Annotated in this window: 61 protein-coding genes (1 of these 61 running past the window's edge); 44 read left to right on the plus strand and 17 right to left on the minus strand. The window is 68.5% G+C overall.

Translation table 11 applies throughout. The annotated features are described in order from the left end of the window. Nucleotides 1–22 precede the first annotated feature (22 nt). From ligA to EV141_RS06535, 5 genes are all read left to right on the plus strand, one after another. On the plus strand, nt 23–2,314 hold the full coding sequence (ligA, locus tag EV141_RS06515; RefSeq protein ID WP_130485152.1) for an NAD-dependent DNA ligase LigA: 2,292 nt from the start codon (nt 23–25) through the stop codon (nt 2,312–2,314). A gap of 122 nt (nt 2,315–2,436) precedes the next feature. Continuing rightward, the gene (locus tag EV141_RS06520; protein WP_130485153.1) at nt 2,437–3,261 is read left to right on the plus strand and encodes an ABC transporter ATP-binding protein; all 825 of its coding nucleotides are present in this window, start codon (nt 2,437–2,439) and stop codon (nt 3,259–3,261) included. Further along, nucleotides 3,258–3,965: an ABC transporter permease gene (locus EV141_RS06525; RefSeq protein ID WP_130485154.1), complete on the plus strand. Its 708-nt coding sequence runs from the start codon at nt 3,258–3,260 to the stop codon at nt 3,963–3,965. Before EV141_RS06520 ends, EV141_RS06525 begins: the two co-directional genes overlap by 4 nt. Continuing rightward, the gene (locus EV141_RS06530) at nt 3,962–4,720 is read left to right on the plus strand and encodes an ABC transporter permease (protein WP_130485155.1); all 759 of its coding nucleotides are present in this window, start codon (nt 3,962–3,964) and stop codon (nt 4,718–4,720) included. The genes EV141_RS06525 and EV141_RS06530 overlap by 4 nt, the downstream gene beginning before the upstream one ends. Continuing rightward, complete coding sequence (locus EV141_RS06535) at nt 4,720–5,646, plus strand: ABC transporter substrate-binding protein (protein WP_130485156.1); 927 nt, start codon at nt 4,720–4,722, stop codon at nt 5,644–5,646. The genes EV141_RS06530 and EV141_RS06535 overlap by 1 nt, the downstream gene beginning before the upstream one ends. 56 nt (nt 5,647–5,702) lie before the next feature. Here the strand turns inward: EV141_RS06535 and EV141_RS06540 are convergent, their stop codons facing one another. Further along, nucleotides 5,703–6,401: a DedA family protein gene (locus tag EV141_RS06540; protein ID WP_130485157.1), complete on the minus strand. Its 699-nt coding sequence runs from the start codon at nt 6,399–6,401 to the stop codon at nt 5,703–5,705. A 240-nt stretch (nt 6,402–6,641) separates the two neighbouring features. Here EV141_RS06540 and EV141_RS06545 point away from each other — a divergent pair, with 240 nt between their 5' ends. Continuing rightward, on the plus strand, nt 6,642–8,072 hold the full coding sequence (locus EV141_RS06545; protein WP_130485351.1) for an aspartate ammonia-lyase: 1,431 nt from the start codon (nt 6,642–6,644) through the stop codon (nt 8,070–8,072). A gap of 42 nt (nt 8,073–8,114) precedes the next feature. Here the strand turns inward: EV141_RS06545 and EV141_RS12345 are convergent, their stop codons facing one another. Further along, nucleotides 8,115–8,276, minus strand: coding sequence for a hypothetical protein (locus EV141_RS12345; RefSeq protein ID WP_185740123.1), 162 nt, complete (start codon nt 8,274–8,276; stop codon nt 8,115–8,117). 117 nt (nt 8,277–8,393) lie between these two features. Between EV141_RS12345 and EV141_RS06550 the strand changes: the two genes are divergently transcribed. The 7 genes from EV141_RS06550 to EV141_RS06580 all read left to right on the plus strand — a co-directional run bounded on the left by EV141_RS06550 (nt 8,394) and on the right by EV141_RS06580 (nt 14,367). After that, nucleotides 8,394–9,635, plus strand: coding sequence for a PrsW family intramembrane metalloprotease (locus tag EV141_RS06550; RefSeq protein ID WP_185740124.1), 1,242 nt, complete (start codon nt 8,394–8,396; stop codon nt 9,633–9,635). Nucleotides 9,636–10,043: 408 nt separating this feature from the next. Next, nucleotides 10,044–10,604 carry a hypothetical protein gene (locus EV141_RS06555; protein WP_130485158.1) on the plus strand — a complete coding sequence of 187 codons (561 nt, stop codon included), beginning with the start codon at nt 10,044–10,046 and terminating at the stop codon, nt 10,602–10,604. 151 nt (nt 10,605–10,755) lie between these two features. Beyond that, nucleotides 10,756–11,586 carry a DUF4397 domain-containing protein gene (locus EV141_RS06560; protein ID WP_130485159.1) on the plus strand — a complete coding sequence of 277 codons (831 nt, stop codon included), beginning with the start codon at nt 10,756–10,758 and terminating at the stop codon, nt 11,584–11,586. Next, on the plus strand, nt 11,564–12,256 hold the full coding sequence (locus EV141_RS06565; protein ID WP_241969133.1) for a sortase domain-containing protein: 693 nt from the start codon (nt 11,564–11,566) through the stop codon (nt 12,254–12,256). Before EV141_RS06560 ends, EV141_RS06565 begins: the two co-directional genes overlap by 23 nt. A 77-nt stretch (nt 12,257–12,333) precedes the next feature. Then, complete coding sequence (locus tag EV141_RS06570) at nt 12,334–12,894, plus strand: RNA polymerase sigma factor (protein WP_241969136.1); 561 nt, start codon at nt 12,334–12,336, stop codon at nt 12,892–12,894. Continuing rightward, on the plus strand, nt 12,878–13,669 hold the full coding sequence (locus tag EV141_RS06575; RefSeq protein WP_130485161.1) for an anti-sigma factor: 792 nt from the start codon (nt 12,878–12,880) through the stop codon (nt 13,667–13,669). The genes EV141_RS06570 and EV141_RS06575 overlap by 17 nt, the downstream gene beginning before the upstream one ends. A 38-nt stretch (nt 13,670–13,707) precedes the next feature. Next, nucleotides 13,708–14,367, plus strand: coding sequence for an LbetaH domain-containing protein (locus tag EV141_RS06580; protein WP_130485162.1), 660 nt, complete (start codon nt 13,708–13,710; stop codon nt 14,365–14,367). 52 nt (nt 14,368–14,419) lie between these two features. On the opposite strand, the gene EV141_RS06585 is transcribed toward EV141_RS06580, so the two are convergent. Then, on the minus strand, nt 14,420–14,845 hold the full coding sequence (locus tag EV141_RS06585; protein ID WP_185740125.1) for a pyridoxamine 5'-phosphate oxidase family protein: 426 nt from the start codon (nt 14,843–14,845) through the stop codon (nt 14,420–14,422). 76 nt (nt 14,846–14,921) lie between these two features. Beyond that, nucleotides 14,922–16,100, minus strand: coding sequence for a MarP family serine protease (locus EV141_RS06590; protein WP_241969138.1), 1,179 nt, complete (start codon nt 16,098–16,100; stop codon nt 14,922–14,924). Nucleotides 16,101–16,255: 155 nt separating this feature from the next. On the opposite strand from EV141_RS06590, the gene rpsO reads away from it, so the two are divergent. The 5 genes from rpsO to EV141_RS06615 all read left to right on the plus strand — a co-directional run bounded on the left by rpsO (nt 16,256) and on the right by EV141_RS06615 (nt 21,096). Further along, nucleotides 16,256–16,525, plus strand: coding sequence for a 30S ribosomal protein S15 (gene rpsO / locus EV141_RS06595; RefSeq protein WP_130485163.1), 270 nt, complete (start codon nt 16,256–16,258; stop codon nt 16,523–16,525). Between the two features lie 98 nt (nt 16,526–16,623). Next, nucleotides 16,624–17,250, plus strand: coding sequence for a Pr6Pr family membrane protein (locus tag EV141_RS06600; RefSeq protein WP_130485164.1), 627 nt, complete (start codon nt 16,624–16,626; stop codon nt 17,248–17,250). Nucleotides 17,251–17,323: 73 nt separating this feature from the next. Beyond that, a complete protein-coding gene (locus EV141_RS06605) occupies nt 17,324–18,013 on the plus strand; it encodes a hypothetical protein (RefSeq protein WP_130485165.1) in 690 nt (229 codons plus the stop codon). Continuing rightward, nucleotides 18,010–18,492 carry a hypothetical protein gene (locus EV141_RS06610; RefSeq protein WP_130485166.1) on the plus strand — a complete coding sequence of 161 codons (483 nt, stop codon included), beginning with the start codon at nt 18,010–18,012 and terminating at the stop codon, nt 18,490–18,492. Before EV141_RS06605 ends, EV141_RS06610 begins: the two co-directional genes overlap by 4 nt. Before the next feature lie 339 nt (nt 18,493–18,831). Then, nucleotides 18,832–21,096, plus strand: coding sequence for a polyribonucleotide nucleotidyltransferase (locus EV141_RS06615; protein WP_130485167.1), 2,265 nt, complete (start codon nt 18,832–18,834; stop codon nt 21,094–21,096). 74 nt (nt 21,097–21,170) lie between these two features. Here the strand turns inward: EV141_RS06615 and EV141_RS06620 are convergent, their stop codons facing one another. From EV141_RS06620 to EV141_RS06635, 4 genes are read right to left on the minus strand one after another with little or no spacing between them, the layout of a single operon-like run. Beyond that, nucleotides 21,171–21,965 (minus strand): ABC transporter permease subunit, encoded by a 795-nt coding sequence (locus tag EV141_RS06620; RefSeq protein WP_130485168.1) that lies wholly within the window; start codon nt 21,963–21,965, stop codon nt 21,171–21,173. Continuing rightward, a complete protein-coding gene (locus EV141_RS06625) occupies nt 21,962–22,900 on the minus strand; it encodes an ABC transporter ATP-binding protein (RefSeq protein WP_130485169.1) in 939 nt (312 codons plus the stop codon). The genes EV141_RS06620 and EV141_RS06625 overlap by 4 nt, the downstream gene beginning before the upstream one ends. Then, nucleotides 22,897–23,556: a TetR/AcrR family transcriptional regulator gene (locus EV141_RS06630; protein ID WP_130485170.1), complete on the minus strand. Its 660-nt coding sequence runs from the start codon at nt 23,554–23,556 to the stop codon at nt 22,897–22,899. The genes EV141_RS06625 and EV141_RS06630 overlap by 4 nt, the downstream gene beginning before the upstream one ends. A gap of 49 nt (nt 23,557–23,605) precedes the next feature. Then, the gene (locus tag EV141_RS06635; protein WP_130485171.1) at nt 23,606–24,133 is read right to left on the minus strand and encodes a YbhB/YbcL family Raf kinase inhibitor-like protein; all 528 of its coding nucleotides are present in this window, start codon (nt 24,131–24,133) and stop codon (nt 23,606–23,608) included. 209 nt (nt 24,134–24,342) lie between these two features. On the opposite strand from EV141_RS06635, the gene EV141_RS06640 reads away from it, so the two are divergent. Then, nucleotides 24,343–25,098 (plus strand): bacteriorhodopsin, encoded by a 756-nt coding sequence (locus tag EV141_RS06640; protein ID WP_130485172.1) that lies wholly within the window; start codon nt 24,343–24,345, stop codon nt 25,096–25,098. Between the two features lie 170 nt (nt 25,099–25,268). Further along, nucleotides 25,269–26,291 carry an aldo/keto reductase gene (locus EV141_RS06645; RefSeq protein WP_130485173.1) on the plus strand — a complete coding sequence of 341 codons (1,023 nt, stop codon included), beginning with the start codon at nt 25,269–25,271 and terminating at the stop codon, nt 26,289–26,291. Here the strand turns inward: EV141_RS06645 and EV141_RS06650 are convergent. Further along, a complete protein-coding gene (locus EV141_RS06650) occupies nt 26,281–26,910 on the minus strand; it encodes a TetR/AcrR family transcriptional regulator (RefSeq protein ID WP_130485174.1) in 630 nt (209 codons plus the stop codon). The two genes, EV141_RS06645 and EV141_RS06650, sit on opposite strands and share 11 nt — an antisense overlap. Before the next feature lie 186 nt (nt 26,911–27,096). On the opposite strand from EV141_RS06650, the gene EV141_RS06655 reads away from it, so the two are divergent. Then, nucleotides 27,097–27,699: a histidine phosphatase family protein gene (locus EV141_RS06655; protein WP_130485175.1), complete on the plus strand. Its 603-nt coding sequence runs from the start codon at nt 27,097–27,099 to the stop codon at nt 27,697–27,699. Nucleotides 27,700–27,717: 18 nt separating this feature from the next. Here the strand turns inward: EV141_RS06655 and EV141_RS06660 are convergent, their stop codons facing one another. Next, the gene (locus tag EV141_RS06660) at nt 27,718–28,629 is read right to left on the minus strand and encodes an oxygenase MpaB family protein (protein WP_130485176.1); all 912 of its coding nucleotides are present in this window, start codon (nt 28,627–28,629) and stop codon (nt 27,718–27,720) included. Nucleotides 28,630–28,747: 118 nt separating this feature from the next. On the opposite strand from EV141_RS06660, the gene EV141_RS06665 reads away from it, so the two are divergent. Genes EV141_RS06665 through EV141_RS06675 form a run of 3 tightly spaced genes read left to right on the plus strand, consistent with a single transcriptional unit; the run spans nt 28,748 to nt 30,977 of the window. After that, complete coding sequence (locus tag EV141_RS06665) at nt 28,748–30,394, plus strand: FAD-dependent oxidoreductase (protein WP_130485177.1); 1,647 nt, start codon at nt 28,748–28,750, stop codon at nt 30,392–30,394. Beyond that, nucleotides 30,391–30,711 (plus strand): rhodanese-like domain-containing protein, encoded by a 321-nt coding sequence (locus EV141_RS06670; protein ID WP_130485178.1) that lies wholly within the window; start codon nt 30,391–30,393, stop codon nt 30,709–30,711. The genes EV141_RS06665 and EV141_RS06670 overlap by 4 nt, the downstream gene beginning before the upstream one ends. Continuing rightward, nucleotides 30,708–30,977, plus strand: a complete 270-nt coding sequence (locus tag EV141_RS06675; RefSeq protein ID WP_130485179.1) for a metal-sensitive transcriptional regulator — start codon at nt 30,708–30,710, stop codon at nt 30,975–30,977. The genes EV141_RS06670 and EV141_RS06675 overlap by 4 nt, the downstream gene beginning before the upstream one ends. Here EV141_RS06675 and EV141_RS06680 read toward each other — a convergent pair. Then, on the minus strand, nt 30,964–31,461 hold the full coding sequence (locus EV141_RS06680) for a GNAT family N-acetyltransferase (protein ID WP_241969140.1): 498 nt from the start codon (nt 31,459–31,461) through the stop codon (nt 30,964–30,966). The two genes, EV141_RS06675 and EV141_RS06680, sit on opposite strands and share 14 nt — an antisense overlap. A 60-nt stretch (nt 31,462–31,521) precedes the next feature. On the opposite strand from EV141_RS06680, the gene dapB reads away from it, so the two are divergent. Beyond that, nucleotides 31,522–32,265, plus strand: coding sequence for a 4-hydroxy-tetrahydrodipicolinate reductase (gene dapB, locus EV141_RS06685; RefSeq protein ID WP_130485180.1), 744 nt, complete (start codon nt 31,522–31,524; stop codon nt 32,263–32,265). Next, nucleotides 32,262–32,711: a hypothetical protein gene (locus tag EV141_RS06690; protein WP_130485181.1), complete on the plus strand. Its 450-nt coding sequence runs from the start codon at nt 32,262–32,264 to the stop codon at nt 32,709–32,711. Before dapB ends, EV141_RS06690 begins: the two co-directional genes overlap by 4 nt. A gap of 23 nt (nt 32,712–32,734) precedes the next feature. Here the strand turns inward: EV141_RS06690 and EV141_RS06695 are convergent, their stop codons facing one another. The 4 genes from EV141_RS06695 to EV141_RS06710 form a co-directional block, all read right to left on the minus strand. Beyond that, nucleotides 32,735–33,652: a TIGR01777 family oxidoreductase gene (locus EV141_RS06695; protein WP_260437776.1), complete on the minus strand. Its 918-nt coding sequence runs from the start codon at nt 33,650–33,652 to the stop codon at nt 32,735–32,737. Beyond that, nucleotides 33,652–34,077 (minus strand): OsmC family peroxiredoxin, encoded by a 426-nt coding sequence (locus EV141_RS06700; protein WP_130485182.1) that lies wholly within the window; start codon nt 34,075–34,077, stop codon nt 33,652–33,654. The genes EV141_RS06695 and EV141_RS06700 overlap by 1 nt, the downstream gene beginning before the upstream one ends. Before the next feature lie 76 nt (nt 34,078–34,153). Further along, entirely contained in the window at nt 34,154–34,654 is a 501-nt protein-coding gene (locus EV141_RS06705) for a DUF4395 domain-containing protein (protein WP_130485183.1), read from the minus strand. Next, nucleotides 34,651–35,079, minus strand: a complete 429-nt coding sequence (locus tag EV141_RS06710) for a thioredoxin family protein (RefSeq protein WP_130485184.1) — start codon at nt 35,077–35,079, stop codon at nt 34,651–34,653. The genes EV141_RS06705 and EV141_RS06710 overlap by 4 nt, the downstream gene beginning before the upstream one ends. A 106-nt stretch (nt 35,080–35,185) precedes the next feature. Between EV141_RS06710 and thyX the strand changes: the two genes are divergently transcribed. The 14 genes from thyX to dapF all read left to right on the plus strand — a co-directional run bounded on the left by thyX (nt 35,186) and on the right by dapF (nt 50,109). Next, nucleotides 35,186–35,923 carry an FAD-dependent thymidylate synthase gene (gene thyX, locus EV141_RS06715; RefSeq protein ID WP_130485185.1) on the plus strand — a complete coding sequence of 246 codons (738 nt, stop codon included), beginning with the start codon at nt 35,186–35,188 and terminating at the stop codon, nt 35,921–35,923. Nucleotides 35,924–36,170: 247 nt separating this feature from the next. Beyond that, nucleotides 36,171–37,052 carry a DUF559 domain-containing protein gene (locus EV141_RS06720; protein WP_130485186.1) on the plus strand — a complete coding sequence of 294 codons (882 nt, stop codon included), beginning with the start codon at nt 36,171–36,173 and terminating at the stop codon, nt 37,050–37,052. A gap of 175 nt (nt 37,053–37,227) precedes the next feature. Beyond that, nucleotides 37,228–38,202, plus strand: a complete 975-nt coding sequence (dapA, locus tag EV141_RS06725; protein WP_130485187.1) for a 4-hydroxy-tetrahydrodipicolinate synthase — start codon at nt 37,228–37,230, stop codon at nt 38,200–38,202. Nucleotides 38,203–38,282: 80 nt separating this feature from the next. Next, nucleotides 38,283–39,959: a ribonuclease J gene (locus EV141_RS06730; RefSeq protein WP_130485188.1), complete on the plus strand. Its 1,677-nt coding sequence runs from the start codon at nt 38,283–38,285 to the stop codon at nt 39,957–39,959. Between the two features lie 48 nt (nt 39,960–40,007). Next, the gene (locus EV141_RS06735) at nt 40,008–42,788 is read left to right on the plus strand and encodes an FtsK/SpoIIIE family DNA translocase (RefSeq protein ID WP_130485189.1); all 2,781 of its coding nucleotides are present in this window, start codon (nt 40,008–40,010) and stop codon (nt 42,786–42,788) included. 66 nt (nt 42,789–42,854) lie between these two features. Beyond that, nucleotides 42,855–43,499 (plus strand): CDP-diacylglycerol--glycerol-3-phosphate 3-phosphatidyltransferase, encoded by a 645-nt coding sequence (gene pgsA, locus EV141_RS06740; protein ID WP_130485358.1) that lies wholly within the window; start codon nt 42,855–42,857, stop codon nt 43,497–43,499. Continuing rightward, nucleotides 43,496–43,987 carry a CinA family protein gene (locus EV141_RS06745; RefSeq protein WP_130485190.1) on the plus strand — a complete coding sequence of 164 codons (492 nt, stop codon included), beginning with the start codon at nt 43,496–43,498 and terminating at the stop codon, nt 43,985–43,987. Before pgsA ends, EV141_RS06745 begins: the two co-directional genes overlap by 4 nt. Before the next feature lie 142 nt (nt 43,988–44,129). After that, nucleotides 44,130–44,438 carry a helix-turn-helix domain-containing protein gene (locus EV141_RS06750; RefSeq protein ID WP_096421123.1) on the plus strand — a complete coding sequence of 103 codons (309 nt, stop codon included), beginning with the start codon at nt 44,130–44,132 and terminating at the stop codon, nt 44,436–44,438. Between the two features lie 22 nt (nt 44,439–44,460). Then, nucleotides 44,461–44,685 carry a DUF3046 domain-containing protein gene (locus EV141_RS06755; protein WP_375880253.1) on the plus strand — a complete coding sequence of 75 codons (225 nt, stop codon included), beginning with the start codon at nt 44,461–44,463 and terminating at the stop codon, nt 44,683–44,685. Nucleotides 44,686–45,003: 318 nt separating this feature from the next. Continuing rightward, nucleotides 45,004–46,089 (plus strand): recombinase RecA, encoded by a 1,086-nt coding sequence (recA, locus tag EV141_RS06760; RefSeq protein ID WP_130485192.1) that lies wholly within the window; start codon nt 45,004–45,006, stop codon nt 46,087–46,089. After that, a complete protein-coding gene (locus tag EV141_RS06765) occupies nt 46,086–46,688 on the plus strand; it encodes a regulatory protein RecX (protein ID WP_130485193.1) in 603 nt (200 codons plus the stop codon). The genes recA and EV141_RS06765 overlap by 4 nt, the downstream gene beginning before the upstream one ends. A gap of 27 nt (nt 46,689–46,715) precedes the next feature. Next, nucleotides 46,716–48,302, plus strand: a complete 1,587-nt coding sequence (gene miaB / locus EV141_RS06770) for a tRNA (N6-isopentenyl adenosine(37)-C2)-methylthiotransferase MiaB (RefSeq protein WP_130485194.1) — start codon at nt 46,716–46,718, stop codon at nt 48,300–48,302. Then, entirely contained in the window at nt 48,299–49,234 is a 936-nt protein-coding gene (gene miaA / locus EV141_RS06775) for a tRNA (adenosine(37)-N6)-dimethylallyltransferase MiaA (protein WP_130485195.1), read from the plus strand. Before miaB ends, miaA begins: the two co-directional genes overlap by 4 nt. Then, nucleotides 49,231–50,109 carry a diaminopimelate epimerase gene (gene dapF / locus EV141_RS06780; protein ID WP_130485196.1) on the plus strand — a complete coding sequence of 293 codons (879 nt, stop codon included), beginning with the start codon at nt 49,231–49,233 and terminating at the stop codon, nt 50,107–50,109. Before miaA ends, dapF begins: the two co-directional genes overlap by 4 nt. Nucleotides 50,110–50,133: 24 nt before the next feature. Here the strand turns inward: dapF and EV141_RS06785 are convergent, their stop codons facing one another. Next, nucleotides 50,134–50,778, minus strand: a complete 645-nt coding sequence (locus EV141_RS06785; protein ID WP_130485197.1) for a class I SAM-dependent methyltransferase — start codon at nt 50,776–50,778, stop codon at nt 50,134–50,136. A 39-nt stretch (nt 50,779–50,817) separates the two neighbouring features. On the opposite strand from EV141_RS06785, the gene hflX reads away from it, so the two are divergent. Then, the gene (gene hflX / locus EV141_RS06790) at nt 50,818–52,398 is read left to right on the plus strand and encodes a GTPase HflX (protein WP_130485198.1); all 1,581 of its coding nucleotides are present in this window, start codon (nt 50,818–50,820) and stop codon (nt 52,396–52,398) included. On the opposite strand, the gene lexA is transcribed toward hflX, so the two are convergent. Further along, nucleotides 52,395–53,063 (minus strand): transcriptional repressor LexA, encoded by a 669-nt coding sequence (gene lexA, locus EV141_RS06795; RefSeq protein ID WP_130485199.1) that lies wholly within the window; start codon nt 53,061–53,063, stop codon nt 52,395–52,397. The genes hflX and lexA overlap by 4 nt on opposite strands. Before the next feature lie 272 nt (nt 53,064–53,335). Here lexA and EV141_RS06800 point away from each other — a divergent pair, with 272 nt between their 5' ends. The 3 genes in view from EV141_RS06800 to hisB are tightly spaced (at most 19 nt apart) and all read left to right on the plus strand, a layout consistent with a single transcriptional unit that may run on beyond the window. Beyond that, nucleotides 53,336–53,713, plus strand: a complete 378-nt coding sequence (locus tag EV141_RS06800; protein WP_130485200.1) for a LysM peptidoglycan-binding domain-containing protein — start codon at nt 53,336–53,338, stop codon at nt 53,711–53,713. Nucleotides 53,714–53,732: 19 nt separating this feature from the next. Beyond that, nucleotides 53,733–54,824: a histidinol-phosphate transaminase gene (locus tag EV141_RS06805; protein ID WP_130485201.1), complete on the plus strand. Its 1,092-nt coding sequence runs from the start codon at nt 53,733–53,735 to the stop codon at nt 54,822–54,824. Continuing rightward, nucleotides 54,821–55,342 carry the 5' portion of an imidazoleglycerol-phosphate dehydratase HisB gene (hisB, locus tag EV141_RS06810; RefSeq protein WP_130485202.1) on the plus strand. The gene runs 84 nt beyond the window's last position, so the window shows 522 of its 606 coding nt (coding positions 1–522); its start codon is at nt 54,821–54,823; the stop codon falls past the right edge of the window. Before EV141_RS06805 ends, hisB begins: the two co-directional genes overlap by 4 nt.

Raw genomic sequence — 55,342 nt, forward strand, 5'->3', positions numbered from 1 at the left:
ACCTCGCCCCTACACTTTCGGCGTGACCGCCGAGAACGCCTTCCGTGCGCCGACCGACCCCGTCCCCACCGAGCTCGCCGAGGCGCGCGCCGAAGCATCCGCGCTGACCGACCGCATTCTCGAACTGCGCGAGGCGTACTACCAGCGCGACCAGGTCATCGACGATGACGCCACCTACGACGCGCTCATCCACCGGCTCGAGGCGCTCGAGCACGCCCACCCCGAGCTGCAGACCCAGGACAGCCCGACCCAGACGGTCGGCGGCCGCGCCGAGACCACGCTGTTCGCGCCGGTCGAGCACGCCGAGCGCATGCTCAGCCTCGACAACGCGTTCAGCGACGACGAGCTGGGCGCGTGGGCGGCGAAGGTCGAGCGCGACGCGGGCCGCGCCGTGCGGTGGCTGTGCGAACTGAAGATCGACGGCCTCGCCCTCAACCTGCGCTACGAAAACGGGCGTCTCGTGAGCGCCGCGACCCGCGGTGACGGCGTCGTCGGCGAAGACGTGACCGAGAACGCGGTGCGTATCGCGGGCATCCCGCATCGCCTCGCCACCGACGACCCGCCCGCGCTCGTCGAGGTGCGCGGCGAGGTGTACCTGCCGAAGAAAGCGTTCGACGAGTTGAACGGGCTGCAGCGCGAGGCGGGCGAACGCGAGTTCGCGAACCCGCGCAACGCTGCGAGTGGCTCGCTGCGCCAGAAGGCTGAGGGCAAGAACGAGGCACAACTCGAGCGCATGAGCGACCGGCTGTCGCGGCTGCGCATGCTCGTGCACGGCATCGGCGCCTGGCCGAACCCCCCGGTGGCGGCGCAGAGCGAGGTGTACGAGTTGCTCGCCGGGTGGGGGCTGCCGACGAGCGGGAATGCGCGGGTCGTCGACTCGGTCGAGGGCGTGCTCGACTTCGTGCGGTATTACGGAGAGCACCGACACTCGGTCGAGCACGAGATCGACGGCATCGTCGTGAAGGTCGACGAGCTCGCCCTGCACGGCGAGCTGGGGGCGACGAGCCGCGCGCCCCGCTGGGCCATCGCCTTCAAGTACCCGCCCGAGCAGGTCAACACGACACTGCTCGACATCGTGGTGAGCGTCGGCCGCACGGGCCGCGCGACCCCCTTCGCGGTCATGGAGCCCGTGCGCGTTGCCGGCTCGACCGTGCGCCAGGCGACCCTGCACAACCAAGACGTCGTGAAGGTCAAGGGCGTGCTGATCGGCGACACGGTCGTGTTGCGCAAGGCGGGCGACGTGATTCCCGAAGTGCTCGGCCCCGTCGTCGAGCTGCGCGACGGAACTGAACGCGAGTTCGTCATGCCCACGAACTGCCCCGAGTGCGGCACCGAACTGCGCCCGGCGAAAGAGGGCGACGTCGACTTGCGCTGCCCGAACGCGCGCAGTTGCCCCGCCCAGGTGCGCGGCCGCGTCGAGCACATCGGTAGCCGCGGCGCCCTCGACATCGAGGGTCTCGGCGAAATCGGTGCCGCGGCGCTCACACAGCCGGTGGTGCCCGAGACACCGCCGCTCGTGACCGAGGCGGGGCTCTTCGAACTCACCCGTGACGACCTGCTGCCGATCGAGGTGATCGTCACCGACGCCGAGACCGGCCTCCCGAAGCTCGACGACGACGGCGAGGCGAAGCGCCGCAGCCCCTTCCGCCGCAACGCTACGGCCGCCGAAAAGAGGGCCGGGCTCACCGGCCCGCAGCCCAGCGCCGTCGCGCTGCAGCTCATCGACGAACTCGAGAAGGCGAAGACCAAACCCCTCTGGCGGATGCTCGTGGCGCTGTCGATTCGGCACGTCGGCCCGGTCGCCGCCCGCGCCCTCGCCGACCACTTCGGCTCGCTCGACGCGATGCGCGCGGCGAGCGCGGAGGAGCTTGCCGCGGTGGACGGGGTGGGCCCGATCATCGCCGACGCGCTGATCGAGTGGTTCAGCGTCGACTGGCACGTCGAGATCGTCGAGCGCTGGGGTGCCGCCGGCCTGCAGTGGGCGACGCCCGGGCACCCCGGGCCCGGTGCCGCCGCGCGCGGTGGGGTGCTCGAGGGCCTCACCGTCGTCGCCACTGGCTCGCTAGAGGGGTTCACGCGGGAGGAGGCGCAGGAGGCGATCATCGCGGCCGGCGGCAAAGCGGCCTCGAGTGTCAGCAAGAAGACCGACTTTGTCGCCGCCGGGCCGGGGGCGGGCTCGAAACTCGCCAAGGCCGAGCAGTTGGGGGTCCGCATCATCGACGCGGCCCAGTTCGCCGTGCTCGTAACCGAGGGGCCTGCCGCGCTCGGTGAGCCGGCCGACGCGGACGCCTCAGACGACGACCCAGCCGTCTGACAAGCCCCTCCGAATTCTGCGCAAAATTCACGCGCATCCCGCACCCCCCTGCTTGACTGGGAGCGTGCTGGGCGCGCGCTCAGCGCGCGAATTCCCGATTCGCCGCAAGGAGACGACGCAGCATGATCGAGTTCCGCTCCATCGAGAAGGTCTTCCCCGACGGCACGCGCGCTGTAGATGACTTCAGCCTCGTGATTCCGTCGCGCAAGACGACCGTCTTCGTCGGCTCGTCCGGCTGCGGCAAGACGACGCTCTTGCGCATGATCAACCGCATGGTCGACGCCACCGGCGGCGAGCTCGAGATCGACGGCGAAAACGTCTCGAGCATCGAGGCGGTGAAGCTGCGCCGCCGCATCGGCTACGTCATGCAGAACTCGGGGCTGCTGCCGCATCGCACGGTCGTTGACAACATTGCCACCGTGCCGCGCCTCACCGGGGTGTCCAAGAAAGACGCGCACGCTCGCGCCCTCGAACTCATGGACACGGTCGGCCTCGACCGCGCCATGGCCGACCGGTACCCGGCACAGCTTTCGGGCGGCCAGCAGCAGCGCGTCGGGGTCGCTCGCGGGCTCGCCGTCGACCCGAACATCCTGCTCATGGACGAGCCCTTCGGGGCCGTCGACCCGATCGTGCGCGCCGAGCTGCAGCAGGAGTTGTTGCGCCTGCAGCGCGAGCTCGGCAAGACGGTCGTGTTCGTGACGCACGACATTGATGAGGCGTTCCTGCTGGGCGACCAGGTCGTCATTCTCGAAAAGGGGGCCCGCATCGCCCAGAAGGGCGCTCCCGAGGAGATCCTCGCCAATCCCGCCAACGACTTCGTGGCCTCGTTTATTGGCGCCGATCGCGGCAAGCGCGCCCTGAGCATCCGCGAGGTTGACGGGCAACGCGTCGTCGTTGACGCCGAGGGCACCGTCGCGGGCCGCTTGTCGGAGCCGGGCGCCGCGTGAACTGGCTGCTCGACAACCTCGAGCTGATCGGTGAGCTCACCGTTCAGCACCTGCGCTTGAGCGCAATCCCGATCGTGCTCGGGTTCGTCCTGGCGATCCCCCTTGGCTGGGTCGCCTATCGCTACAAGCTCACCCGAGGGCTGATCTTGACCTTCGTGGGACTGCTGTACACGATCCCCTCACTGGCGATGTTTGTGATCCTGCCGCCCATCATCGGCACCCCCTACATCAGCGAGGCGAACGTCGTCATCGCGCTCACGATTTACGCGGTCGCGATCATGGCGCGCTCCGTGGCGGATGCCCTCGCCAGCGTTGATGGGGACGTCAAGCAGGCCGCGACGGCCATGGGGTACGGCGGCTTCCGGCGATTCTGGACGGTCGACTTTCCGCTGGCGGGGCCCGTGGTGCTCGCCGGCCTGCGCGTCGTCGCCGTGAGCACCATCAGCCTGCTCACGATTGGATCCGCGATCGGGGTGAGCACGCTCGGGTACCTCTTCACGAACGGGAACCAGCGGGGCATTGTCGTGTCGGTGCTGACGGGCGTCATCGTGACGGTCATCATTGCCCTCGTCGTCGATCGCTTACTCGTTCTGCTCGGCCGGCTGCTCATGCCGTGGACACGCGCGATGGCGCAACCCGGCGCGCAACGTCGTGCTCTCGCCAGTGCATCGGGTCGGTCCCGTGCAGCGGAGGTGGCGACATGAACCTGTTCACTGACGCGATTGCGTGGCTCGCGGACCCCACGAACTGGGCAGACGGTGGCCCGATTCCCCAGTGGATCGCTGACCATCTCTGGTTTACGGCGATCGCGATGCTTCTCGCGAGCGCCATCGCGATCCCGCTCGGCTGGTACATCGGCCACACCGGCCGTGGTCGCGACGCCGCGGTTGCCGTGACGGGCGCCGCGCGCGCCCTGCCGTCCTTCGGTCTGCTCTTTCTCTTCGTCATGCTGGGAGGGGTTGCGAACCGCGACCTCTCGGCGATCGTGGTGCTCGCCCTGCTCGCCATCCCGCCGATCCTCGCGGGCGCCTACGCCGGCTTCGAGGCCATCGACCGTCGCGTGATCGACGCCGCACGTTCGATGGGCATGACGGAAAAGCAAATCGTCGCGCGCGTGGAGATTCCGCTCGGGCTGCCGCTGCTGTGGGGTGGCCTGCGCAATGCGGTGCTGCAGGTCGTCGCGACCGTGGTGTTGGTCGGCTTCGTGCGCAACGCGGGCCTCGGCTTCCCCATCGTGCAGGGCATCCAGATTCGCAGCTACGACCAAATGCTGGGCGCCGCAATTCTCATCATCGTCCTCGCGCTGCTGCTCGACGCGATCTTCGCGCTGCTCGAGCGCTACGCCACACCGGCCGGCGTCCGCGCCGGCCGCACCCGAGACCACCGCACGTCGTCGACCCGACGCCGTTCGGCTGGCGGGGCAACTCCCGCCTCCACCAAGAAAGAAATGAGTGTGTGATGTTCACAGCAAGGAACAAGGGCCGGTTCGCGCTCGTCGCGGCCGCGGCTGGGGTGTCATTGGCCCTCGCAGGGTGTGCTTCGGGCGATCCGCTCGACGAGACACCTGACGCGACCACCGAGCCCGCCGAGCCGGGCACGAGCGAGTCGATCACCGTCGGTTCGCAGGGCTACTACTCGAACGAGATCATCGCCGAGATCTACGCCCAGGCCCTCGAGAACGGCGGCTTCGAGGTCAACCGCCAATTCAACATCGGTCAGCGTGACGCCTACATCCCCGCCATCGAGTCGGGCGAGGTCGACCTGTTCCCGGAGTACACCGGCAACCTGCTGCAGTACTACGTGCCCGAGACGACCGCGACGCAGGCCGACGAGGTCTACGCCGAACTGCAGGAGTCGCTGCCCGAGGGGCTGCAGGTTCTCGACCAGTCGAGCGCGACCGACCAAGACAGCTACAACGTCACCGCCGAGTTCGCGGAAGAGAACAACCTCACCTCCATCGCCGACCTGGCCGGCGTTGAGGGCCTGATTCTCGGTGGCGCCCCCGAGCTCGCCGAGCGCCCCTACGGCCCGAGCGGCCTTGCCGAGGTCTACGGTGTCGAGGTCGAGCTCGACGCCACCGGTGACGCCACCGTTGACGCCCTGCTGCAGGGTGTCGTCAACGTTGCCAACGTCTTCAGCGCCGACCCCCGCATCGGCGAGAACAACCTCGTCACGCTCGAGGACCCGGAGGGCCTGTTCCTCGCCTCGAACGTCGTGCCGATCGCGAGCATTGACCTGCCCGCAGAGGCCGTCGAGATCATCAACGCCGTCAGCGCGGCCCTCACGCCCGAGGGTCTCGTGGCCATGAACGTCGAGTCGACGGTCAACGAGCGTTCGGCCGCTGACATCGCGACCGAGTGGCTGACCGAGAACGGCCTCATCTAGCGAGAGAACAGCATCCTGGATGCGCGGGGCGGGGCCTGAAGGCCTCGCCCCGTTTCCTATTTCTCGCCGTCCGTCTCCGCCGCGCCATCCTCGGAGGCGGCGGCGCGTAGTTCGGCCCGCGCGGCCGTGACGCGGGACACGTACCGGTCGAGCAGCCGCTTCACCGCGTAGATGAGCAGCCAAAAACCGACGATCGCGCCGACGAAGTAAAAGGCCGCCCCATCGAGGGTTCCCGCGGCGGCGCGATAGCCCTCCGCCGCGGCCGAGCCCACCGAGACGTAGGCGAAGGCCCAGATGATGCTGGCGGGCGCGAGCCACAGAATGAAAGTGCGGTAGCGCAGGTGGCTCATGCCGACAACGAGCGGCGTGAGCGAGTGCAACACCGGCAGGAACCGTGAAATGAACACCGCGATGCCGCCGCGGTGGTCGAGAAAGTCTTGCGAGCGCTCCCAGTTCTTCTCGCCGATGCGGGCGCCGAGGCGCGACCGGCGCAGCCACGGCCCAAAGTGGCGGCCGATGAGGAAGCCGAGTGAGCCGCCAGCGAGGCTGCCGGCGATGATGACCGTGACGAGCGCGAAGTATTCGACGGGGTTCTCGACGCCCGTGCTGGCAACCAAGACGACGGTGTCGCCGGGCACGACGAGCCCGAGCAGCACCGTCGTTTCAAGCATGACGAGAACACCCGCGAGCGTCGTTTTCAGCACCGGGTCGACGGCCGCGATCCACTCGAGAAAGCCGTCGAGAAGCTCGTTCACGATGGCGAGCCTAGCGAGCGCATCTTCGCTTCCGCTGGGTTCGCTCAAGGGCCCACGACGAGGCGTGGCCGAGCGCTAGAGTGTGCGTGCCACCGCCACCGAAGTCGGATCTGACCACAAGGAAGAGGCACGCACAGCATGGTGCGCACAACCGGACCAGCCCCCAGTTTCACGACCAGCGACGACGGGGTGCCGATCTATCGCCCCGGTATCGATAAAGACCCCGGTGCGCCGCGGGTGATGCGCACCGAGAGCGACTCCCTCGGTGAGATGCCGGTTCCCGCCGATGCCTACTGGGGCATCCACACCGCGAGGGCGCTCGAAAACTTCCCCATCACTCGCCGTGCTCTGTCGAACCACCCGAACCTTGTCATTGCGCTCGCGATGGTGAAGCAGGCCGCCGCTCGCGCCAACCGCGACATCGGCGTCTTGAGTGACGAGAAGTACGCCGTCATCGACCAGGCCTGCCAAGAGATCATCGACGGTGAGCTGCACGAACAGTTCGTGCTCGGCGTGCTGCAGGGCGGGGCCGGCACGAGCACCAACATGTGCGCGAACGAAATCATCGCGAACCGCGCGCTCGAGCTACTGGGCCACGAGAAGGGCCAGTACGAGCACCTGAGCCCGCTCGACGACGTCAACCGCAGCCAGTCGACGAACGACGTGTACCCGACGGCGATCAAGTTGGCCATGGTGTTCAGCCTCGCGCGCCTGCTCGACGAGCACCGGCTGCTCATCGAGTCGTTCCGCGCGAAAGGCCGCGAGTTCGCCGAGATCCTGAAGGTGGGGCGCACGCAGCTGCAAGACGCGGTGCCCATGACCCTCGGCCAAGAGTTCCGCGGCTTCGCCACGACCCTGCAAGAGGATGTCGACCGGCTGAGCGAGGTGATTCCGTGGCTGAACGAGATCAACCTCGGGGCCACCGCCATCGGCACGGGCATCACCGCCGACCCGCGCTACGCCGAACTCGTGCGCCGCTACCTTACCGAGATCTCGGGCTACGAGATGGTGACCGCGCCCGACCTCATCGAGGCGACGAGCGACACGGGCATCTTCATGACCCTGTCGGGCACGCTGAAGCGGGCCGCCGTCAAGCTGTCGAAGATCTGCAACGACCTGCGGTTGCTGTCGTCTGGCCCGCAGGCGGGCCTTGGCGAGATCAACCTGCCCGCCCGTCAGGCCGGCAGCTCGATCATGCCGGGCAAGGTGAACCCAGTCATTCCCGAGGTGGTCAATCAGGTCGCCTTCTCGATCATTGGCGCCGATGCGACGGTCACGGCCGCCGCGGAGGCCGGACAGCTCCAGCTGAACGCGTTCGAACCCGTGATCACCTCGAGCATCATGCAGTCGCTCGCCTGGATGACGAACGGCTGCCGCACCCTGCGCCTGAACTGTGTTGACGGCATCACGGCCAACACAGCCCGCCTCGAGCAGATGGTCGAGTCGAGTGTCGGTGTCGTTACGGCGCTCACCCCGTACATCGGTTACAAGCAGGCCGCAGCTCTCGCCTACGAGGCGCTCGCCGGCGGCGGCTCGGTGCGCGAGCTGGTCATCGGTCGTGGCCTCATGGAGGCCGAACTCGTGCAGAAGGTGCTGTCGCCCGAGCGACTGTCGGGGGTCGTGCCGGCGACGGGCGCCATCGTGCTGCCGATGGTGCCGCCCGAGAACTAGCGCGTTTCTCGGTCGATCGAGCGGCCGGGGGCGAGGGGTTTCTCAGCCCGCCGGCCGCTCGTCGTCGAGCGCAATGTCGGGGTCGGGCTCGGGCTCGACCCGCTCGTCGGGGTCGAGGGTTGGGGGCGGCAGCTCTGCGTCGGCGTCGTCGTCGACCTCGACAACGCGCTCGTCCTCAAGGTTCGGCTCGTACTCGCGGTCCATGATCGCTTCCCTTCGTTGCGTGCGTCATCGCTCGCGTTTCCATTGTGGTCGGATGCGCGGTGCGCGACCAGGCTCCGTCCACCGCTTCGCGTCGGTGCCGGCCAGTAATGTGAGCGCGTGAGCGACTTCTCCCGCACGCCTGACTACACCGCAACCGGCGTGCACCGCGTCGTGGCGCCCCTCGGCGATGCGCCCAGTCAGGTGCGCGCCGAGACGGGGGCGCACGCGATCACGCCGTCCGCGACGAGCGGTGCCGCACCGCGGCGCCGCGGTGCCGGGTGGAGCATCCTGATCGGAACGCTCGGTTTCACCGCGGTCGGGCTCGTCAGTCTCTTTGTGGTCGTCTATCTGGTGTCGGGGCTCGGGGCGACCAGTGTCGTGATCGGTGCGGTGCTCGCACTGGTGCCGCTCGGCATCGTGTTTTGGGGCGTGCGCTGGATCGACCGGTGGGAGCCCGAGCCGCGCACCGCGCTGTTCTTCGCCTTTCTGTGGGGTGCCGGGGCGAGCGTGTTCATTGCCCTCGCCGTCGACGCCGAGGTGCAGTCGATCGTGGCCGCCGCCGGCGGCTCGAGTGCCGCCAGCGAGTTCGTGGGGGCGGCGATTCAAGCGCCGATTGTCGAAGAGCTCGCGAAGGGCCTTGGCGTGCTGTTGCTCTTCCTCGGCGTGCGTCGCCGATTCGACGGGCCGGTCGACGGCATCGTGTACGCCGCGGTCGTGGCGGGTGGCTTCGCCTTCACCGAGAACATTCTCTACTTCGGGGTGGCGTTCGTTGAGGGTGGGTCGCTCGGCGAGACGTTCTTCGTGCGCGGGCTGATGTCGCCGTTCGCGCACGTCATGTTCACCGCCGCGATCGGTGCGGCCCTGGGCTTCGCCGCCCGGCGAGGCGCTCGATTCCCTCTGGGGGCGTTCCTTCTCGGGCTCGTGCCCGCCATCGCCCTGCACGCCTTCTGGAACGGCGCGCTGTTCTTCGTCGGCGACTTCTACGGTTACTACCTGCTGGTGCAGGTGCCCATGTTCGTCATCGCGGTCGCCATCGTCACGATGTTGCGTGCGCAGGAGGGGCGCCTGATCGGTGAGCGCCTCGCCGAGTACGCGGCCGTCGGCTGGTTCCACCCACAAGAGGTGGCGATGCTGTCGAGCCGCAGCGGCCGCCGCACAGCCGAAGCGTGGGCGAAGGGCGTGGGGCTGGGGACGGTCATGCACGCGTTCATTCGCGATGCGACGCAGCTGGCCTACGCACGCCAGCGCGTCATCGCCGGTCGTGACCGCATCGGAGCCCAGCTCGACGAGCAGGCGTTGCTCGCTCGGGTGGCTGACGCTCGGCACCGGCTCGCGGCTCCGGGTGCGCGCTCGGGCTAGCCGCCACCGTTAACAGACTCGCCGCCCAGTGGCGGGGCGATGCCTCCGGCGCTCCTGGGCGGCGAGTTGATCTTTCTCCATGGTGCGCCGCGCATCCACAGAGGTCAAGCCTTTTTTCGCCGGAGCGGGCCGCCCCCGCGAACGGGGGCGCGCGGCGGGCTGGTGCACGTCAATACGCTGAGACGTGTCGCCGTTGCTGCGACGCCGATGTGGGGGAGGGGCTCGCGCATGCTGCAGTGCACATCGTGTCGCGCGACTCTTCGCTCGGGCGTCCGCTTTTGCACGCAGTGCGGGGCGCCGTATTCGGCACCGCCCAGCGCGCCACCGCCGTCCGCGTCCGTGCATCCCCGTGACGAGCTTCCGTTCAGCCCGCCGGTGAGTGCCCAGGCGGTGCGCGACGCGTCGAGTGTGCCTACCAGTGCGCCGGTGGTGGCTGTGCCCGACTCGGCCGAGCTGTCCACGATCGTCATGGACGCGCCGGTACCGGCCGACCACGCGGTCTCTCAGGAGGAGGCGCGCTCCCTCGAGGCGCCTCGCGACCGTGATTCTGTGTCGGATGCGCACAGCGCGCCGCTTACGGATGCTCCGCGACGCACGCGCTCGCGCGTCGTTCGGCCGCCGGCCGAGCGCAGCACGGCGGCGACGTGGGCGTTGGTGACGGGGCTCGCGCCGTTCGTGGTGTCGGTCACGGGCAACCTCGTGGGCGCCGACGTCGGGGCGAGCCTCGGCGCGGGCACCGGATCGTTGGCCTCAGCGCTCGTCGTGTTCACGGTGGTCTTCGTGCTGAACGCTGCACTGCTCACGGTCTGCGGCATCATGGGCGGCCGCGGCATCCGCGAAACGTCAAACGGCTACACCAAGGGTCGGGGCCTCGCGATCGCGGGCATCACCCTCGGAGGCGTGAATCTTGTGCTGTGGGTTGCGGGCATCGTCGTCAGCGTCACCGCCCTCGCGCCGTTCCTCCTCTAATCAGGCTGCTTCCAGCTTTCTATCGGCTACCTGCCAGCCCTAGCCGCATCCAACGGCCCGCTTCAGTCAGAAGTATCCAGTGAAGGCAATTCCGCCTGACCCCCGATCACGGGGAACTCTCCCCGATCGGGGAACCACAGTAGGAGGAACTATGCGTAACCGTATTCTCGCGGGCGTCGGCGTCGCCGCTCTCGCCACGCTCGGCCTCGCCGCCCCGGCGAACGCCACCGCTGCCGACACTTCGTCGGTGACCGTCGTCCACGGCATCCTGGGTGTCCCCGTCGACGTTTACCTCGCCGACGGCGCTGAGCCGCTGATCCCCGGGTTCGACCCGACCGACATTGCCGGCCCGCTCGACCTCGCTCCCGGTGACTACGACCTCGTGGTCGTCGCACAGGGTGGCGAGCTGGGCACCGACGACATCTTCGAGCAGACCGTCACGGTTCCCGAGGCCGGCCTGAACATCACGATCGTCGCCCACGCGACGGTTGAGGGTGGCCCCATCCTGACCCCGTTCGTCAACAACATGGACGAGACCGCTGCTGGCGAAGGCCGCCTGAGCGTCCGTCACACCGCCAACTTCGGTGCCGTTGACATTCTCGCGAACGGCGCGCCCCTTGCTCCGTTCACGGGCGTGACCAACCCGCAGGGTGCTGACGCCGACGTTCCCGCCGCGACCTACGCGGCAGCCGTTGCCGCGGCCGGTTCGACCGAGCCGGCCATCGGCCCGGCCGACGTGAACATCACCGAGGGCGTCAACACCCTCGTTTACGCAGTCAGCGACCTCGGCGGCGAGGAGTTCGGCCTGGTCGTTCAGACCATCGAGGTCGGCGCAGCCGGCGTTGATGGCATTCCCGGCGGCGCTGCTGGCCTCGTTGCCGACAACAACACCGGTGCCCTCGTGGGTGGCGCCGCTCTTCTGATCGCGCTCCTGGCTGCCGCGGGTATCATCGCCCGTCGTGCGACCGTTTCGAGCAAGTAAGTCTGAAGAGAGCAACACCAGCATCATGACGAGGGGGCTAACGGCGACCGCACTGGTGGCCGTTAGCCTCCTCGTTCTTTCCGGATGCGCAACTGCCCCGGCGACGGAACCGGCGGAAACACCCGAGCCGACGCCCTCTGCCGAGGCGCCCGCTCAAGCGAGCCGGCCCGCCATCGAAGTGCCGATCACCTCCGGAAGCCTGGACAACCAGCCTCAGTTTCCGACGGCCCCGGTGAGCGTGTCGGTGCCGTCTCTGGGCATTGATATGGCGGTGACTGACGTTGGTGTCGACGACGCCAACCTCATGGAGATTCCAGAGGACGTCGATATCGCAGGGTGGTATCGGTATGGCCCCGGGCCTGACAGTGAGCAGGGAACGACTGTCGTCGCGGCACACGTTGACTTTCCGGGTCAAGGGGTTGGCCCGTTCTCTCGTCTGCGCGATGCACAGGTCGGTGCGGACGTGACGATCACCGACGCAGCCGGCGTTGTACACACCTACCGTGTGCTCGGCGTTGAACGCATTCCGAAAGCCGAGGTACCACTGGACCAGGTGTTCGCGAAGAGTGGCCCACAGCTCGTGAAACTGGTCACCTGCGGCGGCAGCTTCGACCGCAACGCCGGTTCTTACTCTGACAACTACATCGTGACTGCGGAAAAGGTGTCGTGACGGGTTCACCCGCTAGCATGACGGCGTCCGACGGGGCTCGCCCCGTTCATCCGGCGCCGAAGGAGACCCGACCGATCGTGGCGACCGCAACAGACGACGCGACCGACATCGGGCGCCGGCTTCTTGCTGGCGACGAGCGAGCACTCGCCGACGCCTACCGCGAATGGTCGTCGCTGGTGTACTCACTCGCGATGCGTTCGCTCGGCGACACCTCCGACGCCGAAGACGTGACCCAGAAGGTCTTCGTCAAGGCGTGGCAGGGTCGGGCCGGTTTCGACCCGGCGAGGGCCGCGGTCCCCGCCTGGCTCGTGGGCATCACGCGCAACACCATCGCCGACACGCACGCGGCGCGTGCCCGACAGCGCGCACTGGCCGATCAGCTCGGCGCGGTCACCATCGACGACAGCCACCCGTCACCCGAGGCGGGCATCGCCGAGCGGCTACTGATCGCCGACGAGATCGCCAAACTTGACCCTGAACCGCAGACCGTCGTCCGGCTCGCCTTTTTCGACGACCTGACGCACACACAAATTGCCGACCGGCTCGACATGCCGATCGGAACAGTGAAATCCCACATCAAGAGAAGCCTGGCTCGACTGAGAAGCCGATTGGAGGTGAGTCATGGAGCAGCACTGTGACACCGGATCGCTCGCGCTCGGAGCACTCGGAGAGGCGCTCGACCGCGCCGCCGACGAGCACCTGCGCGAGTGCGGCCGCTGCCAGCACGAGCTGGCGCGCATGACCGCCACCGTGTCGGTCGCGCGATCGACGCTCGGCGAGACCTCGCTGCAGAGCCCGCCGTCACGGGTCTGGCAGGGAGTGCACCGCGAGACGGGACTGGGGGCGGCGCTCCGGCGCGACCCACTCATGCCCGCCGATTCGGACGCCGCTCTCGCCACGCGCCCCGCCGCTGCTGAGGCACCGCCCGCAGCGCCCGTCGTGTCACTGGCGGATGCGCGAGCGCGTCGCTCAGGAATCCGTCGCTTCGTGACGCCCCTGGTTGCTGCTGCTGCTGCTGCGGCACTCGTCGCCGGCATCGCTGTCGGCTGGCAGGCACTCGCCCCCCGCGCGAGCGACACCGTGCTCGCATCAGCGAGCCTCGAGGCGCTGCCCGCCTGGGCGGGATCAACCGGCGCGGCCGAAATTGTTGAGCGAGCCGACGGTGAACGCGTCGTGCGCATCGACATCGACGCACCCGCGGTCTCTGGCGCGGTGCACGAAGTGTGGCTGCTGACGCCCGAGGTTGATGGCCTGATTAGTCTCGGCCTCCTGGCCGACGCGGACGGTGAGTTCGTGATTCCTGCCGGCGTCGACCTCGAGCGGTACTCGGTCGTCGACGTGAGCGCTGAGCCGCTCGACGGTGACCCGGCGCACTCGGGCGACTCGGTCGTGCGCGGCGCGCTCGAATCCTGAATCCCGCGCACCGCACTCCGCGCCCCTAGGCTTTCGCCATGCCTGAAACCGTCGCCATCGTCGGCGTTGCGAGCCCCTACGCGTGGGATGTCGTCGAGAGCGCGCGTCGCCTCGGCCTCGGAGTGACGGCGATCGACAACATTGGCAGTGCCGACGCCACGCTGCCGGGGTTGCACTACGACCCGACGCCGACCGACCTCGATCTCGGCAGCATCGTGGGCGTCGCCTCGGCCCAGCACCGGTTTCGCGCCCTCCACGCCGCATACACGCTCGGCTTTTCGAACCCGGTCTGGATCGCCGACCCCTCGGCGACGCTCGCATCTACCGTGGTCGTCGGCCACATGGCCTACGTGAACGCTGGCGCGGTCATTGGCTCGAACACCCGCATCGACTGCGCCGCGAACGTGAACCGGCTCGCCGCAGTCGGAGAATCCGTCGTGATCGGAATGGGCGCATCCATTGGGCCGGGGGCCGTCATCGGCGCCCGCTCCCTCATCGCCTCGCGCGCCGCGATCGGCGCGGGCGCCATCGTCATGGATGGCCTGCGCGTGGGGGAGGGGGCCTACATTGCACCCGGTTCGGTCGTCACCGAAGCGGTGCCCGACTTCGCCGTCGTCGCCGGAAACCCGGGCCAGAGGATGGCGCCGCAAGAGCCCTGGGCGGTCGGTGCCGCCTGCCCGTACTGCATCAACGCCTGATCAGGATGCTCGCGCGTGCCCGGGCAGGCCGCGCACATTCCGCCGCACACGGCTAGAACCTCTCCGGTTCGGGCTGACGATCAAACTGACGCCCGGTGATCTCGTCGGCGTGGATCCGCACCCAGCGGTACTTCAGCGTCGGAATCCACGGGGCGAGCCCGAGCTGCTCGGCCCGGTCGATCTCGCCCTGCTTCTCGACGCGTTCGGCGCGGCCCTTCACGACGATGCTCCAGGCCGCGTCCGCGTCGTGGTCGTCGACCTCGAAGGCCACACGATCGTTGATGGCGAGTTCGAGCAGCTTCGTGCCGGGAGCCGTGCGAAACAGCAGCGTGTGGTGCTCGTCCACCACGTAGTTGACGGGGAATATGTCGATCTGGCCCGCCGCGCTCACCGCGATGCGGCCGAGCGAGGTGGCCGTGAGGCGCGCCCAGCAGTCGTCGGCGGTCATCACCGTGACCGCACCGCTTCCGATGTCCATCGAGCCCTCCTCGCCAGCGTCGTGCCCTCCATGCTGGAGCGGCTCGTGGCGAACGGCCAGGGCCGAAGGTCCCTCTCTAGAGGCGGCAGCTTCCGCTCTCGACACTGCCGCTGAGTGTCGGTGCCGCCGCGATGACGGGGTCGAGCTCGGCCATCGTGTGCGCGTAGCCGATGTCGTCGCGCAATTGGGCCTTCGCGTAGACCATGCCCGCGACGGCGCCATCGAGCGTCAGAACCGGCCCGCCCGAGTTGCCCGGGTTCACGGTCGCGGCCAGCGTGTACGAATCGCGGCTCGCGCGGCTCGACCCGTCGATGGACTCGGCCGCGATCTCGCCGACCGCAACCACCTCAGCACCGCCCGACTGGAAGCGTCCGCCGAAGGGATAGCCCTGCACCGCGCCGACGTCGCCGCGCTCGAGCGTTGTCGCCGTGGGCAGCACGCGGGCATCCAGCCCGTCGATCGCGATGACCGCGATGTCTTGCTGCGGGTCGAAGTAGACGATGCGACCCTCGCGCGCACCCGCGCCCGGAAGCTCGACAAGCGGGGTGTCAACGCCTGCAACGACGTGAGCATTGGTGAGCAGCCGATCGGGCCCAATGACGAAGGCGGTTCCCGACTGAATCTGGCCGCACGCGTAGGCGGCGCCCGTGACCCGGCCGACCGATGCCGCCGCCTCCGTGAGTGCGGCGCTTCCCGCGTCGATCGCGGGCGGTGACACGGGCCCCGCGCTGCCGAATGCCTCGGCGATGCGCGGGATTCCCTGGTCGACAACCGCGCCGCGCAGGGCGGCGATAGCCCGCGCGACCGGGTCGGGGGTCAGCCGGTCAATCGTGCGCAGCACGGCCGAGTTGGCCGTGCTGGACGAGACGACGGGGATGCCGAGGGCCGTCACCGTTGACCCTGCGAGCGCCATCACCAAGATGGCGACGATGCCTCCGGCGACAAAGCCGGCGACGCGGTCGAGGGGCCGGAGAGCTTTCACGACGCCGCGACGAAGGGCGTGGCCGATCACCTCGCCGAGGCTCAGCCCGGCGGTGATCAGCACGAGCAGCATGCCGAGCGCGGCGACGGGCCGCCACACGGGGTCGGGTACCCAGCCGCTGACGAGGGGAACGAGGAAGACGGCGGCGACGGCGCCCACCACGGCGCCGATCGTTGCTCCGAGGGTGAAGACAAAGCCCGCCCGCGCCCCGCGCACCAGACCACCGATGATGGCAATGATGAGCACGACGTCGAGAATGATCGTGAGTGTCACGTCGGCGCCTCCCTCCTCTCGAATTGTCCCAGGTCGTTGATGCGCTGCGCCTGCTGGTAGTCTTGGGCGGTTGCCGTCACGACGGCCGCGGAGAAAGAGAGCCACAGCATCCGGCTGTGTGCGCCGCGCAACGAGCAGAGAAGGGGGTCACCTCTATGGCACTGGACACCACCGCCAAGAAGGCGATCATCGACGAGTACGCTACCCACCCCGGTGACACCGGATCCCCTGAGGTCCAGGTCGCGATCTTGACGCACCGCATCAAGGAGCTGACCGAGCACCTCAAGCAGCACAAGCACGACCACCACTCGCGTCGTGGCCTGCTGCTGCTCGTGGGCCAGCGTCGCCGTCTGCTGGGTTACCTGGCCGATGTCGACATCGAGCGTTACCGCTCGCTGATCGAGCGACTGGGCCTGCGCCGCTAGTCGATCGACACCGCGAACTTCTTCTGCGAAGGCCGCCCCCGAGTATTCGGGTGGCGGCCTTCGTGGTTTCCCGCTCGATCTCTGGCACGATGGCTCGGGTGTTGAGCAGCCCGACCGTCCGCCTCGCACGCGCGGCCCTCGGCGCGGGCGGCCTCGCGATCCTCGCCGCTGACCTTGCCGGCACGCTGCGCGCGAGCGGCGGCATTGACCTCGGCAACTACCTCGGTCAGTTCACGATCCTGAGCGTGGCGTTCACGAGCATCCTGATGCTGCTCGGTGCCGCGCGCGGCCGCGACGGGCGCGCGGGAGTGCACCTGCGCGCCATGGCGGTGACGGGGCTCGGCGTCGCCGCGGTGTTGCACGCGACCTTGCTCGGCGGCACGGCCGGCCCCAGCGGTGAGCTCGTGAACCAGCTGCTGCACACCGTGTTTCCGCTGCTCGCGCTCATGGAGTGGGCACTCGTGCGCTCGTCGCGCTCCGTTCGGTGGGTGACGCCGCTCATGGGGCTCGCGTTCCCCGTCGTGTTTCTCGCCGGCACGCTCGTGCGCGGGGCTCTTGTCGACTGGTATCCCTACGAATTCGTAGACCCCGGGGCGCAGGGCGGGTACGCCGGTCTGGTCGGCAGCCTCGCGATCGTGCTGGTCGCTTTTCTTACCGTCGGCGCAGTCGTCGCTGTGATCGGGATGCTGCGCGACCGCGTGCGCGCCCGTCGCGTCGTCCGCTAGGCCGCCGTCGCAACTGCGGCGCTGCGCACTTCGCTCTCAGCGAGCGTGCGGCGCCCTGTGCGAGCGTGAGCGCATGCGCCGCTCGAGTGCCGCGGCGGCCGCGACGGCCGCGATGGTGACACTGCTCGCCGCGTGCGCGCCGACACCATCGTCCCCCGCCGATCTTGACGAGCTGCTTGTCGAACGAGACCGTGCCGTGCTCGAGGTGCACAACGCCACGCTCGACCGCTTGGCCGGCTTTCTGCGCAACAACTGGGGCCCCGTCACGCTCCCCGACGAGAGCGTCGAGCGTTTCGTCGTGGGGCGTGAGTGGGCGGGGGCCGTCGCGGCCTGTATCGGCACGCTCGGGTTTCCGGGTGTGGGCACGAGTGATGGGGGCGAACGACTCGACTTCAGTGCGGTCGACATCACGAGCCCGCGCGAGAACTACGAGATCGACGTCGCCACCTATCGGTGCTATGGGCGCTTTCCTGTGCGTACCCGCGACGACACCCGCATTCACGCCGTCGAGGCGCCGTGGGCGCACGCATTCACGCGCACGACGCAACTTCCCTGCATCGCGGCCGACGGGCATCCGGTGCCGCCCCTTCCCGAGCGTGACGTTTTCGCTGCGGTCTGGCGCACCGACGCCGCATACGACCCGTTCGCGTTGATCGCCGATCCTGCGAGCCGGGCGCGCGCCGAGGCGCGCTGCGCCGGCCCCGAACGGATGCTCGACGCCGCCATCGACAGCCCTGACCGTGCCGAGGCGGTCGCCCCGTGAACGACGCCGCACCACGCCCCGTACTCGTGGTGCGCGCGAGTGTGGGCCGGTGGGGCTCACGCCTTGCGTGGGCGACGGCGGTCGTGGTGCTCGGCTCGGCGGCGGTGCTCACCGGCGTCGTCGACGGGGTGCTGCGGGTCATCGCTCAGGTGAGCGTGGGTGTCGCCTACGCCCTCATGGTCGCGGCGCTCGCGATCGTCACGGTGCGTCTGCGCTCCAGCCTCCGCTCAGACGGGGAGACCCTCGTGGTGCGGGGGCCGTTTGGCGCCTCGGTGGTGCCGTTCCACGACGGGATCAGTATTAGCCGGTGGATCGTCGACGGTCAGCGGCGCCCCGTGGTCTGGGTGCTCGACCACGGGGCGCCGGTGATTCGCGTCGACGGACGCATCGACCCCGTGCGCGTCGAGTTCTTCGCCGCGCGGGTGGGGGTGCCGATCAGCGACGAACCCGGTCAGCCTCCAGAACCGGCTGACGACTGAGGGTCTGTCGTCAGCCGGGCCAGTTCGCACTGAGAAAGCATCGCCTCGTGTCGCTTACTAGGGCAGCGCACCCGCCCCTGGTAGCCTGAGACATGGCGCACTCGCGTCGATAAGTGAAAACCGTGTGTAGCAGGCCGGCTCGAAGCTGGTCACCGGTGGAGTTCTCCCGTTCCTCTCGAACGGTGGATGTCTACTGTTGGCCAGAACAGACACCGGCGGCGTATCCCGCCATCGTCCCTTCCTGCCTGCTTGCCTCGTGCGGTGCTCCGCGCATCCTGATCGCGTCTGAGACGCGTCATTCGGATGCCCGGTGCAAGAACTGCAAAGGAGAGAGACCTCGTGGAAGGTCCCGAAATCAAGTCCGCCGAAACCGTTATCGATAACGGTTCGTTCGGCACCCGCACTATCCGTTTTGAAACCGGTCGTCTCGCGCAGCAGGCGCAGGGCGCCGTTGCCGCGTACCTCGACGAGGAGACGATGCTGCTGAGCGCGACGAGCGCCGGCAAGCACCCCCGCGAGGGCTTCGACTTCTTCCCGCTCACCGTCGACGTCGAAGAGCGTTCGTACGCCGCGGGCAAGATCCCCGGCTCGTTCTTCCGTCGTGAGGGCCGTCCCTCGACCGAGGCGATCCTCGTCTGCCGTCTGATCGACCGTCCCCTGCGCCCCTCGTTTGTCGAAGGTCTGCGCAACGAGGTGCAGATCGTCATCACCGTGATGTCGATCGCCCCCGACGAGTTCTACGACGCACTCGCGATCAACGCCGCCAGCGCCTCGACGCAGATCTCGGGTCTGCCGTTCAGCGGCCCGATCGCCGGTGTGCGCATGGCACTCATGCCGCGCCAAGACGGCACCGGCCAGTGGGTCGCGTTCCCGAAGCACTCGCAGCTCGCTGACGCCGTGTTCGACCTGACCGTCGCCGGTCGCGTCGTCACGAAGGCCGATGGCACCGAAGACGTCGCGATCATGATGGTCGAGGCCGAGGCCACCGAGTCGAGCTGGGGCCACATCCAGGCCGGCGCCATCAAGCCGAGCGAGGCCGTCGTTGCCGAGGGTCTCGAGGCGGCGAAGCCGTTCCTCGCCCAGCTGGTGAAGGCCCAGGTCGAGCTGGCCGCGCAGAGCGCCAAGGAGGTGCGCGAGTACCCCGTCTTCCTCAACTACAGCGACGAGCTGTACGCGGCGGTCGACGGCATCGCGCACGACGAGCTGGCGCGCGTCTACCAGATCGCTGACAAGGTCGAGCGTCAGAACGCCGATGACGAGCTCAAGGCTCGCGTCAAGGGCGAGATCGAGCAGAAGGTCGCCGCGGGCGAGCTGCCCGACTCGGCTCTCGCGCAGTTCGGTGCCGCCTACAAGGGCGTCTCGAAGAAGATCATGCGCAACCGCGTGCTCACCGAGGGCGTCCGCATCGACGGCCGCGGCCTTGCCGACATTCGCGCGCTCGACGCCGAAGTGCAGGTCATCCCGCGCGTGCACGGCTCGGCGATCTTCCAGCGCGGCGAGACGCAGATTCTCGGCGTCACGACGCTCAACATGCTGAAGATGGAACAGCAGATCGACTCGCTGAACCCCGTCACCAGCAAGCGGTACCTGCACCACTACAACTTCCCGCCCTACTCGACCGGTGAGACCGGCCGCGTGGGCAGCCCCAAGCGTCGCGAGATCGGGCACGGCTTCCTGGCCGAGCGTGCGCTCGTGCCGGTGCTGCCGACGCGCGACGAGTTCCCGTACGCGATCCGTCAGGTCTCCGAGGCGCTCAGCTCGAACGGCTCGACCTCGATGGGTTCGGTCTGCGCCTCGACCCTGTCGCTGCTGAACGCCGGTGTGCCGCTCAAGGCCCCCGTCGCCGGAATCGCCATGGGTCTCATCAGCGACGAGATCGATGGTGAGACGAAGTACGCGGCCCTCACCGACATCCTCGGCGCCGAAGATGCTCTCGGCGACATGGACTTCAAGGTCGCCGGCACCCGCGAGTTCGTCACCGCGATCCAGCTCGACACGAAGCTCGACGGCATCCCGTCGTCCGTCCTGCAGGGCGCGCTGACGCAGGCCCGCGAGGCCCGACTGGCGATCCTCGACGTCATGAACCAGGCGATCGACGGCCCCGACGAGATGGCGCCGACCGCCCCGCGCGTGATCAGCGTGCAGATCCCGGTCGACAAGATCGGTGAGCTGATCGGCCCGAAGGGCAAGACGATCAACGCGATCCAGGACGAGACCGGCGCGCAGATCTCGATCGAAGAGAACGGCACCGTGTACATCGGCGCCGTCGACGGCCCGTCGGCCGAGGCCGCGCGCCTGCAGGTCAACGCGATCGCAAACCCGGTCAACCCCGAGGTCGGCGAGCAGTACCTGGGCACGGTCGTGAAGATCGCCGCCTTCGGCGCGTTCGTCTCGCTGCTTCCCGGCAAGGACGGCCTGCTGCACATCAGCGAGGTGCGCAAGCTCGCCGGTGGCAAGCGCGTCGAGAACGTCGAAGACGTGCTCTCGGTCGGCCAGAAGATCCTCGTCGAGATCACGAAGACCGACGACCGCGGCAAGCTCTCGCTTGCTCCGGTGCTCGCCGAGGGCGACGCCCCGGCCGAGGCCGAAGGCGAAGACGGCTAACGCTGCTTCTCAGAACACGACGGATGCCCGTCCTGCTTCGCGCAGGGCGGGCATCCGTCGTTCACGGCACGCGGCTACACGCCGACATCGCGCCGTCGGAACGCGAGCACCGCGATCACGACCGCGGCAATGGCGACCAGGTACAGCAGCCCGATGGCGGCATCGAGCCCGTCGGCAAGCGGATTCGCACCGAACGCCCAGTGGTACGGCGACACGGCGTGCAGCCACCTGAGCTCCTCGCTCTGATTGCCGAGCGCGTTCGCGGCATAGCCGGCCACGGCGACGCCGGCGGCGGCCCCGACGGCGATCGCACGTCGACCCATCACACCGCCCGCGAGTATCCCGATCATGGCGGTTGACAGCGCTGTGCCGAACAGCGCGAGCCCGCCCGCCACGATGCCATCGGCCTCGAGGCCAAGTTCGCTCGGGCCGTTGAGTATCGTCGCCAGCAGACTCACCCAGATCACGAGGATGGCGAGCTTCAGGGTGATCGCGGCCGCGCGCTCGAGCACGAGTTGCGTGCGGCTCACTCCGTGGGCGAGGGTCAACTCCAGCGTCCCGCGCTCCTCATCGCCTGCGATCGCTGCCGCCCCCCATGACGTGGCCGCGATGGTGAGCAGCACGAACCCGAGCAGGCCGTAGACGGTGCCCTGGGTATAGCCGGCGCCGGAGGTGATCTGGTCGTAGTTGAGCGCCGACACGAGTTCGGGCGGCAGGCTCTCGATGATGGCGAGAAACTCGCTGTTGCCGCCGAACGACGGAAACAGTGGCAGGTACAAGCCGGTCACGGCAGCAAGCCCGAGGGCCCAGCCGATCAGCCCGCGCCACGAGTCGGCGAGGGTGCGGCGCATCAGGGGGAGAGCGCTCATTGCGCACCGCCTGTCTGCTCCGTCGCGGCGTCACTGTAGAAGCTGAGCACGGCGCGTTCGAGATCGGGTTCGGCAACCACAAGATCGAGCACGGGTTGCGCGGCCAGGGCGCTGACGAGTTCGTCCAGACCGGTCGACAGGCGGCCCCGAAGCACCACCGTCTCCCCGGCGTGCTGCGTCGAGAGGGCCGACATCCCGGGGAGCCGCTCAAGGTGCCCGGTCAACGCGGCCGCGTCGACGGCCCGCACGGTGACCCGCACATCGCGGTCGGCGGCGGCGCGGACCTCCGCGACGGTGCTGACCTGGGCGATGCGTCCATTTCGCAAAATCAGGACATCATCGGCCGCCTGGTCGATTTCGCTGATGACGTGCGAACTCAGCAGTACCGTTTGCCCTTCGTCGGTGGCTTCGCGCACGAGCGAGAGGAACGCCTGCTGCACGAGAGGGTCGAGTCCGCTCGTCGGCTCGTCCAAAATGAGCACATCCGGTCGGTGAGCAAAAGCCTGCACCAGCCCGACCTTCTGCTTATTGCCCTTGCTGAGCGCCGTCACCGGGCGCCGCAGGTCAAGACCGAGCCGGTCAGCCAGCTCGCCGATGCGCGGCGCCGCATTCGCCTCTCCGTTGAGGGCGGCGTAGTGCGTGAGCAGTCGGCCCGCCGTGATGCGGGAGTCCATGATTAGCTCGCCCGGGAGGTATCCGATCCGCCGGCGCAGTCTCGGCCCTGCTTCGCGAGGATCGTCGCCGAGGACTCGGACGGTTCCGGATGTGGGGCGGATGATGTCCAGCAGGATGCGCATCGTTGTGGTCTTGCCGGCGCCGTTCGGGCCGATCAGGCCGACGACGCGGCCGGGTTCGACGCGGAGGTCGACCCCGTGTAGGGCGGTGCGGCGACCGTAACGCTTGGTGAGCGCGGTCGCCTCGATCGCGGCGGTCATGTCGAGTCGTCCTTTCGCGGAGTTTCTGTGCCATCGAGGGCTGCGCGAGCGGCGTCGATGACGTCCGTCGTCGCGTACAGGCCGTGTGTATAGAGATCGAGTGTGGGTAGGGTCATGCGGCGCACCGCGTCGGCCGTCAGGCCTATCTCGCCGAGCGCACGGCCGATATGTCGTTCAAGCAGCAGGGGCACGAGGCCGTAGGCGGCGATGATGATGGCGCGCATGCGGGGGTCGGCGCTGTCGCGCATGGCCCCGGCCGCGACTCCCGCGGTGATCATGGCTTCGGTGCGGTCAACGAGTCCGTCCCACAGGCGCAAGCCGTCGTCGGTTCCGTCGAGGATGATGCGCGCGAGATAGTCGAACGCGGGCCGGAAGGTATCCATGTCTCCGATCCACTGCTGGATCGTCGCTCCGAGATCGGGGTTGTCAATGGCGTCGGCGTTGCGCCCCATCAGCTCGCCGAGAACGTAGTCGTCGCAGGCGCGTTGCAGGGCCTCTTTGCTGCCGTAGTGGTGGATCACGAGGGCAGGGCTCACCCTCGCGGCGGCTGCGATGGCGCGAACGCTCGTCGCGGCAACGCCCTGCGCTCCGAAGAGCGCGAGGGCGGCTGCACGAATGCGCAGACGGGCGTCATCGGACGGGGGCACTGAACGCATGTTCAGCACACTAAACGATCGTTCAGCGCCCCGTCAAGGGTGGCGTGAGCTAGGCGGTGTGCGACACCCCCATCAACACCGCGCGGCCGAGGATGTGCTCGCGCAAGGTGAACCCGAGGAAGGCCGGTGTCGCATCGTCCGGAACGTCAAGGGACTCGACGGCGAGCGCTGACAGCACGAAGAAGTACCGGTGCTCACCGTGGCCCGATGGCGGCGCGGCCCCCAAGAATCGTGCGAGACGCAACTCGTTCGGCAGCGTGCGTGCCCCGTTGGGAAGGAGGGCGGCGTCGGGATCGCCCGCATTCTGGGCCAGCTCCGTCGCTGTACCCGGGATGTTGTACACGGCCCAGTGCCAGAACCCACTTCCCGTGGGGGCGTCGGGGTCGAACACGGTGAGAGCGAAGCTGCGGGTGCCATCCGGGGCGCCCGACCACTGGAGTGCGGGGGACCGGTCTTCGCCGCCGGCACCCGCGATGCCAGAGCGCGCCCACTGCGGCAGCGCCTCGCCGTCAGAAAAATCGGGACTCTCGAGCGTGAAGAGCGGCACCTCAGGAAGCTTCCAGAACGGGTCATTCATGCGTGTCTCCTTGTCGTCGCACCCCAGTGTTGACGACCCGGCTGACCTCCCAGTTCGAGAACGGTCGACACACATCTTGTGCAAGGCGACCTCCCAGCCTATGAGCGCACCGTGAGAGCACTTCGCCCGGCCGGCTCCCGATCGCATGTCCGAGACGAGGATCGAATCCCCGATCGTGCGCGGCATCCCGCGAACGATTCCAGATCCAAATGAGCATCATGGAATTCCAGATCGTCCAAGCATTCTTCATGCTGGGCTTCGTCGCGATGGCGGCGGGCGCCCTGTGGTTCTTCATGGAACGCAACGACTTGAAGCCGGAGCTGCGTCCGGTCGCGACGTACGCGACCGTTATCGCCTTCGTCGCCGCGATTCTGTACTACGTCATGAAGGATGTCGTGCAGTTCCCCCTCGGCGAGATCGGGGTCGAGGCGATCCGTAACACGGTCGAGCTGCGCTACATCGACTGGCTGATCACGACCCCGCTGCTGCTCATCGAGTTCGGCATCATCGTGGCGCTTGCCGGTGCGGCGAAGAAGGGCCTCATAACGCGCATCGTGATCGCTGACCTCATCATGATCGTCACCGGTTACCTCGGCGAGACGAGCGAGCCCGGCGCCCCCGGCACCGTCGTTCTCTTCGTGATTTCGTCGCTGGCGTGGTTCTACATCATCTACGAGATCTTCCGCATCGACATCTCGAACGGCCCGGCCCACGCCCAGCGTGCGGTCAAGATCATGCGCCTGTTTGTCGTCATCGGTTGGGCCATCTACCCGATCGCCACGGCGATCGAGCAGTTCCTGCAGATCGGCGGAGCCGACATTGCGCTCGCCGTCAGCATCGCCGCGTGCATCTACGTTGTCGCCGACGTCGTGAACAAGGTGGGCTTCGGTATTGTCGCGATCCAGGCCGCCAAGGTCTCGTCGGGCATCCACGAGGTCGCCCCCTCGAGCGTCGACGCTAAGTAACACCAGCACTCACCAGCGCGGGGCGGGCCAACAGGCTCGCCCCGCTGCTGCTTTTTCCCCGTGATCGCGCATCGATAACGATCGCGCGCCGCTGAGCCCGCCGGGGTGCGCGCGGCGATACTCTCTCCTTCATCCTTCGCGGCACCCTCCGCGACCGAATCGAGGTCGGCATGACGGCACCCTCCGGCAGCCCCCGGGCATCCGCCGGGGCGTTCGCCGCGCCGACATCTGCGTCGAGCGCCCCCAGCGTGTCGGCGGCGAGCGGCCCGGTGCCCACCCTGCGACGCATCGGCACGAGCGCGCTGGCGGTGTACCCCATCGCCCTGAGCGGTACGGTGTTCGGCTGGACCACTGACGGGCCCACCACCACGGCCATCCTCGACCGATTTGCCGAGCTTGGAGGCTCGTTTATCGACACCGCCGATTCGTACGCGGGGGGCCGCAGTGAAATCATGATCGGCAATTGGATGCGCGCCCGCGGCAACCGCGACCAGGTCACGATCGCGACGAAGATCGGCAAGAGCGCCGACAATCCCGGCCTCTCGGCACGCGCGGTCGAGCGCGCCGTGGACGCCTCCCTCCAGCGGCTGCGCGTGAGCCACATCGACCTGCTGTATTTGCACATCGACGACGAGACGGTGCCCTACGACGAGACGCTGCTCGCCGTCGACGAGTTGATTCGCGATGGTCGCGTTCGGTACTTCGGCGGCAGCCACCACACGGGCAACCGCCTGCTAGAGGCGCGTATCGCGTCGGGGCAGCTCGGGGTGGCCCCCATGGTCGCCGTGCAAAATCACTACAACCTCGTGCACCGCAGCGAATACGAGGGTGACCTCGCGCGCATCGCGGCGCAGCTCGAGCTCGGGGTCATGCCGCGCTTCGCGCTCGCCGGCGGATTCCTCACCGGCAAGTACCGCTCGCGCGCCGACCTCGAACGCTTCCGCCGAGGCGGAGACGCAGCCCCGCACTTGAGTCGGCACGGCTTGCGCCTGCTGCACACGATGGACCGAATCGCCAACGACACCGGCACGAGTGTCACGACGGTCGGCCTGTCGTGGCTCTTGTCGCGGCCGCGCATTGTCGCGCCGGTCGTGTCGGTGAGCTCGGCAGATCAGCTCGACGACGTCATGGCTGCGCCGGTGACGTCACTCGGTCGGCACGAGCTGACCGAACTCGATCGCGTCAGCGCGTAGCGCTGCCACACTCGGCGACGAGCCGCTCGGCAACGCGCCGTAGGCCGGCTCGGGCGGCGACATCGTCGGCCATATACGACCAGGCGTATGCGCCGTTGATGGCGAGCGTGAGCCCGTCAGCTGCGGCGCCCGGCAGGGGGTGTCCGAGGCTCGTAAACACCGTGGCGAGACGGGCGGAGACGTGGTCGGTGTAGGCCGCGGTGACCTGCCGAACAGGGTGCTGCCGGTCGGGGTACTCGGCGGCGGCGTTCATGAAGGGGCAGCCGCGGTAGTCGCTCGACTCGATCGTCGACTCGACCATGTCGACGACGCGACCGATTGTCGCGGCGGCGCTGCGCGCATCCCCGATGGCGTCCTCCAGCGCGCTCTCGCCACGCTGACGCTGAATCTCGACGTAGTCGAGCACGAGGCGGTCTTTTGAGCCGAAGTGCTTGTAGAAGGTGGCCTTGGTCACCGACGACTCGGCGATCAGCAGGTCGACGCCGGTTGCCCGGATGCCCTCGTCATAGAACAACCGCAGGGCGGTTTCCAGGATGCGCACCTTCGCCGGGGCCATGGGGCGCTCGCGACGCGCGGTCGACGACACAGCGGTGCTGGGGGGGAAAGCTGTCAGGGTCACCGGGGTCTCCTTGGTCGAGGGTGTGTCACGACTGTAGCAGGCGGACAGACAACCTCGTCTGTCCGCAAGTGCACCGGTCTGCCCCCAATTCGGGGGTACCGATGTTGCACTCTGCTGGGTGGGCGCGGCGTGGCGCTGATGCGCATGGCCTAGGCTCGACCGGGCGACAAAGGAGTGTGCAACGCAGTGTCTCGGTATGTGTACCTAGTGCGTCACGGTGAGCAGCAGGATGCGGAACACGGTCTTCCCGACGGCCCGCTCAGCGGCCGTGGTCAACGGCAGGCGACGGCGATCGCCGAACGACTGTCGGGCGTTCCCTTCACGAGCGTGCACACCTCGCCGCTCCAGCGGGCGGTCGAGACCGCGAACTACATGACGGCTCGCATGCCCGCCATCGAGCCACAGTTGTCGGCGCTTCTCATGGACTGCATCCCGTCGGGGCCCGAGCCCGAGATGCCCACCGCCTTCGAGCCGTTCTTCGGAGGAGTGACTCCTGACGAGATCGCCGCGGGTCAGGCTCAAATGGCCGATGCGACGGCTGAGTGGCTGTCACCGTCGCGCGACGACCGCCACGACCTGCTCATCACCCACAACTTCGTCATTGCGTGGTTCGTGCGCGAGGTGTTCGGGGCTCCGGCCTGGCGGTGGATGGGCGTGAATCAGGCCAACTGCGGGCTCACGATCATTCGCGTTCGCTCGGCCAAGCCGCCGGTGCTCGTCACCCACAACGATCTCGGCCACCTGCCGACCGAGCTACGCACCGGCCTGCCCGTCGACCAGCCCTTCTAGCGGGGGCGCCCGCCGACGTCAGCGACCGCGGTCGGCGCGTTCGGACGCAAGGCGATCGAGGCGCTGGAGCGTGTAGGCCATGCTCGATGACTGGGTGCCGAGCAGCCGCCGGGTGATGCCGAGCCCGATTCGGGTGGCGGTGATCGCGGGCCACCAGGGTCGACGCAGCCCCAGCAGTTTTCGGTATTCGGCCGGAAGCGAGGCAACCGCGCCAGCGAAGAAGATGCGGCACACCGGCCCGGCGCCCGCGCCGAGCGGCGGGTTCTTGAGCCAGCGCACGGCCGCGTCAACGCGGTCGTCGCGACGCAATACGGGTTTGTAGGAGGCGATGGCGGCGTGAAGCTCCGCGCGGCTGCGGGGAGGGTTGTGCATGCCCATGAGCTCGCCGGCAATCGCCCACTCGGCGACATAGGCGTCGGCGCCGCCGGGAATCGGGCCGCCCCAGGTCTCGTGGCTGCCGAGGAACGCGTCGGCGAAGACGCAGTGCACCCACCCGATGAGCTCGGCATCCTCGGCGCTGTACTCGACGGTCTCTCCCTCGGCGGTGCGGTAGTCACCGCGCACCTTGCCGTGCAGTCGGGTGATCTGCTGGCAGACCTCTGTTGCGCGCGCCCGGTCGGCGAATGTTGTCGTCAAGACCCAGCGGACAGTTCCCGCGAGGCGGCCGAGCGGGTCCTCACGGTAGCGCGAGTGGTCGTGCACTCCGGCCATCGCCCCCGGGTGCAGGGTTTGCATGAGCAGCGCGCGAATGCCCGCGACCACGGTGGGAATGCCGTTGTGTACTTCCCAGACCGCCGATCCCGGTCCGAAAAAGCCGGCGTCCTCGCCCTCGGCGAGTTGCCGCACCCAGGCGGGCTGGCCATTCGCATCGCCCGAGAAGATGGTGAGGATTCGAGCGCGCATGCGGGTGGCGACAGCGAGGCGGGGCATGATGACTCAGCGTCGCATATGCCCCTGAATGACGGGGGAGAGCGAGCTGACGGCCGCCCCGCCCGACGCGGCACAACTACCCTTGCACAAAATACCCCTGGGGGTATACGATGTGATCATGTCTGAACCCCGCACTTTCGTCATCATCGGCGGCGTCGCGGGCGGCATGTCCGCCGCCACGCGCCTGCGTCGCCTCGACGAGCACGCCCGCATCATCGTTCTTGAGCGTGGCGAGCACGTGTCATTCGCGAACTGTGGCCTGCCGTACCACGTGGGCGGCGTCATCGAGAGCCGCGATGCCCTCGTCTTGCAGACGCCGCAGGCGCTCGCGGCGCGCTTCACGCTCGACGTACGGGTGCGCACCGAGGCCGTCGCGATCGACCCGACGGAACGCAGTGTGCGCGTGCGCGACCTCGCATCGGGAACCGAGGAGAGCATCCGGTACGACGCTCTCGTTCTCAGCCCCGGCGCAGCGCCGGTGCGCATCCCGATTCCGGGCGTCGAACGCGGCCTGGTGCTGCGCGACCTCGCCGATATGGATGCGATCATCGCCGCCGCCTCCACCGCGCGTCGCGCTGTGGTCGCCGGCGCCGGTTTCATCGGCCTCGAGCTCGCCGAAAACTTGCGACACCGCGGTCTTGAGGTGACCGTGGTGGAGATGCTGCCGCAGGTGTTGCGCCCCTTCGACGTCGAGATGGCGGGCCTCGTTGCCGAGCGCATTCGCGACGCCGGCGTCGAGTTGCGCCTCAGCACCGGCCTCACCGCCATCGAGGACGGCCACGTCGTGGTGGGTGACGGCGAGACGATTCCCGCCGACCTCGTGGTGCTCAGCGTGGGAGTGCGGCCCGAGTCGGGGCTGGCCCGCGACGCCGGGCTTGAGCTCGACGAGCGCGGCTACATCGTCGTCGATGAGCACCAGCGCACCTCCGACCCGCACATCTATGCCGTGGGCGACGCGGTCGTCAAGCAGCGCTTCGACGGCCCGGCCTCACCGGTCTGGCTCGCCGGGCTCGCGAATCGCCACGGGCGCCTCGCGGCCGATGCGATCGCTGGCACCCCCCACGCAGCCGTTCCCGCGCTCGGTACCGCGATCATCGGCCTCTTTGGCGTAACCGCCGCCACGGTGGGCCGCACCGAGCGCGAATTGCGCGACGAGGGGCGCGACATTCGCGTAATCCACACACACCCGATGGATCACGCGGGCTACTACCCGGGTGCCACACAGTTGGCCATCAAGCTCATCATCGACGCCGCGAGTGACCGCATCCTCGGCGCGCAGGCGGTGGGCGAGTCGGGCGCCGACAAACGCATCGACGTCATCGCGACCGCCATGGCCGGGGGGTTGACCGCCTCCCAGCTCGCCGACCTCGAACTCGCCTACGCGCCGCAGTTCGCCAGTGCGAAAGACCCGGTCAACATGCTGGGCTACGTCGCCGACAACCTCGCCGCCGGTGAGCGGAGCGTGCAGTGGCACGAGCTCGAGGCGCTCCAGGCCGACGGGTGGCTACTCGTCGACGTGCGCACCGAGGGCGAGAACGCCGCGGGTGCGATTCCCGGCTCGCGGCTGATCCCCCTCGACGAGCTGCGTGAGCACGCCGAGAGCCTGCGGGGTGAGCGCGTCATCGTGCACTGCAAGGTCGGTCAGCGCGGCCACACGGCGGCACGCCTGCTCGAGCAGTACGGTGTGACCGTTGCGAACCTTGACGGCGGCTACCTCACCTGGAGCGCCGGAGTCGCGGCGACGAGCCCGAAGGGGGCCGCATGACGACCGAAATCGATGTCGACCGCTTGGTCGTCGTCATGGCCGAGGGCGCCCGCGTCATCGACGTGCGCGAGCCCGACGAGTACGCCGAGGCTCATGTGCCGGGCGTCGAACTGGTGCCGCTCGGCACGGTGCCCGACAACGTCGATCGGCTCGCCGGTCACGATGGCCCGCTCTACGTCATCTGCCGGTCCGGAGCCCGCAGCCTCCGCGCTGCCGAGTATCTCGAAGCGAACGGCATCGAGGCCATCTCGGTCGCGGGCGGCACGATGGCGTGGGTGGAGCGCGGCCTTGACTACGAGACAGGAGCAGACTCATGACCCAGATTCCCGAGCACGAGGTGCCGCGCATCGCCAACCGCCTCCGTCGCGCACAGGGGCAGCTGGGTGCGGTGCTCGCCATGATCGAAGATGGCCGCGACTGCCGTGACGTCGTCACGCAACTGTCGGCCGTCTCGAGTGCCGTCGACCGTGCAGGCTTCGCGATCATCGCCTCGGCGATGAAAGAGTGCTTGCGCGAGGGCTCAAGCGACGATCAGGCGATCGAGGTTGCCCAACTCGAGAAGATGTTCCTCAGCCTCTCGTAGCGAGCTCAAGCCCCAGCCACGTGTTGGCGTTGGGGTTGTCGTTGTACGGCGCAACCGGGGTGAAGCCCAGCGCGGTGTACAGGGCACCGGCGGCCTCGAGGCTGCTGTGCGTATCCAACACGAGCTCCGCAGCGCCCAGTTCACGGGCCCGCACGGCGAGCTCGGCGATCAGGGCAGCGCCGTGGCCGCGACGTCGCGCGTGCGGCTGCACCCACAGGTGCTTGAGTTCCGCACGCGGCCCGACAGGCCCGGCATCGATCATCCGGATGCCGCCGCACCCGACATCGGCCGGTTCCCCCGCGAGGTTTTCGTCTTCCACGATGAGAAACACCCCCCGGGGCGGCGCGAACTGCGCCGCGTCCGGCCAGGTGCGGTGGTACTCGCGCGACGCGCGATCAAACTGCTCGGCACGCATCGCGAAATACTGCTCGAGCAGGATGCGCGCGGCCGGGTCATCGGGGGAGCTCTCGCGCCAGATTGTCACCCCCGAAGCGTATCGAGGCGCGAGGCGGAGCCCCAGCGGCGGCGCACTAGGCTCGCTGTCATGGTCACCCGTGTCGCCGTCGTCGGCGCGAGCGGACGCCTCGGCTCCGTCGCCTGCCGTGTCATCGAAGAGCAGTCCGACCTCCGTCTCGCCGCGCGGCTGAACTCCCGCAGCGACCTCGACGAGATGCTCGGCGCCGACGTCGTGCTCGATGTCACGACGCCCGGTGTGTCGTCGACGGTTGTCGACCACGCGGTGCGCGCCGGCCTCGACGTGGTGGTCGGGACGAGCGGCTGGAGCGAGGAGCGCCTGCGCTTACTGCGCACCCTGCTCGCCGGCCACCCCGATCGGGGCGTCATCGTGGTGCCGAACTTCTCGGTGGGTTCCGTGCTCGCGACCCACTTCGCGCAGACGGCTGCGCGCTTCTACGAGTCGATCGAGATCATCGAGGCGCACCACGCCGCGAAGGTCGACTCACCGTCGGGTACCGCCGTGCGCACCGCCGAACTCATCGGCCGCGCCCGCGCCGACATCGGCCCTGTCGTCGCCCCCCACGTCGATCAGCGCGCGCGTGGCCAGCAGGTTGCCGGCGTGCCCGTGCACTCGCTGCGCCTGCAGGGTGTCGTCGCGCAGCAGGAGGTCATGCTCGGCGGCGACGGTGAGGTGCTCACCATCCGTCACCAGACGCTCTCGCCCTCCAGTTACGAGCAGGGCATTCTGCTCGCGCTGCGCGCGGCTGCCGAGCACACAGGCCTCACGGTCGGCCTCGATTCCCTCATCGGCCTTGGGCCGGGCGCCGAATGAGCCGCACCCGCATCGGTGTCGTCGTCATGGCGGCGCTGCTGGCCCTCTACCTCGTGGTCGTGGGGCTCTACGCCGTGCGCCTCGTGACCGACCCGCTTCCCGTCGTTCAGGCGATGGGCTGGGCGCTCATCCTCCTGCCCCTGCTGGGTGCGTGGGCGCTCGCCGCCGAACTGCGTTTCGGCGTGCAGGCTGAGCGGCTCGCCACGCAGCTCGAGGCCGAGGGGGGCCTGCCCGACGACGAACTGCCGGCCTCGGCAAGTGGTCGGCTCGACCGCGAGCGCGCCGACGCGCTGTTCGCGCGCTACAAGGCCGAGGTCGAGGCCGACCCCGAGCCGTGGCAGAACTGGTTCCGGCTCGCGCTCGCCTACGACGGTGCGCGCGATCGTCGTCGAGCCCGCTGGGCGACGCGCGAGGCGATTCGCCGCGAACGCGACGCGCGCGCCTAGCGCGCGCCGCGTATCCGGCGCTGTTACGCGTCGCGGTTCGGGGTGACCAGGGCGTCGATCGCTTGCTCGACGGTGGTGTGCCGGAAGACGAATCCGTCGTCGAGCAGAGCCTGCGGCACCATCTTCTGGCTCGAGAGCAGCAACTCTCGCCCCGCGTCCCCCATCCCGATCTCGATGAGCTTCTCGGGGAGGGTGAACAGGTGCCAGCGATGCATCGCGCTCGCGAGCGCGCGGGTCACGCGGTCGCTCGTCGCGGGCGTCGGGCCGGCAAGATTCACGGGGCCCGCGAGCGTCGACGTCAGCAGGTGGCGAATCGCGGCCGCCTCGTCGTACAGGCTGATCCAGGGCCAGTGCTGCCCTCCGGTGCCGATGCGCGCCGCTGCCCCGAGCCCCGTCAGCAGGCGCAGCGGCGTCATCGCGCCACCCGGCCCGATCACGAGGCCCGTGCGCGCGAGCACGACCCGCGTCGCCTCGGGGGCGAGCAGGGCAGCCTGCTCCCACGCTTCGACCACGTCGGCAAGAAACCCCTCGCCCCGGCTCGCCGACTCGTCAAGACGCACGGCGGGGCGGTCGCCGTAGATGCCGACTGCCGAGCCGCTGACGAAGACGCGCGGGGGAGTGCTGGCCATTCCCATGGCTTCGGCGAGCGCACGCGTCGCGTGCACCCGCGACTCGAGAATCTGCTTTTTCCAGCCGTTCGTCCACGGGATGCGCGAAATCGATGCGCCCGAGAGATTCACGACAGCGTCGACCGAGTCGAGCACGCGGAAGTCGAGCACCCGCGACTCGGGCGACCAGGCAAACTCGTGCTCGTTCTTCGGCTGGCGCCGCACGAGGGTCGTGACGACGTGCCCGTCGGCCCGCAGCTGCCGCTGCAGCTCAGTGCCGATCATGCCGGACGCGCCGGCGATCAGCACGCGCAGGGGCGTGGATGCCGCCACTACGCGAGGGTCGCTTCGAGCGTGATCGAGACGCCAGCGAGCGCCGCCGACACGGGGCAGTTCTTCTTCGCGTCTTCGGCAAACTCGGCAAAGGTCTCGGCCGAAATGCCGGGAACCTTCGCGTTCACGAGCAGGTGGCTTCCCGTGATGCCCTCACCGGGCTGGAAGGTCACCGCCGCCGTCACCTGCAGGCTGTCGGGCGCGTGGCCCGCACCCGTCAGCGCGTGCGAGAGCGCCATCGAGTAGCACGCCGAGTGGGCGGCGCCCAGCAGCTCTTCGGGGGTCGTGGTGCCGGCAACGCCCTCGCTGCGGGCGGCCCACGTCACCGGAAACTCTGCGGCGTCTGAGGTGTCGAGCGAGGTCGTACCCCGCCCATCCGTCAGGGATCCGAACCAGAGGGTCGTCGCTTCACTCGTCACTGCCATGGTCGGTCTCCTTTGTCGCTGAGCTACGGGGGCTCAAGCCTAGAACCCGCAGGCGAGCGACGGGTAGAGACGACTCTCAGGCAGTCTTGCGTCCGAGCAGCCCGGCACGCACGAGCAGCACGTACAGCTGGCAGCCGAGGCAGTACGCGAACGCAGCGTTCAAGAAGGCCGCCACGAACGCCGCTGCCGCCGAGGCGACGAGCGCGTACGGAACGCCAGCGAGGTGCAGGGCGAGGCCCACGCCGGTAACGAGCAGACCGACACCCTGGGCGAAGGTCGGCGCTGCCGGGTCTTCGCGCTCGGTCGGCGCACCCAGCCGGGGCGCGATGAGGGTGCGAAACACCGCGCCGTAGGGGTGGCGCGCGATGCCGGCGAACGCGCCCCACGCGAAGAGCGCGACGAGCAGCGTCTGCAGCACGGCGGCGGGTTCGGTGAGGCGCTCGACGAGCGTCCCCCCGAGCGGGGTCGCGAGGCCGAGTGCAATCACCACGAGCAGGAGCACGCTCGTGATCGAGGCGCCAAAGCGTGGGCCGCGCGGGTCAATGCCCGGGCGAGCGGCGGGCGATGTGGCGCTCACGCGGCGACCCCTGCGGGGGTGCGGCGAGCATCCTCAAGCGTCTCGCGAACGGTCGCGGCGGCAGCCGCGCCGATGATGCGCGAGCGCACCCGCCCGACGCGATCGACGACGAGCGTCGTCGGCGTCGACAGCACGCCCAGTTCGCGGACGAGGTCAGGATGCTCGGTGACGTCGATCTCGCGGTGGCCGACCGTCTCGTCAGCGGTCGCGATCTGCCCGCCGACGCGGCGCATCGCGACGCAGGCCGAGCACACCGGGCTCGACAACTGCAGCAGGGTCAGTTCGGCCTCGGCATCGAGCAGGGCGGTGTCGACGTGTTGGCCGTCGGCCCGCACACGGCCCGTGCGGGCGCGCACGACGACGCCAATGAGCGTTGAGACGGCGACGAGCGCGATGAGTACGCCGGCGATAAGGAGCGGGTCCATGGTGAGAGAAAACTACGACGGGGGGCTGGAATATTCCCCTCGTGTGACGCTGCGTGACCGCGGGGCGCACCCGGAGCCGGCACCGTGAGCGGCTAGGGTTGCGGGCGTGAGCGAGGCTGCAGACGAGGTCGTATTCCGGTCCGATGTCACGGTCGAGTTGGTGAGGGCGAACGCCTCCGACTCTGACGTGCTGTTCGCGGCGCGTGTGTCGACGCAGGGCGAGAAGACGCTCGACGCCGCCGCCGCGGGTGACGCGGCCACCGATCGCGATCGCGGCCTCATCAACTACCTCATGCGAGACCGTCACGGCTCGCCGTTCGAGCACAACTCGCTGACCTTCTACGTGCAGGCGCCGATCTTCGTCTTCCGCGAGTTCATGCGCCACCGCATCGCGTCATACAACGAAGAGTCGGGCCGCTACCGCGAGCTGCGCCCCGTGTTCTACGTACCGGGCCCCGAGCGCAACCTCGTGCAGGTCGGAAAGCCCGGCGCGTACGAGTTCTTGCCGGGCAGCGACGAGCAGCACGCCGTCGCCGACGCCGAGATCCGCGGCGTCTGCGAGGCGGCATACACCTCGTATCAGCGGATGCTCGACGCCGGCATCGCACGCGAGGTCGCCCGGGCGGTCCTCCCCGTCACGATCTACTCGACCATGTACGTGACGATGAACGCCCGCTCGCTCATGAACTTCCTCTCGCTTCGCACAAAGCGTGAGAGCACGCACTTCCCGTCCTTCCCGCAGCGCGAGATCGAGATGGTCGCCGAGCAGATGGAGCAGCACTTCGCGACGCTCATGCCGCTCACCTACGAGACGTTCAACGCAAACGGCCGCGTCGCCCCGTAGCGGTTCCGGCCCCAGAGCCGCCCAGCCCCGGTCTGGCGGAGCATTTCGCTCGCGGGGCTCCATCGCGGTGTCCACAGCACCGACAATCCGGCTCCCCGACGGGCGCGGCACGCCCTCGCTGTGGCGCGTCGCGACCTGCTGTCGGTGGTGCAGACACGTCTCCTCCTCAGCGAGGGCACCAGTCCGCCCCTCCCCGAGCGCATCGCCCCCGGTGCGCGACTCGGGGGCGACCCGCGACAGTCCAGGCATGAGCCTCGTCGTCGGTCGACTCGTCAATCGACTGCAGGCACTCGGTGGTGTCGCCTCTGTTCGCGAATTGTGCGGCACGCCGGCTGAGCAGCGAGCCCTCGCGCGCGCGTCGGAGCGAGGGATTCTGATCCGAGCCCGTCGCGGCGTGTATGCCCTCCCCGAGCTGCCGCGTGATGTGCTGCTCGCGGCCAGCGTGGGCGGTCGGCTCACGGGGGTCTCCGCCCTGGTCCATCATGGCCTCTGGGTGCCACCACCGACACACGGGCAGATGCTGCACGTCGAAGTCCGTGTGTCCATGAGCGTCACTGACCGTCCGTCCTCAACGCGCGTGTGGTGGACACGCGAGAAGACGATTCCGCAGTTCGGTGTCGCGCCGCTCGAGCCGGTGCTTGCGGTTGCCGCGGCATCGTTGCCGCGTGAGTGGGCCGTCGCCGTGCTCGACTCTGCACTGCGTCGCACGCCGCTCACGCCCCGTGGTCTCGCCGCGGTGGCCGCGACATGGAGCCCGCCGGCGAGACGTGCCGCATCGCTCACCGACATCCGCTCCGAGTCAGGCACCGAGAGTGCGCTCCGAGTCTTGCTGGGGGCTGCGGGTATTCGCACAGTGCCGCAACCGCGACTCCCCATCGCCGATTTCGCGCGAGCCGACCTGCTGGTGGGCGATCGGCTGCTCATCGAGTGCGACAGCGAGGAGCATCATGCCGCTCCGGAGCGGCGTCGAGCTGACCTCGCTCGCGACTCCCACCTCGTGAGTCTTGGCTTCATCGTGCTGCGGTTCGACTACCGACGTGTATTCGCTGATCCCGCTGAGGTCGTCGCGGAGATTAGCGCCGTGGTCGAGCGCGGTGACCACCTATCCGCACGACCGACAGCACGATGACGGCACGCCGAGCACGCAGCTTCATTGTGGCGAAGCGGCCCACAGTGCCGGTCCAGCGGACATTCTTCGCGCGGTGCGCAGGTCAGGCGCGCGGTGGGTGTGCCGCTGCCGCCCGCGCGGCGGATCGTCGCAACCCGCAGGGCGCGCCGCCCGCGGGCCGGGGTAGCCTGGGGGTGTGAGCGCGTCAAACCCCTTCGGCCAGGTCCTTGTGGCCCTCGTCACCCCCATGACCGCCGATGGTGAGGTCGACTGGCCCGGCGTCGAGCAGCACATCGACTACCTCTGCACACACGGTGCCGACGGCATCGTCGTGACCGGTACGACCGGTGAGACATCGACCCTCACCGACGCCGAGAAGCTGCGCCTCGTTCGCGTGGGCAAAGAGGTTGCGGCGGGGCGCGCATCCATCATTACGGGCGGCGGCTCGAACGAGACGGCGCACGCGATCGAGCTGTACAAGGCGAGCGAGAAGGCCGGCGCTGACGGCGTGATGGTCGTCACTCCGTACTACAACAAGCCGACGCAGGCGGGCGTTCTGACCCACTTCCGCATGGTCGCCGACGCGACCGATCTGCCGGTGATCCTCTACGACATTCCCGGCCGCGCGGGCATTGAGATCAAGTACGAGACGATCCTCCGCGCCGCGAAGCACCCGAACATCCTGGCCGTGAAAGACGCAAAGGGTGACCTCAGTGAGGTCAGCCGCGTCATGAACCAGACCGACCTTCTCTACTTCGCCGGCGATGACGCGAACGCCCTGCCGACGCTCGCAATCGGCGGAACCGGCCTCATCGGGGTGACGGCCAACATCGCCCCCGCCCCGTACCGCGCCATCGTCGACGCGGTGAACGCCAACGATCTGGCGACCGCGACCGAACAGCACAAGAAGCTTGAGCCGCTGGTGCGGGCGATCATGACGCACGTTCCCGGCACGGTCGCCGCGAAGTATGTGCTCCACGGCCTCGGTCGCATTTCCTCGCCGCGCGTGCGCCTGCCGCTCGTCGGCCCCGAAGACCACGAGGCCGCCATCATTGAAGACGAGATGGCGCTCGTGAAGGATGTTGAGGGCGTCGATCTTGCCCGCTTCCGCCCCGACCGCAACGCCGCCGCCGGGGGAGCACTGCCGAAGGTGGCCGGCACCACCCGCTAAGACTGCACCCGGGGGCGCGAGGCCCCGCCACGCGGCCCGGGTTTCGGGCCAGATTGATTCACGAAAGACGGTCCCGTTTTATGCCCCACGCCATCGAAGACGCCCCCGCGCTCGAATCCGGCACCCTTCGCGTTACCCCTCTCGGCGGTCTCGGCGAGATTGGTCGCAACATGGCCGTCTTCGAGTACGACGGCAAGCTGCTGATCGTCGACTGCGGCGTGCTCTTTCCCGAAGAGCACCAGCCGGGCGTTGACCTGATCCTGCCCGACTTCTCGCCGATCCGTGACCGCCTCGACGACGTCATCGGCGTCGTTCTCACGCACGGTCACGAAGACCACATCGGCGCGGTTCCGTATCTGCTGCGCCTGCGCGCCGACATTCCCTTGATCGGCTCGCAGCTGACGCTCGCCCTCATCGAGGCGAAGCTCAAGGAGCACCGCATCAGCCCGTACACGCTGGCGGTGAAGGAGGGCCAGCGCGAGCGCATGGCCCCCTTCGACCTCGAATTCGTCGCGGTGAACCACTCGATTCCGGATGCTCTGGCCGTTTTTATTCGGACGCCCGCGGGAAATGTGCTCCACACCGGCGACTTCAAGATGGACCAGCTGCCGCTCGATGGCCGCATCACCGACCTGCGCGCCTTCGCCCGCCTCGGTGAAGAGGGCGTTGACCTCTTCATGACCGACTCGACGAACTCCGACGTGCCGGGCTTCACTCCTGTCGAGCGCGAGATTGGCGGTGTGCTCGAGAGCGTCATCGCGAAGGCACCGCGCCGCGTCATCGTTGCCAGCTTCTCCAGCCACGTGCACCGTGTGCAGCAGGTACTCGACGCGGCCCACGCGAACGGTCGGCGGGTCGCGCTGCTCGGCCGTTCGATGGTGCGCAACATGGGCATCGCCGCCGAGCTCGGCTACCTGAAGGTGCCCGACGGCATCCTCATCGATCACCGCAAGGCGAGCGAGCTGCCCGACGACCGGATCGTCTACATGTCGACCGGCAGCCAGGGCGAGCCGATGGCCGTGCTCGCCCGCATGGCGAACCTCGAGCACCAGGTCGAGGTAGGGGAGGGCGACACGGTCATCCTCGCGTCGAGCCTGATTCCCGGCAACGAGAACGCGGTCTACCGGGTCATCAACGGGCTGACTGCGCTCGGGGCGAACGTCGTCCACAAGGGCAACGCGCGCGTGCACGTGAGTGGCCACGCCGCCGCCGGTGAACTGCTCTACTGCTACAACATCGTGCGGCCGAAGAACGTCATGCCCGTGCACGGCGAGGCCCGCCACCTCGTGGCGAACCAGCGCCTCGCGGTCGACACGGGCGTGCCGATCGAGAACACGGTGCTCGCCGAGAACGGCACCATCATCGACCTGAAAGACGGCGCGATCCGGGTCGTCGGTCAGCTCGACCTGGGTGAGGTGTACGTCGACGGCTCGACGGTCGGCGCGATCACCGACGCCGACTTGAAAGACCGCCGCATCCTCGCGGAGGAGGGCTTCATCTCGATCTTCGTCGCCGTCGACGCTCAGACCGGTCGCGCCGTGGTGGGCCCCGAGATTCACGCCCGTGGCTTCGCGCCAGACGACAGTGTGTTCGACGACGTGATCCCGCAGGTGCTCAAGGCGCTCACCGAGGCCGCCGAGAACGGCACGCGCGACAGCCACGCCTTCAGCCAGGTGGTGCGCCGCACGGTGGGCCGCTGGGTCAACACCCGGCACCGCCGCCGGCCGATGATCGTGCCGGTGGTCGTTATCGCGTAAGCGTGTCAGTCCCGGCCCGCGGCCCACCGCGCGGGTACCGTGTGCGGCATGGCCTCCGGCTCTCGATCGACCCCTGCGCGCTCGCGTGCGAGTTCGTCGACGACGCGCGCGCCGCGTGCATCGTCGAAGCGTTCTGAGACCGCGCCGACCAAGAAGCTGCCCGCATCGAAGCAGCCGAAGCCCACTCCCGCGTTCGAGTCGGGTGAGCCCGGCCTGCTGTCGCGCGCCTGGATGGGCCTCGCCCACGCGACCGGCGCCGGCTTCCGACTTTTCGGCCGCGAGACCCTCGCCAAAGAGGACCGCCGCGACGGCGTACCTTTCCTGCTCGTCCTGCTGGCCATCGCGGGCGCCCTGATCGAGTGGTTCCTGCTGGGCGACCCGGTCGCCCAGGCCCTCGACGCGTTCACCTTCGGGGGGCTCGTCGGCCGCGTCGCCTTCGCCCTGCCGGTCATCATGCTGATGTTCGCCGCCTGGCTGTTCCGCCACCCCGCGAGCGTGCACGACAACACCCGCATCGGAATTGGGCTGGGCCTGCTCATCGCGAGCGTCAGCGGCCTCTGCCACATCGCCCTGGGTGCGCCAAACCCGGCCCTGCCGCCGCTCGAGATCGCCCAGGCGGGCGGAGTTGTCGGCTGGGTGCTCGGTGGCCTGTTGCTGCTGGCAACCGTGTGGGTTGCCGTGCCCCTGCTCGTCGTGATCGCCGCTCTGTCGGTGCTGATCATGACCAAGACGCCGCCGAACCGCATCGGTCAGCGGCTGCGTGAGCTGTACGCGTACCTCTTCGGCGCCGAGCTGCCGGAGCGTCCGGCGAAGGCCGAGAAGTCTGACACCGACGACGAGTCGGCCGACTTCGGCTCGCTCACCGACCTCGGCCTCGACATGGAGGACGAGAGCTCCATGCCCTGGTGGCGCAAGGGCAAGGCCCCGCGCCACGAAGAGTTGCCGTTCGACTCCGCCGTCGAGCGCGATCAGCCCACCGACGTGATCGACCCCGACGCCCTCGCCCGCGTCTCCGACGACTTGACGGCGGTCGCGGCTGCCGCTGAAGCGGCCGTGCAGCGCTTTACGGGGGAGCAGGCCCCCGCCGGCGCCTCCGGCGCCGCGGGCCCCGCGGGCGATGGCGACCGTCTCGATGACGGCGACGAGGCGGATGCTGTCGTCGCGCATCCGACGCCCGTCTCGCCGGGTGCGCCCACGCGCCCGTACCGCCTCCCGTCGCCGAGTGTGCTCGAGCCGGGCACGCCGCCGAAGGCCCGCAGCGCGGCGAACGATGCGGTCGTGGCGTCGATCACCGACGTGCTCGAGCAGTTCCAGGTCGATGCGAAGGTCACGGGCTTCAGCCGCGGCCCGAGTGTCACCCGCTACGAGATCGAGCTGGGCCCCGGTGTGAAGGTCGAGCGTTTCACCGCGCTGACGAAGAACATCTCGTACGCGGTCGCGAGCAATGAGGTCAGCATCCTCTCGCCGATTCCCGGCAAGAGCGCGATTGGCGTCGAGATTCCGAACGTCGACCGCGAGATCGTGAGCCTCGGCGATGTGCTGCGGTCGAGCGCCTCGGCGAAGAGCCTGCACCCCATGTCGATCGGGGTCGGCAAAGATGTCGAGGGCGGCTATGTCATCGCCAACCTCGCGAAGATGCCGCACCTGTTGGTTGCGGGGTCGACCGGCTCGGGTAAGTCGAGCTTCATCAACTCGATGATCACGAGCCTCTTGATGCGCGCGAAGCCCGCCGAGGTGCGCATGGTGCTGATCGACCCGAAGCGCGTCGAGCTCGCCGCCTACCAGGGCGTGCCGCACCTCATCACCCCCATCATCACGAACCCGAAGAAGGCGGCCGAGGCGCTGCAGTGGGTCGTGAAAGAGATGGACATGCGCTACGACGACCTCGCGTCGTTCGGCTTCCGTCACATCGACGACTTCAACCGCGCCGTGCTCGCGAACGAAATCGAGCTGCCCGAGGGCAGCCAGCGCAAGCTGCAGCCGTACCCCTACCTGCTCGTCGTCGTCGACGAGCTCGCCGACCTCATGATGGTCGCCCCGCGCGACGTCGAAGACTCGATCGTGCGCATCACCCAGCTCGCGCGCGCCTCGGGTATTCACCTCGTGCTCGCCACGCAGCGGCCGAGTGTTGACGTCGTGACGGGCTTGATCAAGGCGAACGTGCCGAGCCGTCTCGCCTTTGCGGTGTCGAGCATGACCGACAGCCGCGTGATCCTCGATCAGCCGGGTGCCGAGAAGCTCATCGGCCAGGGCGACGGACTGTTCCTGCCCATGGGGGCGAACAAGTCCATGCGCGTTCAGGGCGCCTGGGTCACCGAGGGCGAGATCGCCGCGGTCGTCAAGCACGTGAAAGACCAGGCGCGGCCCGAGTATCGCAATGACGTGGCGGCAGAAGCGCAGAAGCGCGAGATCGACGCCGACATCGGTGACGACCTCGAGGTACTGCTCGCGGCGGCCGAGCTTGTCGTCACTACCCAGTTCGGGTCGACTTCGATGCTGCAGCGCAAGCTGCGCGTCGGATTCGCCAAAGCGGGCCGCCTCATGGACCTTTTGGAATCGCGCGAGATCGTCGGCCCGTCTGAGGGCTCAAAGGCCCGCGACGTGCTCGTCAGCCCTGATCAATTGGCCGATGTGCTGGCCCGTCTGCGCGGCGATGTACCGGCGAGCGACGGCGGCTCGAGCTCGGCGTCGGCGACGGCCGCGCCCGCGTCATCGCCCGCATCCTCCTCGCTGGGCGGCGCCGACCCGGTCGACGCGATGACCCGCGGCTATCCTGAGGAGGAGGCATCCTCTGACGAGGATGCGTGGTCCTTGACCGGTCGCGACTAGGCGTTCCGGTTCCATACCGGGGGAGGCGCCGTGGCGACGAGCGAGAAGAACGGCCCATCCTTCCCGATGCGCGGCCGCGTGATCGCCGACGGTGAGACCCCCGCCTCAAGCGGCAACGTCGCGAACATCATCACGATTGTGCGCATCCTGCTCGTCCCCGTTTTCGTCGTGCTGCTCGTGCTCGATGCGGGAGACGACGGCTGGCTGCGCGTCGCTGCTGCGCTGCTTTTCATCGTGGCGATTGCCACCGACGGCGTCGACGGCTATCTCGCGCGCCGACGCAACCTCGTCACCGACCTCGGCATCCTCCTCGACCCGATTGCCGACAAGTTGTTGACCGGCGCGGCGCTCGTGATGCTGGCGCTTCTCGCCGAGCTTCCCGCGTGGGTCGTCGTGGTGATCCTGGTGCGCGAGTGGGGCATCACCGTGTTCCGTTTCTTCATGCTGCGCAACCGGGTGATCCCGGCCTCTCGTGGCGGCAAGCTGAAAACGGTCATGCAGTCGGTCGCCATCTCGTTTGCACTCTTGCCGCTGTGGGCCCTCGTTGGCGACTGGATCAATTGGGTCAACACCGTCCTCATGACGATCGCCGTGGTCCTCACCGTGGTCACCGGTCTTGACTACCTCTACAAGGCGTGGCGGTCACGCGACGACGACGAGACCACTCGGCCCGCCGCAGCCGCGACAGACTCCTCATCTGACGCGTCGTGAGCGCGCTGGCTCACGCACTCGTCGCGACGCTGACCGACCGCGGCGAACGCATCGCGATCGCCGAATCACTGACGGGCGGGATGCTCGTGGCGCGACTCGTTGACGTTCCGGGCGCCTCCGCGGTCGTTTCCGGCGGCATCGTCGCGTACGCGACGCCGCTCAAGGCGAGCCTGCTTGACGTGCCCGATGAGCTCCTTGGCCAACACGGGCCCGTGCATCCGGATGTCGCGCTCGCGATGGCGGTCGGGGTGCGGGCGCGCCTCGCGATCGCCGACCGACCGGCCGACATCGGGGTCGCGACGACGGGTGTCGCCGGGCCCGAGCCGCAAGGGGGTTCACCCGTCGGCCTCGTGTACGTCGCGGTGGCGGATGCGCGCGGCACGTCCGTGCGTGAGCTGCGTCTCGCAGGTGGTCGCGCCGCCATCCGCTCCGCGGCTGTCGACGCGGCCCTCGCACTCGCCCTCGACCGGCTCTACGCGCGGGAATAGCCAAGGTGACGGTCGTGTTACACCGAGCATCCTGACACTCGATCCCCAGCCATCCGGGGATACAGTGAAGTCACATCGATCAGGTAGTGTTACCGCCCCGGTGACGCGCACACCGCTCAAGAGATACGCAGAGGAGGCCGCCATGGTTCTGGTCCGTCAAGAGATCGGCGAAGTCCTCCGTGACGTGCGCTTGCAGAAGGGCCGCACCCTTCGCCAGGTGGCGAGTCGGGCGAGCGTTGCTCTGGGTTACCTCAGCGAGGTTGAGCGGGGTCAAAAAGAGGCGTCAAGCGAGATCCTCGCGTCGGTCGCCGAAGCTCTCGACACTCCCATCTCGACCATCATGCGCGAGGTCGGTGACCGCCTGGCCGTCATCGAGGGCCTGACGACGGTTCCCGACACCCTGCCCGACGACCTGGTCGCTGAGTTCGACGCCGACCTCGCCGTTCGCTAGCGCGCTAGGTCGACCTCTGAAGCTGTCAGAGTTCCGTCGCGCCGTCGCCGACGAGTTCGGTGAGGCCTACGGACGCTCGCTTGTGCGCGATCTCGTGCTCGGTGACGTCGGCAACCGCACGGCCGAACAGGCACTGGATGCGGGGCTTGCTCCCCGGGACGTGTGGTTCGCGCTGTGTGCCGCCACCGATGTTCCCCGTGATCGCTGGTACGGCGCGGGCCGCCCCGTTCTGCCGCGCGATCTCTGATCGAACCCCCCTTCAGCGCGCGGTGCTGCCAGCGACGGGTGCGGGCGCAGCGACGGCCGAAGCGCGACACGCCGTAACGTGCCACTCGAACATGTGTTCGTATCGGGCGTAGACTCCCTCCCAACGGCAGTCGAACACCCCTCGGTGCACAGGCGGTCGCGTGTTCCGTCTGGTGTCGGTGCTCGCGCTTACTGTTCCCCGCGAGGCGGCAGACGTCGTCACCGCCTTGTCGTATCCCCGTCGCCCCGAAACTCCGGGCGGCTGGCACGGCGACAGCCGATAGGCGAACCGCGCACGACACAGAAAGCAGGAACCGACATGCCCTCTCCCGCAGACCGCGAAAAGGCCCTCGAAACGGCACTCGCACAGATCGACCGACAGTTCGGCAAGGGCAGCGTCATGCGCCTCGGCAGCGACGAGCGCGCGCCGGTCGCCGTCATCCCGACCGGTTCCATTGCCCTTGATGTCGCGCTCGGTATTGGCGGCCTCCCGAAGGGCCGCATCATCGAAATCTACGGTCCCGAGTCGTCGGGTAAGACCACGCTGACGCTGCACGCCATCGCCAATGTTCAGCGCGCGGGCGGCATCGCGGCCTTCATCGATGCTGAGCACGCACTTGACCCCGACTACGCCCAGAAGCTCGGCGTCGACATCGATCAGCTTCTCGTTTCGCAGCCAGACACCGGTGAGCAGGCCCTCGAAATCGCCGACATGCTGGTGCGATCGGGCTCGATTGACCTCGTCGTCATCGACTCGGTCGCGGCGCTCGTGCCCCGCGCCGAGATCGAGGGCGAGATGGGCGACAGCCACGTCGGTCTGCAGGCTCGCCTGATGTCGCAGGCGCTGCGCAAGCTCACGGGCGGTCTCAACACCACCGGCACCTCGATGATTTTCATCAACCAGCTGCGCGAAAAGATCGGTGTCTTCTTCGGCAGCCCCGAGACCACGGCGGGTGGTAAGGCGCTCAAGTTCTATGCCTCCGTGCGCCTCGACATTCGTCGCATCGAGACACTGAAAGACGGCACCGAGGCGGTCGGTAACCGCACGCGTGTCAAGGTCGTCAAGAACAAGATGGCCCCGCCCTTCAAGCAGGCCGAGTTCGACATCCTCTACGGCGTCGGCATCTCCCGCGAGGGCAGCCTGCTCGACTTCGGTGTTGAGCACGGCATCGTCAAGAAGTCGGGCGCCTGGTACACCTACGAGGGCGATCAGCTGGGCCAGGGCAAAGAGAACTCGCGCAACTTCCTGCTGCAGAACCCGACCATCGCGGCCGAGATCGAAAGCAAGATTCTCGCCAAGCTCGGCATTGGCGCGAACGGGCCCGTAGCCGTGGGCGACGCCGCCGAGCCGGCACCCGCATCCATTCAGCAGAAGCTCGCCCAGAAGAAGGCTGCTGGCGCGTGAGCGACGCGGCCGACGCCGGCCAGTGGGTCGCCCCGGTGATCTCGCTGGCCGGCGCTCGCGCCGAGCGCTCGTCGGTCGACGACGCGCGCGCCCACCTCGACGACGACGAACTCGCCAGGGCCGAAACAATCAGCATGCGGGCGCTCAGCCGCAAGGGCTTGTCTCGACGAGAACTCGTCGACCGACTGCGCGAGAATGACATCAGCCCCGAGGCGGCCGAGTTCGAAGCCGACCGCCTGCAGCGCGTGGGCCTGATCGACGACGCCGAGCTGGCGCGGGTCTTGGTCGACCGCCTGGTTGCCCGCAAAGGTCTCGGCCGCAGCGCTCTCATGGGTGAGCTACGCCAGCGCAAGCTTGACCCCGACGCCGTCGAGCAGGCGATCGCTGAGCACGGTGCCGAGTCCGATGCGGGCGCGTTGATCGACCAGTTGGTGGCCGATCGGCTGCGGCGCCTCGGCAGTCTCGACCGCGCGACGGCCGAACGTCGGCTTGTGTCGTACTTGCAACGCAAAGGGCACGGCGGGCCCATGGCGCATCAGGCCGTGCGGCGTGCGCTCGACGGCGCTCCGGCTGGCCGCCGTACCCCCGAATTCGAGTGAGCGCCCGCGCGTAGACTTGCTCGCACCATGAGCAGCACCTTCGCCCCGCCATCCTCCGTCACCGACGCGCAGGCCACCCCGCGCACCTACGAGGTGCGCACGTATGGCTGTCAGATGAATGTGCACGACTCTGAACGCTTGGCGGGGTCGCTTGAGGCGGCGGGCTACATCGCGGCGCCGACGGGCGAGGTGGCCGACGTGGTCGTGATCAACACCTGCGCCGTTCGCGAGAACGCCGACAACAAGCTCTACGGAAACCTGGGCCACCTCGCCAGCATCAAGCGCGAGCGCCCCGGCATGCAGATTGCCGTCGGCGGGTGCCTCGCCCAGAAAGACACCTCGACCATTCTGAGCAAGGCGCCCTACGTCGACGCCGTCTTCGGCACGCACAACATGGGCTCACTTCCCGCCCTGCTCGAACGGGCACGCCACAACGGCGAGGCGCAGCTCGAGATTCTCGAGTCACTCGAAGTGTTCCCCTCGACGCTGCCGACCAAGCGTGACTCCACCTACTCGGGCTGGGTCAGCATCTCGGTGGGCTGCAACAACACCTGCACGTTCTGCATCGTCCCGAGCCTGCGCGGCAAAGAAAAAGACCGGCGCCCCGGCGACATCCTCGCCGAAGTTCAGGCGCTCGTTGACGACGGCGCGATTGAGGTCACGCTCCTCGGGCAGAACGTGAACACCTACGGCGTCGAGTTCGGCGACCGGCAGGCGTTCGGCAAGCTGCTGCGCGCAGCCGGGCGCATCGACGGTCTCGAGCGCATCCGCTTCACGAGTCCCCACCCGGCCGCATTCACCGACGACGTGATCGACGCGATGGCCGAAACGCCCGCCGTGATGCCGCAGCTGCACATGCCCCTGCAGTCCGGCTCCGACCGCATCCTGAAGGCGATGCGCCGCTCCTATCGCAGCGAGAAGTTCCTTGGCATCCTCGACCGGGTGAGGGCACGCATCCCGAATGCGGCCATTTCGACCGACATCATCGTGGGCTTCCCGGGTGAGACCGACGACGACTTTGCCGAGACGCTCCGCGTCGTCGAACAGGCGCGCTTCGCCAGCGCATTCACCTTCCAGTACTCGATCCGGCCGGGCACGCCGGCCGCCACAATGCCCGACCAGGTGCCGAAAGAGGTCGTGCAAGAACGCTACGAGCGGCTCATCGCCCTGCAAGAGCACATCAGCTGGGAAGAGAACCAGCGCCAAGTGGGTCGCGAGGTCGAGGTGCTCATCTCGACCGGCGAGGGCAAGAAAGACGCCGAGACCGAGCGCATATCGGGGCGAGCCGAAGACAGCCGCCTCGTGCACGTCCGCGTACCGGAGGGCGCCGAGCGTCCGCGCCCGGGCGACGTCGTGACCACGACGATCACGCACGCCGCGCCGTTCCACCTGCTTGCCGACCACGAGGGGCCGCTGCGCATTCGCCGTACCCGTGCCGGCGACGCGTGGGATCGCGCGCAGGCCGAGAGCTGCAGTGTGCCGGCGCCGGCAGGCAGCAGCGACACCGCGCCGCGCGTGTCGTTGGGGCTTCCCGCCATCCGGGTCGGTGCTCCCGCGGGGCCGACGACTCCGATCTACGACCCCGCAGACGGCGAGCGCGGCAGTCTCGCGTGATCGTCGCGATCGTCGGCGCGACGGGCACCGGCAAGACGGCAGCGTCGCTCGACCTCGCCGATCGCTTGGGGCGGTTCGGCGCTGCCGCTGAGATCGTCAACGCCGACGCCATGCAGCTGTACCGCGGAATGGATATCGGCACGGCAAAGGCCACCGTCGCCGAGCGACGAGGAGTTCCGCACCACCTCATCGACGTCCTCGACGTCACCGACGAGGCATCCGTCGCCGCCTATCAGCGAGATGCGCGCGCGTCGGTTGAGCAGATTGCGGCGCGGGGAGCCATCCCGATCGTGGTCGGAGGCTCCGGGCTCTACGTCGCGGCCCTGCTCACCGACTTCCGCTTTCCCGGCACCGACCCCGAAGTGCGAGCGCGCTACGAAGAGAGGCTCGTCTCCGAGGGGCTCGGTGCGCTCGCGGCCGAGCTTCAGCGTCGTGATCCGGAGGCCGCAGCCCAGCTCGACCTGCAGAACCCCCGCCGCGTCGTGCGCGCCCTCGAGGTTGCCGAGATCACGGGTGAACCGATCGCGCCGGGTCTTGCGGCGCGAGCCACACCGTGGCGTCCGTACACCCAGCTCGGCCTGTCGGTGGAGCGCACAACCCTCGTTGAGCGACTCGACCGGCGGGTGGAGGGCATGTGGGCGGCCGGGCTTCTTGACGAGGTACGAGAGCTTCTCCCGAGAGGTCTCGAGCGCGGCCCCACCGCGTCCCGAGCAATCGGCTACGCCCAGGCGATCGACCAGTTGGCGGGTCGGGCGACCGAGGGCGAGGCCATCGCGGCGACCGCCTCACTCACGCGCCGCTACGCCCGGCGGCAGGTGAGCTGGTTCCGGCGTGACGCCGCGAACGAGTGGGTCGACGCCCTCGATGGGACGGCGCGGAATGCGGCGATCCAGGCGGTCGCGGAGCGGTGCGTCGCTAGCATGGCCGAGTGACCGACACGCTGCTGTTCACCAAGGGCCACGGAACCGGCAACGACTTCGTCCTGTACGCCGATCCGGATGGCGAGCAGACGCTCGAGGCCTCGCGGCTTGCCGCCGTGGCTGATCGGCGGTTCGGGGTCGGCGGCGACGGGGTGATCCGCGCGGTGCGATCCGCGAGCATCCCCGAGGGCGCAGCGATTCTGGCCGAGGAGCCCGAGGCCGAGTGGTTCATGGACTATGCGAACGCCGACGGCAGCGTTGCGGAGATGTGTGGCAACGGCATCCGCGTATTCGTGCACTACCTCATCGAACGCGGCTTGCTTGAGCTAGCCCCGGGCCACTCGGTGCCGATCGGCACCCGCGCGGGCGTGCGTGATGTTCACCGTCTCGCCGATGGCTACGCCGTCGACCTGGGTCGCTGGCGGCTGACGGGCGACGAGCCCCTCGTGCGCGCCCGTGAGCTTCCGGTCGCGCGCCCCGGTCTCGGGATCGACCTCGGCAACCCCCACGTCGTTGTGGCGGTCGCGGGCGACACCGAGCTCGATGGCATCGACCTGTCCCGCGCACCCCAGCTGGAGCCGGCCCTGGCCGGCGGAGCCAACGTCGAATTCGTCGTTCCGGCCGACCCCCTCGTACGGGACGGCATCGGTCGTATCCGCATGCGCGTGCACGAGCGCGGCAGCGGCGAGACGCTCTCGTGTGGAACCGGGGCCGCGGCCGCCGCACTCGCCGTGCGGCACTGGGCGGGCTCGTCGGCTCCGAACGAGTGGCGCGTCGAGGTGCCGGGCGGTGTGCTCGGCGTGCGCATGTTCGCGGCGGAAGACGGCGAGCATGTCGCGCTCAGTGGGCCCGCTGCCCTTGTTTTTGACGGGGAATTGACCGTCTGATCGACGCGGTCAGGATGCGAGGTGTCAGCCGCGCGAGACGCGAATCGGCCCCGTGAGTCCTGAGCGATTGCGCACGCGGAGCACTCGGTACCCCTTGTTCGTGGCCGCGCGCGTGATCTGCAGCTCGCCCGCGTACCGTGCTTCCATCCACCGCTGCAGCGAGTCGGAGCCGAGGTTGCGGGCGACCACCAACCAGGCGTCGCTTCCCTGATCGAGTCGCGGCAACCACGCGTCGAGCAGGCCATGCAGTTCGCCCTTGCCGATGCGTATTGGTGGGTTCGACCAAATGCCCGTAAAGCGCAGCTCGGCCGGTACCTCGTCGGGCGCGACGGCCGTGACGTTGTCGAGGCCGAGTCGCTCGGCGTTCATCCTCGTGAGTTCGCGGGCGCGCTCGTTGACATCGACAGCCCAGACACGAGCGTGGGGTGACTTGAGCGCCATCGTGAGCGCGATTGGCCCCCACCCGCAGCCGAGATCGAGAAGGTCGCCTCCCGGCGGCGGCGCGGGAACGGCGCCGAACAGCACGCTCGTTCCGGTGTCGAGTGCTGACGGGCTGAAGACGCCGCCAGCGGTGACGACCTCGACGGCACGCCCGTCGAGGGGAACGGTGAGGGTGCGAGGGGTGAAGTCTCCGGCTGGCTGAGCGCTGAAGTAGTGCTCCTGAGCCATCAGGCGAATCTACCGAATGCGAGGACTATGCTGAAGCGAATGATTTCTGACGGTGCAGGCCCGGGCAACACAGCAGAGCCCGACGGTAACGACGCGCCCGTCGACGCGGGCAGCGCCGCCGTCGCGCGCGTCCTGCAAAACGCTGAGTCTTCGGCCCGCCGGGTCGACATCCTCGAGGGTCGAGCGACGGCTCTGCAGCGCCAGCACGACTATGTCGATGACCGCGATGGTGACCAGTTCGATCGTGAAGACCGCGCGGCGCTGCGGCGTGTTCGCGGCCTCTCGACTGAGCTCGACGATGTCACCGAGGTCGAGTATCGCCAGCTTCGGCTCGAGAATGTCGTTCTGATTGGCATCTACTCGCAGGGCTCGCTCGCCGACGCCGAGAACTCGCTCCGTGAGCTCGCCGCGTTGGCCGAGACGGCGGGCGCCGTGGTGCTCGACGGGCTTCTGCAGCGCCGCCCGCACCCCGATCCGAGCACGTACCTCGGCAAGGGCAAGGCCGCCGAGCTTGCGCTCATCGTCGCGGAGCTCGGGGCCGACACCGTTGTCGCCGACACCGAACTTGCCCCTAGCCAGCGCCGCGCACTCGAAGACGTGGTCAAGGTGAAGGTCATCGACCGCACCGCCGTGATTCTTGACATCTTCAGCCAGCACGCGAAGAGCCGCGAGGGCAAGGCCCAGGTCGAGCTCGCCCAGCTCGAGTACCTCCTTCCGCGACTGCGTGGTTGGGGTGACTCGATGTCGCGCCAGGCCGGTGGCCAGGTGGGCGCGGGCGGCGCCGGTATGGGCTCCCGTGGCCCCGGTGAGACGAAGATCGAGCTCGACCGCCGCCGCATCAACACCCGCATGGCGAAGCTGCGTCGTCAGATCAAGGGTTTCGCGCCGGCCCGCGCGGCAAAGCGGGCGAACCGCGACCGCTATGCCGTGCCGAGCGTCGCCATTGCGGGGTACACCAACGCCGGCAAGTCGAGCCTGCTGAACCGCATCACCCGCGCCGGAGTGCTGGTCGAGAACGCGCTGTTCGCCACGCTCGATGCGACGGTGCGCAAGTCGTCAACCCCCGACGGTCGGCCATTCACCCTGGTCGACACTGTGGGCTTCGTGCGCAACCTCCCGCACCAGCTGGTTGAGGCCTTCCGCTCGACGCTCGAAGAGGTCGCCGAGTCGGACGTGATCGTCCACGTTGTCGACGGTGCGCATCCTGACCCTGCGGCACAGCTTGCAACGGTTCGCAACGTCATCGGAGACGTTGACGCCCGCCACATTCCCGAAATCGTCGCCTTCAACAAGGCAGATCTCATCGATGAGGATGCGCGCCTGCTTCTTCGAGGACTCGAACCGGGCGCTGTCTTCGTGTCCGCGAAAACCGGCGAGGGTATCGACGAGTTGCGCGCGCGCATCGCTGAGGTGCTGCCCGACCCGGATGTCGAGGTCGACGTCGTGCTGCCCTATGACCGGGGAGACCTCGTCGCGCTCATCCACGAGCGCGGCCGCATCGTGTCGACCGACTACGAAGAGGTAGGCACACGCCTGCACGCGTTCGTCTCGCCGCAGCACGCGTCGCTGCTCGATGAGTTCTCGACCGCGACGACGGCCGAGGCGAAAACCGAGAGCTAGACCGAGCGTAGAACGGCGACGACCTTGCCGAGAATTTCGGCGTGGTCGCCGACGATCGGCTCAAACGCGCTGTTGCGCGGCAATAGCCAGGTGTGCCCGTCTCGCTGGCGGAAGACCTTCACCGTGGCCTCGCCGTCGAGCATCGCGGCCACGATCTCGCCGTTTTCCGCCGTCTGTTGACGGCGCACCACGACGAAGTCGCCGTCGCAGATGGCGGCGTCAATCATCGAGTCGCCGACAACCGTCAGCATGAAGAGTTCCCCGTTGCCGACGAGCGTGCGGGGGAGGGGCACGACTTCTTCGACCATCTGGTCGGCGGTGATCGGAATACCGGCGGCGATGCGGCCGACGAGTGGGACCATCGCCGCGTCAGCCACCTGCGGAGCGTCAGGGTCGGGGGTGTGCCCCTCGACAGGGTCGAGATCGATCAGCACCTCCATGGCCCGCGGTCGGTTCGGGTCTCGCCGGAGGTACCCGCTGAGTTCGAGCTGGCCGAGCTGGTGCGCGACGCTCGACAGCGATGAGAGGCCGACGGCCTGGCCGATCTCGCGCATGCTCGGCGGATAGCCGCTCTTGGCGATCGATGCCTGAATAGCGCGGAGGATCGCCTGCTGCTTGTCGCTCAGCGTCGTACGGCGACGCGATGCCGGAGTGGTGTCGGCCATGGTGCGCTTCCTTCGCTCGGAGTGAATGTCGGAGGTGCCTGGTGCACTGTCCTCATCGATCGAAACTGTATCCACGATTCCGCGGCCAATCAAACACCTGTTCGAGCGTGTCGGGGGTAACGGTCACAATTTCGACCGAAACACTTGAACTCATGTTCGATCGAATGTATGTTCGGAACACGGGTTCGCATTGCTCCTCCCGGCCGAGGGGTGATGCACCTCCGGCGGATCCCCCGCCGCCGGAGGCCCGAACTTCTCAGAAGGAGCCCACCATGACCGCCATCACCGCACACGCGTTTTCCGCCCCGGTGCGCACGCCGTCTGTGCCGGCGACGCGGGTTGTGGGTACGCGGCTGCGCATCACGCGCCGCGGCCGCGCGGTCGTGACGGCTTTCGTGAGCGCACCGATCGTGGCGGTGCTGCTTGCGCTCGCGCTGTCGGGCGGCGAGGCAACGGCAACCTCGGGCGCCGTCGATGCGCCCGTCATCACCGTGCAGGCGGGGCAGACCCTGTGGCAGCTCGCCGCCTCAGTGGCCCCCGAGGCAAACCCCGCTGATGTCGTCGCCGACATCATCACGCTGAACGAGCTGAGCTCCGCAGCCGTTTTGCCCGGCCAGACGCTAATGCTTCCCGAGCGCTACCTCGACTAGCGGGTCATACGATGGGCGGGTGACCGGCCTCGACGACCTCCCACTTCGCGACGACCTACGCGGTAGTACCCCCTACGGCGCTCCGCAAAAGCCCGTTCGCATCCAGCTCAACGTTAACGAGAACACGCACCCCGTCCCCGACGAGGTCGTGAACCACGTGACCGCGGCGGTCGAGCGCGCGGTTCGCAGTGTGAACCGGTACCCCGACCGAGAGTTCACCGAGTTGCGTGAGCACCTCGCTGCCTACCTGTCTGACTCGGAGCCGTCCCACCCCGTGACGCCCGAGCAGGTCTGGGCCGCCAACGGGTCCAACGAGGTCATTCAGCACGTACTGCAAGCGTTCGGCGGGCCGGGGCGGCGCATGCTGGGCTTTCCCCCCACCTACTCAATGCACTCGATCATCGCCGCGGGCACGGGCACCGAGTGGGTGACGGCTCACCGCGATGCTGAGTTCCGCATCACCCCCGAGACGGCGGTCGCGGCGATTGAACGCGAGCAGCCCGACATCGTCGTGCTGTGCGCGCCCAACAATCCCACGGGAACCCCGCTCGGGCTCGAGACCATCGCGGCCGCGTACGACGCGACCGACGGCATTGTGTTGGTCGACGAGGCATACGCCGAGTTCATGCCGGCCGGGCACGCGTCCGCTCTGTCGCTGTTGCCCGGCCGCCCGCGGCTGGCCGTGTCGCGCACCATGAGCAAGGCCTTCGCCTTCGCCGGCGCGCGGCTCGGGTACCTCGCCGCCGATCCGGCGCTGATTGACGCGCTCCGGCTCGTGCGATTGCCCTACCACCTGTCGGCCATCACGCAGGCGGCCGCGGTGGCCGCCCTGCAGCAGGCCCCGGCGATGTTGGCCACCGTCGAGGCGATCCGCGCGCAGCGCGATCGTCTCCTCGTCGAGCTGCCGACGCTCGGCTACTCCCCGCACGAGAGCTGGGCCAACTTCGTGCTCTTCGGCGGCGTCCACGACCCTCGCGCCACGTTCGAGTATCTGCTCGCGAACGACATCATCATTCGCGATGTGGGGCTCGCGCAGCACCTGCGCGTGACGGCGGGCACCGAGGCCGAGACCAGCGAGTTCCTCGACGTGCTCGCTAAGATGCCACGGTGACCAGCCCCCGCACTGCCGACGTTCACCGCGAGACCAGTGAGTCGAGCATCCGCCTGTCGTTGAACCTCGACGGAACGGGGCGGTCGTCGATCGATACCTCCGTGCCGTTCTTCACCCACATGCTGACGGCGTTCGCGAAGCACTCGCTCGTTGACCTCGAGGTGTCGGCTCACGGCGACACCGACATCGACGTGCACCACACGGTCGAAGACACCGGCATCGTGTTGGGGCAGGCCATCGCGCAGGCCCTCGGCGACAAGACGGGCATCGCCCGTTTCGGCGACGCGCACGTTCCGCTCGACGAGGCGCTCGCCCGCGCAGTCGTCGACGTGTCCGGCCGCCCCTACCTGGTGCACTCCGGCGAGCCCGAGGGTTTTGAGCACCACCTCATCGGCGGTCACTTCACGGGCTCCATGGTGCGTCACGTCTTCGAGGCGATCACCTTCCACGGCGGGCTGTCTGTGCACCTCACCGTGCTCGCGGGCCGCGACCCCCACCACATCGCCGAGGCGCAGTTC

This window comes from Microcella putealis, from assembly GCF_004216575.1.
Classification (GTDB): domain Bacteria; phylum Actinomycetota; class Actinomycetes; order Actinomycetales; family Microbacteriaceae; genus Microcella; species Microcella putealis.

Bases quoted from the DNA above. Each gene is read 5' to 3' on its own strand.
- EV141_RS06520 (WP_130485153.1), top strand. From the start codon at position 2,437: ATGATCGAGTTCCGCTCCATCGAGAAGGTCTTCCCCGACGGCACGCGC.
- EV141_RS06530 (WP_130485155.1), top strand. From the start codon at position 3,962: ATGAACCTGTTCACTGACGCGATTGCGTGGCTCGCGGACCCCACGAAC.
- EV141_RS06535 (WP_130485156.1), top strand. From the start codon at position 4,720: ATGTTCACAGCAAGGAACAAGGGCCGGTTCGCGCTCGTCGCGGCCGCG.
- EV141_RS06545 (WP_130485351.1), top strand. From the start codon at position 6,642: ATGCGCACCGAGAGCGACTCCCTCGGTGAGATGCCGGTTCCCGCCGAT.
- EV141_RS12345 (WP_185740123.1), bottom strand. From the start codon at position 8,276: ATGGACCGCGAGTACGAGCCGAACCTTGAGGACGAGCGCGTTGTCGAG.
- EV141_RS06560 (WP_130485159.1), top strand. From the start codon at position 10,756: ATGCGTAACCGTATTCTCGCGGGCGTCGGCGTCGCCGCTCTCGCCACG.
- EV141_RS06575 (WP_130485161.1), top strand. From the start codon at position 12,878: ATGGAGCAGCACTGTGACACCGGATCGCTCGCGCTCGGAGCACTCGGA.
- EV141_RS06580 (WP_130485162.1), top strand. From the start codon at position 13,708: ATGCCTGAAACCGTCGCCATCGTCGGCGTTGCGAGCCCCTACGCGTGG.
- EV141_RS06585 (WP_185740125.1), bottom strand. From the start codon at position 14,845: ATGGACATCGGAAGCGGTGCGGTCACGGTGATGACCGCCGACGACTGC.
- rpsO (WP_130485163.1), top strand. From the start codon at position 16,256: ATGGCACTGGACACCACCGCCAAGAAGGCGATCATCGACGAGTACGCT.
- EV141_RS06605 (WP_130485165.1), top strand. From the start codon at position 17,324: ATGCGCCGCTCGAGTGCCGCGGCGGCCGCGACGGCCGCGATGGTGACA.
- EV141_RS06620 (WP_130485168.1), bottom strand. From the start codon at position 21,965: ATGAGCGCTCTCCCCCTGATGCGCCGCACCCTCGCCGACTCGTGGCGC.
- EV141_RS06625 (WP_130485169.1), bottom strand. From the start codon at position 22,900: ATGACCGCCGCGATCGAGGCGACCGCGCTCACCAAGCGTTACGGTCGC.
- EV141_RS06630 (WP_130485170.1), bottom strand. From the start codon at position 23,556: ATGCGTTCAGTGCCCCCGTCCGATGACGCCCGTCTGCGCATTCGTGCA.
- EV141_RS06635 (WP_130485171.1), bottom strand. From the start codon at position 24,133: ATGAATGACCCGTTCTGGAAGCTTCCTGAGGTGCCGCTCTTCACGCTC.
- EV141_RS06640 (WP_130485172.1), top strand. From the start codon at position 24,343: ATGAGCATCATGGAATTCCAGATCGTCCAAGCATTCTTCATGCTGGGC.
- EV141_RS06645 (WP_130485173.1), top strand. From the start codon at position 25,269: ATGACGGCACCCTCCGGCAGCCCCCGGGCATCCGCCGGGGCGTTCGCC.
- EV141_RS06660 (WP_130485176.1), bottom strand. From the start codon at position 28,629: ATGCCCCGCCTCGCTGTCGCCACCCGCATGCGCGCTCGAATCCTCACC.
- EV141_RS06665 (WP_130485177.1), top strand. From the start codon at position 28,748: ATGTCTGAACCCCGCACTTTCGTCATCATCGGCGGCGTCGCGGGCGGC.
- EV141_RS06670 (WP_130485178.1), top strand. From the start codon at position 30,391: ATGACGACCGAAATCGATGTCGACCGCTTGGTCGTCGTCATGGCCGAG.
- EV141_RS06675 (WP_130485179.1), top strand. From the start codon at position 30,708: ATGACCCAGATTCCCGAGCACGAGGTGCCGCGCATCGCCAACCGCCTC.
- dapB (WP_130485180.1), top strand. From the start codon at position 31,522: ATGGTCACCCGTGTCGCCGTCGTCGGCGCGAGCGGACGCCTCGGCTCC.
- EV141_RS06690 (WP_130485181.1), top strand. From the start codon at position 32,262: ATGAGCCGCACCCGCATCGGTGTCGTCGTCATGGCGGCGCTGCTGGCC.
- EV141_RS06700 (WP_130485182.1), bottom strand. From the start codon at position 34,077: ATGGCAGTGACGAGTGAAGCGACGACCCTCTGGTTCGGATCCCTGACG.
- EV141_RS06710 (WP_130485184.1), bottom strand. From the start codon at position 35,079: ATGGACCCGCTCCTTATCGCCGGCGTACTCATCGCGCTCGTCGCCGTC.
- EV141_RS06720 (WP_130485186.1), top strand. From the start codon at position 36,171: ATGAGCCTCGTCGTCGGTCGACTCGTCAATCGACTGCAGGCACTCGGT.
- EV141_RS06730 (WP_130485188.1), top strand. From the start codon at position 38,283: ATGCCCCACGCCATCGAAGACGCCCCCGCGCTCGAATCCGGCACCCTT.
- EV141_RS06735 (WP_130485189.1), top strand. From the start codon at position 40,008: ATGGCCTCCGGCTCTCGATCGACCCCTGCGCGCTCGCGTGCGAGTTCG.
- pgsA (WP_130485358.1), top strand. From the start codon at position 42,855: ATGCGCGGCCGCGTGATCGCCGACGGTGAGACCCCCGCCTCAAGCGGC.
- EV141_RS06750 (WP_096421123.1), top strand. From the start codon at position 44,130: ATGGTTCTGGTCCGTCAAGAGATCGGCGAAGTCCTCCGTGACGTGCGC.
- recA (WP_130485192.1), top strand. From the start codon at position 45,004: ATGCCCTCTCCCGCAGACCGCGAAAAGGCCCTCGAAACGGCACTCGCA.
- miaB (WP_130485194.1), top strand. From the start codon at position 46,716: ATGAGCAGCACCTTCGCCCCGCCATCCTCCGTCACCGACGCGCAGGCC.
- EV141_RS06785 (WP_130485197.1), bottom strand. From the start codon at position 50,778: ATGGCTCAGGAGCACTACTTCAGCGCTCAGCCAGCCGGAGACTTCACC.
- hflX (WP_130485198.1), top strand. From the start codon at position 50,818: ATGATTTCTGACGGTGCAGGCCCGGGCAACACAGCAGAGCCCGACGGT.
- lexA (WP_130485199.1), bottom strand. From the start codon at position 53,063: ATGGCCGACACCACTCCGGCATCGCGTCGCCGTACGACGCTGAGCGAC.
- EV141_RS06800 (WP_130485200.1), top strand. From the start codon at position 53,336: ATGACCGCCATCACCGCACACGCGTTTTCCGCCCCGGTGCGCACGCCG.